General features: G+C 68.7%; 51 protein-coding genes and 2 CRISPR repeat arrays. Of the genes, 29 read left to right on the forward strand and 22 right to left on the reverse strand.

Annotated elements, in window-relative coordinates; genetic code table 11:
* Positions 1-110 precede the first annotated feature (110 nt).
* A complete protein-coding gene (locus ABD844_RS47800; RefSeq protein WP_344894966.1) occupies positions 111-641 on the reverse strand; it encodes a GNAT family N-acetyltransferase in 531 nt (176 codons plus the stop codon).
* 443 nt (positions 642-1,084) lie between these two features.
* Here ABD844_RS47800 and ABD844_RS47805 point away from each other — a divergent pair, with 443 nt between their 5' ends.
* The 9 genes from ABD844_RS47805 to cas2e all read left to right on the forward strand — a co-directional run bounded on the left by ABD844_RS47805 (position 1,085) and on the right by cas2e (position 15,463).
* On the forward strand, positions 1,085-1,738 hold the full coding sequence (locus ABD844_RS47805; RefSeq protein ID WP_344894969.1) for a DUF2637 domain-containing protein: 654 nt from the start codon (positions 1,085-1,087) through the stop codon (positions 1,736-1,738).
* A gap of 205 nt (positions 1,739-1,943) precedes the next feature.
* A CRISPR array of direct repeats spans positions 1,944-5,753; the repeat unit is 28 nt; unit sequence GGAACACCCCCGCCTGCGCGGGGCCGAC.
* A 248-nt stretch (positions 5,754-6,001) separates the two neighbouring features.
* Positions 6,002-8,851, forward strand: a complete 2,850-nt coding sequence (cas3, locus tag ABD844_RS47810; RefSeq protein WP_344895132.1) for a CRISPR-associated helicase Cas3' — start codon at positions 6,002-6,004, stop codon at positions 8,849-8,851.
* Between the two features lie 243 nt (positions 8,852-9,094).
* Positions 9,095-10,753: a type I-E CRISPR-associated protein Cse1/CasA gene (gene casA / locus ABD844_RS47815; RefSeq protein ID WP_344894974.1), complete on the forward strand. Its 1,659-nt coding sequence runs from the start codon at positions 9,095-9,097 to the stop codon at positions 10,751-10,753.
* Positions 10,754-10,788: 35 nt separating this feature from the next.
* Complete coding sequence (gene casB, locus ABD844_RS47820; protein WP_344894979.1) at positions 10,789-11,403, forward strand: type I-E CRISPR-associated protein Cse2/CasB; 615 nt, start codon at positions 10,789-10,791, stop codon at positions 11,401-11,403.
* A gap of 17 nt (positions 11,404-11,420) precedes the next feature.
* Positions 11,421-12,569, forward strand: coding sequence for a type I-E CRISPR-associated protein Cas7/Cse4/CasC (cas7e, locus tag ABD844_RS47825; RefSeq protein WP_344894984.1), 1,149 nt, complete (start codon positions 11,421-11,423; stop codon positions 12,567-12,569).
* Complete coding sequence (cas5e, locus tag ABD844_RS47830) at positions 12,566-13,357, forward strand: type I-E CRISPR-associated protein Cas5/CasD (RefSeq protein WP_344894989.1); 792 nt, start codon at positions 12,566-12,568, stop codon at positions 13,355-13,357. The genes cas7e and cas5e overlap by 4 nt, the downstream gene beginning before the upstream one ends.
* On the forward strand, positions 13,354-14,130 hold the full coding sequence (gene cas6e / locus ABD844_RS47835; RefSeq protein ID WP_344894992.1) for a type I-E CRISPR-associated protein Cas6/Cse3/CasE: 777 nt from the start codon (positions 13,354-13,356) through the stop codon (positions 14,128-14,130). Before cas5e ends, cas6e begins: the two co-directional genes overlap by 4 nt.
* A gap of 8 nt (positions 14,131-14,138) precedes the next feature.
* Positions 14,139-15,188 carry a type I-E CRISPR-associated endonuclease Cas1e gene (gene cas1e / locus ABD844_RS47840; RefSeq protein ID WP_344894996.1) on the forward strand — a complete coding sequence of 350 codons (1,050 nt, stop codon included), beginning with the start codon at positions 14,139-14,141 and terminating at the stop codon, positions 15,186-15,188.
* Positions 15,185-15,463, forward strand: coding sequence for a type I-E CRISPR-associated endoribonuclease Cas2e (cas2e, locus tag ABD844_RS47845; RefSeq protein ID WP_344895001.1), 279 nt, complete (start codon positions 15,185-15,187; stop codon positions 15,461-15,463). The genes cas1e and cas2e overlap by 4 nt, the downstream gene beginning before the upstream one ends.
* Positions 15,464-15,718: 255 nt before the next feature.
* Positions 15,719-18,425: a CRISPR direct-repeat array (repeat unit 28 nt; unit sequence GGAACACCCCCGCGTGCGCGGGGCCGAC).
* A 307-nt stretch (positions 18,426-18,732) separates the two neighbouring features.
* Here the strand turns inward: cas2e and ABD844_RS53515 are convergent.
* Positions 18,733-19,041: a bacterial transcriptional activator domain-containing protein gene (locus tag ABD844_RS53515; protein WP_425568782.1), complete on the reverse strand. Its 309-nt coding sequence runs from the start codon at positions 19,039-19,041 to the stop codon at positions 18,733-18,735.
* Positions 19,042-19,050: 9 nt separating this feature from the next.
* Positions 19,051-19,461: an AfsR/SARP family transcriptional regulator gene (locus tag ABD844_RS47850; protein WP_344895006.1), complete on the reverse strand. Its 411-nt coding sequence runs from the start codon at positions 19,459-19,461 to the stop codon at positions 19,051-19,053.
* Positions 19,462-19,635: 174 nt separating this feature from the next.
* Here ABD844_RS47850 and ABD844_RS47855 point away from each other — a divergent pair, with 174 nt between their 5' ends.
* Complete coding sequence (locus tag ABD844_RS47855) at positions 19,636-19,971, forward strand: hypothetical protein (RefSeq protein ID WP_344895011.1); 336 nt, start codon at positions 19,636-19,638, stop codon at positions 19,969-19,971.
* Here the strand turns inward: ABD844_RS47855 and ABD844_RS47860 are convergent.
* The 4 genes from ABD844_RS47860 to ABD844_RS47875 form a co-directional block, all read right to left on the reverse strand.
* Complete coding sequence (locus ABD844_RS47860; protein WP_344895014.1) at positions 19,897-20,451, reverse strand: hypothetical protein; 555 nt, start codon at positions 20,449-20,451, stop codon at positions 19,897-19,899. The genes ABD844_RS47855 and ABD844_RS47860 overlap by 75 nt on opposite strands.
* A 344-nt stretch (positions 20,452-20,795) precedes the next feature.
* Positions 20,796-21,344, reverse strand: coding sequence for a LysM peptidoglycan-binding domain-containing protein (locus ABD844_RS47865; RefSeq protein WP_344895017.1), 549 nt, complete (start codon positions 21,342-21,344; stop codon positions 20,796-20,798).
* The gene (locus tag ABD844_RS47870) at positions 21,332-21,976 is read right to left on the reverse strand and encodes a pilus assembly protein TadG-related protein (RefSeq protein ID WP_344895022.1); all 645 of its coding nucleotides are present in this window, start codon (positions 21,974-21,976) and stop codon (positions 21,332-21,334) included. Before ABD844_RS47870 ends, ABD844_RS47865 begins: the two co-directional genes overlap by 13 nt.
* On the reverse strand, positions 21,973-22,149 hold the full coding sequence (locus tag ABD844_RS47875; protein WP_344895025.1) for a hypothetical protein: 177 nt from the start codon (positions 22,147-22,149) through the stop codon (positions 21,973-21,975). The genes ABD844_RS47870 and ABD844_RS47875 overlap by 4 nt, the downstream gene beginning before the upstream one ends.
* A gap of 404 nt (positions 22,150-22,553) precedes the next feature.
* Here ABD844_RS47875 and ABD844_RS53520 point away from each other — a divergent pair, with 404 nt between their 5' ends.
* The 3 genes from ABD844_RS53520 (at position 22,554) to ABD844_RS47890 (ending at position 27,505) form a co-directional block, all read left to right on the forward strand.
* Positions 22,554-22,844 (forward strand): hypothetical protein, encoded by a 291-nt coding sequence (locus tag ABD844_RS53520; RefSeq protein WP_425568783.1) that lies wholly within the window; start codon positions 22,554-22,556, stop codon positions 22,842-22,844.
* Positions 22,845-23,001: 157 nt separating this feature from the next.
* A complete protein-coding gene (locus tag ABD844_RS47885) occupies positions 23,002-26,181 on the forward strand; it encodes a S8 family serine peptidase (RefSeq protein WP_344895031.1) in 3,180 nt (1,059 codons plus the stop codon).
* Positions 26,182-26,698: 517 nt separating this feature from the next.
* The gene (locus tag ABD844_RS47890) at positions 26,699-27,505 is read left to right on the forward strand and encodes an LLM class flavin-dependent oxidoreductase (protein WP_344895034.1); all 807 of its coding nucleotides are present in this window, start codon (positions 26,699-26,701) and stop codon (positions 27,503-27,505) included.
* Between the two features lie 176 nt (positions 27,506-27,681).
* Here ABD844_RS47890 and ABD844_RS47895 read toward each other — a convergent pair whose 3' ends face one another.
* On the reverse strand, positions 27,682-28,035 hold the full coding sequence (locus ABD844_RS47895; protein WP_344895037.1) for a transposase family protein: 354 nt from the start codon (positions 28,033-28,035) through the stop codon (positions 27,682-27,684).
* An 812-nt stretch (positions 28,036-28,847) separates the two neighbouring features.
* Between ABD844_RS47895 and ABD844_RS47900 the strand changes: the two genes are divergently transcribed.
* The gene (locus ABD844_RS47900) at positions 28,848-29,354 is read left to right on the forward strand and encodes a hypothetical protein (protein WP_344895040.1); all 507 of its coding nucleotides are present in this window, start codon (positions 28,848-28,850) and stop codon (positions 29,352-29,354) included.
* A gap of 769 nt (positions 29,355-30,123) precedes the next feature.
* On the opposite strand, the gene ABD844_RS47905 is transcribed toward ABD844_RS47900, so the two are convergent.
* The 4 genes from ABD844_RS47905 to ABD844_RS47920 are packed head-to-tail and all read right to left on the reverse strand — an operon-like array spanning position 30,124 to position 33,447.
* Positions 30,124-30,720 (reverse strand): C40 family peptidase, encoded by a 597-nt coding sequence (locus ABD844_RS47905; RefSeq protein ID WP_344895043.1) that lies wholly within the window; start codon positions 30,718-30,720, stop codon positions 30,124-30,126.
* Entirely contained in the window at positions 30,720-31,031 is a 312-nt protein-coding gene (locus ABD844_RS47910) for a hypothetical protein (RefSeq protein ID WP_344895046.1), read from the reverse strand. Before ABD844_RS47910 ends, ABD844_RS47905 begins: the two co-directional genes overlap by 1 nt.
* Complete coding sequence (locus ABD844_RS47915) at positions 31,028-32,761, reverse strand: VirB4 family type IV secretion system protein (protein ID WP_344895049.1); 1,734 nt, start codon at positions 32,759-32,761, stop codon at positions 31,028-31,030. The genes ABD844_RS47910 and ABD844_RS47915 overlap by 4 nt, the downstream gene beginning before the upstream one ends.
* Positions 32,758-33,447 (reverse strand): PrgI family protein, encoded by a 690-nt coding sequence (locus ABD844_RS47920; protein WP_344895052.1) that lies wholly within the window; start codon positions 33,445-33,447, stop codon positions 32,758-32,760. Before ABD844_RS47920 ends, ABD844_RS47915 begins: the two co-directional genes overlap by 4 nt.
* On the opposite strand from ABD844_RS47920, the gene ABD844_RS47925 reads away from it, so the two are divergent.
* Positions 33,409-34,950, forward strand: a complete 1,542-nt coding sequence (locus ABD844_RS47925) for a recombinase family protein (protein WP_344895055.1) — start codon at positions 33,409-33,411, stop codon at positions 34,948-34,950. The two genes, ABD844_RS47920 and ABD844_RS47925, sit on opposite strands and share 39 nt — an antisense overlap.
* Positions 34,951-35,088: 138 nt before the next feature.
* Here ABD844_RS47925 and ABD844_RS47930 read toward each other — a convergent pair whose 3' ends face one another.
* Positions 35,089-35,586: a hypothetical protein gene (locus ABD844_RS47930; protein ID WP_344895058.1), complete on the reverse strand. Its 498-nt coding sequence runs from the start codon at positions 35,584-35,586 to the stop codon at positions 35,089-35,091.
* Between the two features lie 179 nt (positions 35,587-35,765).
* Complete coding sequence (locus tag ABD844_RS47935) at positions 35,766-36,305, reverse strand: EF-hand domain-containing protein (protein WP_344895061.1); 540 nt, start codon at positions 36,303-36,305, stop codon at positions 35,766-35,768.
* A 160-nt stretch (positions 36,306-36,465) separates the two neighbouring features.
* Between ABD844_RS47935 and ABD844_RS47940 the strand changes: the two genes are divergently transcribed.
* Positions 36,466-37,281 carry a methyltransferase domain-containing protein gene (locus ABD844_RS47940; protein WP_344895064.1) on the forward strand — a complete coding sequence of 272 codons (816 nt, stop codon included), beginning with the start codon at positions 36,466-36,468 and terminating at the stop codon, positions 37,279-37,281.
* A gap of 492 nt (positions 37,282-37,773) precedes the next feature.
* On the opposite strand, the gene ABD844_RS47945 is transcribed toward ABD844_RS47940, so the two are convergent.
* From ABD844_RS47945 to ABD844_RS47970, 6 genes are all read right to left on the reverse strand, one after another.
* Positions 37,774-38,325 carry a PrgI family protein gene (locus ABD844_RS47945; protein ID WP_344895066.1) on the reverse strand — a complete coding sequence of 184 codons (552 nt, stop codon included), beginning with the start codon at positions 38,323-38,325 and terminating at the stop codon, positions 37,774-37,776.
* On the reverse strand, positions 38,309-39,523 hold the full coding sequence (locus tag ABD844_RS47950) for a TrbL/VirB6 family protein (protein WP_344895069.1): 1,215 nt from the start codon (positions 39,521-39,523) through the stop codon (positions 38,309-38,311). Before ABD844_RS47950 ends, ABD844_RS47945 begins: the two co-directional genes overlap by 17 nt.
* Positions 39,524-39,556: 33 nt before the next feature.
* Positions 39,557-39,742: a hypothetical protein gene (locus tag ABD844_RS47955; RefSeq protein WP_344895072.1), complete on the reverse strand. Its 186-nt coding sequence runs from the start codon at positions 39,740-39,742 to the stop codon at positions 39,557-39,559.
* Positions 39,743-39,911: 169 nt separating this feature from the next.
* Positions 39,912-40,220 (reverse strand): pilin, encoded by a 309-nt coding sequence (locus tag ABD844_RS47960; RefSeq protein WP_344895075.1) that lies wholly within the window; start codon positions 40,218-40,220, stop codon positions 39,912-39,914.
* A gap of 265 nt (positions 40,221-40,485) precedes the next feature.
* Positions 40,486-41,265 carry a sigma-70 RNA polymerase sigma factor region 4 domain-containing protein gene (locus tag ABD844_RS47965; RefSeq protein WP_344895078.1) on the reverse strand — a complete coding sequence of 260 codons (780 nt, stop codon included), beginning with the start codon at positions 41,263-41,265 and terminating at the stop codon, positions 40,486-40,488.
* 423 nt (positions 41,266-41,688) lie between these two features.
* A complete protein-coding gene (locus tag ABD844_RS47970) occupies positions 41,689-43,206 on the reverse strand; it encodes an RtcB family protein (protein WP_344895081.1) in 1,518 nt (505 codons plus the stop codon).
* A gap of 231 nt (positions 43,207-43,437) precedes the next feature.
* Between ABD844_RS47970 and ABD844_RS47975 the strand changes: the two genes are divergently transcribed.
* The 8 genes from ABD844_RS47975 (at position 43,438) to ABD844_RS48010 (ending at position 52,786) form a co-directional block, all read left to right on the forward strand.
* Complete coding sequence (locus ABD844_RS47975; RefSeq protein WP_344895084.1) at positions 43,438-43,590, forward strand: hypothetical protein; 153 nt, start codon at positions 43,438-43,440, stop codon at positions 43,588-43,590.
* Positions 43,591-43,880: 290 nt separating this feature from the next.
* Positions 43,881-44,750 (forward strand): DNA methyltransferase, encoded by an 870-nt coding sequence (locus ABD844_RS47980; protein ID WP_344895087.1) that lies wholly within the window; start codon positions 43,881-43,883, stop codon positions 44,748-44,750.
* Positions 44,747-45,601, forward strand: a complete 855-nt coding sequence (locus ABD844_RS47985; RefSeq protein ID WP_344895090.1) for a TRM11 family SAM-dependent methyltransferase — start codon at positions 44,747-44,749, stop codon at positions 45,599-45,601. Before ABD844_RS47980 ends, ABD844_RS47985 begins: the two co-directional genes overlap by 4 nt.
* 389 nt (positions 45,602-45,990) lie before the next feature.
* Positions 45,991-47,649 carry a recombinase family protein gene (locus ABD844_RS47990; protein WP_344895093.1) on the forward strand — a complete coding sequence of 553 codons (1,659 nt, stop codon included), beginning with the start codon at positions 45,991-45,993 and terminating at the stop codon, positions 47,647-47,649.
* Between the two features lie 282 nt (positions 47,650-47,931).
* Positions 47,932-48,798 carry a DUF2637 domain-containing protein gene (locus tag ABD844_RS47995; protein WP_344895096.1) on the forward strand — a complete coding sequence of 289 codons (867 nt, stop codon included), beginning with the start codon at positions 47,932-47,934 and terminating at the stop codon, positions 48,796-48,798.
* Positions 48,795-49,094, forward strand: coding sequence for a hypothetical protein (locus ABD844_RS48000; protein ID WP_344895099.1), 300 nt, complete (start codon positions 48,795-48,797; stop codon positions 49,092-49,094). Before ABD844_RS47995 ends, ABD844_RS48000 begins: the two co-directional genes overlap by 4 nt.
* A complete protein-coding gene (locus tag ABD844_RS48005; protein WP_344895102.1) occupies positions 49,091-51,271 on the forward strand; it encodes an FtsK/SpoIIIE domain-containing protein in 2,181 nt (726 codons plus the stop codon). Before ABD844_RS48000 ends, ABD844_RS48005 begins: the two co-directional genes overlap by 4 nt.
* A gap of 963 nt (positions 51,272-52,234) precedes the next feature.
* On the forward strand, positions 52,235-52,786 hold the full coding sequence (locus ABD844_RS48010) for a DUF4352 domain-containing protein (RefSeq protein ID WP_344895105.1): 552 nt from the start codon (positions 52,235-52,237) through the stop codon (positions 52,784-52,786).
* Between the two features lie 158 nt (positions 52,787-52,944).
* Here the strand turns inward: ABD844_RS48010 and ABD844_RS48015 are convergent, their stop codons facing one another.
* Positions 52,945-53,202: a hypothetical protein gene (locus tag ABD844_RS48015; RefSeq protein WP_344895108.1), complete on the reverse strand. Its 258-nt coding sequence runs from the start codon at positions 53,200-53,202 to the stop codon at positions 52,945-52,947.
* Complete coding sequence (locus ABD844_RS48020; protein WP_344895111.1) at positions 53,199-53,507, reverse strand: hypothetical protein; 309 nt, start codon at positions 53,505-53,507, stop codon at positions 53,199-53,201. Before ABD844_RS48020 ends, ABD844_RS48015 begins: the two co-directional genes overlap by 4 nt.
* A gap of 118 nt (positions 53,508-53,625) precedes the next feature.
* Between ABD844_RS48020 and ABD844_RS48025 the strand changes: the two genes are divergently transcribed.
* The 5 genes from ABD844_RS48025 to ABD844_RS48045 all read left to right on the forward strand — a co-directional run bounded on the left by ABD844_RS48025 (position 53,626) and on the right by ABD844_RS48045 (position 57,565).
* Positions 53,626-53,988, forward strand: a complete 363-nt coding sequence (locus ABD844_RS48025; protein ID WP_344895114.1) for an ArsR/SmtB family transcription factor — start codon at positions 53,626-53,628, stop codon at positions 53,986-53,988.
* Positions 53,989-53,998: 10 nt separating this feature from the next.
* Positions 53,999-55,108 carry an ACR3 family arsenite efflux transporter gene (gene arsB, locus ABD844_RS48030; protein ID WP_344895117.1) on the forward strand — a complete coding sequence of 370 codons (1,110 nt, stop codon included), beginning with the start codon at positions 53,999-54,001 and terminating at the stop codon, positions 55,106-55,108.
* 240 nt (positions 55,109-55,348) lie between these two features.
* On the forward strand, positions 55,349-55,753 hold the full coding sequence (locus ABD844_RS48035) for an arsenate reductase ArsC (protein WP_344895120.1): 405 nt from the start codon (positions 55,349-55,351) through the stop codon (positions 55,751-55,753).
* A gap of 184 nt (positions 55,754-55,937) precedes the next feature.
* Entirely contained in the window at positions 55,938-56,273 is a 336-nt protein-coding gene (locus ABD844_RS48040; RefSeq protein ID WP_344895123.1) for an ArsR/SmtB family transcription factor, read from the forward strand.
* 11 nt (positions 56,274-56,284) lie between these two features.
* Positions 56,285-57,565, forward strand: a complete 1,281-nt coding sequence (locus ABD844_RS48045; protein WP_344895126.1) for a GNAT family N-acetyltransferase — start codon at positions 56,285-56,287, stop codon at positions 57,563-57,565.
* Positions 57,566-57,671: the final 106 nt, after the last annotated feature.

Consider the following 57,671-nt stretch of genomic DNA (forward strand, 5'->3'; position numbering starts at 1 on the left):
CGTCGGAGCTCAACCCAGGCAACGTCAACCCGCAGTTCCCGCACTGCCACCATCGTGAAGATCACCAACAGCATCCAGGGAAATCGTCAGAGCCAAATCGCGTAGCCCCATCACGTGGCCGGAGGCCGCAGGCCGAGCCACTGCTCGGCGTCCCAGGCATGGAACCGCTCGACCTCGGCGAACCCCAGCTTTGCCGCGAGGCGCATCGAGCCGACGTTGGCGCTCTGGGTGGTGAGCAGCACCGGCTCGCCGGGAAGGACGCCGTCAAACCAGTCGAGTGCCGCCGCGCACGCCTCGGCGGCGTACCCTTGCCCCCAGACCTTCGGCAGGAACAGGTAACCGAGATCGGCCTTCCCCGCAGCAGCCGGGCGACGGTGCCCGGCGGCTCTCCTGAGCAGGATCTGGCCGATCATCGCCCCGTCGAGCTCGACGACGAAGCTCCCGGGCCATCGCTCGGGCACCTCGGGCATCTCACGCTCGAGCTCGTCACGCGGGCGGGGACCGCCGAGGTAGGTGTGCACCTCTGGCGAGGCGAGCAACTCGATGAACGTTGTACGGTCCCGCGCCTCGGGCTCACGGAGCACCAGCCGCTCGGTCCGGATCAGCTCAGGCGGCCAAGCCACATGTCCCAGATCTGACATGCGCGCAGGCTAACAACTTCTGGACGTCGTTGCGTGTCAGTTCGCCGCGCGGCCCTGGAAGCCGGCGCCGACCCGGCGCTCGTCGCAAGTTGGATGAGTGAGGAACAAGGTCGACAGACTGAGCTGCAACACAGGCTCACGCGGCTCCCCGTTGCCCCGGCCCGTCTCGTCGACTGCGACAGCCTGGCAGCGTCTCTGCGCGGCCTGGGGAGTCTCGTCGATGTTCTGAGGAGAGCCGACCCAACTCGCAAAGCCAAGATCTATGCGAGCCTCAACCTGGAGCCGGTCTACCACCCCTCACAACACAAAGTCCTGGTCGCTGTCTCCAGCAACCAGGACCATTTGGGGTACCGATCTGTGTCCGAGGGGCGACACAGCCGATACGTACATGCCGTTCAGCGCCTCCACCACCCTCGTTCTCCCAGGTCGGGAGGTGTGAGCGCATGGAGCCGAACATGGAGGTCGTGCGCCGCATCCAGCGTACGACGATCACAGGGGTTCTCGTTCTCGCGGGCATCGCGGCGGTCGTGTCGTTCCGTCACATGCACGATCTCTGCCTTCGTCACGGTGAGGATCACTTGGCGGCGGTCCTCATCCCGCTCGCGGTGGACGGCGCAATCGTCGTCGCCTCGATGTCAATCCTGCTGGCCAACCAGCAGGGTTCGCGTGGAGGTTTGCTTGCTTGGGCCATGCTGCTGGTTGGGAGCCTGGCCAGCCTCGGGGCCAACATCGCTGTGGCTGAGCCCAGCTTGGTCGGTCGCATCATTGCGGCGTGGCCGAGTGCTGCTCTGATCGGTAGTTATGAGCTCTTGATGGCGCAGGTCCGCCGGGGCTCTGCCTCGGGGCCTGCTGTCGTGCAGGGTGAGGTACCGGAGGGTCGGGAACCTGTCGGCGATGATGACCGCGATTCGTCGCGGCAGACGATTTCTCATGAGTGGGAGACGGAAGATCTTCGTCGAACGGCTTGGCAGTGGGCTCTGGCGAATCGTCTTCCTGATGGGGCGCTTCCGTCGGGCAGAGTGATCGCTGAGCAGTTCGCGCGGAGTGCTCGGTGGGGGCGTTGGATCAAGCGAAGAGGTCTTGAGGAAAGCTCGTGAAGCAGGAGCATTTTCCTGCTGCATGAGGTAGTGAGCTGCCTGGGGCTCCATCGAGCTGCCGGGTGACGCCCTTGGGCTGTCCCTGCAGAACATCCCGCATGCATGGGGCCGATGCCGCACGTGGGACACGCGCTTGGTGATCCTGGGGAACGTCCTCGCCTGCGGGGCCGATGTCGATCCCCACTTCGCCTCGCTGATCGACGAGGGAACACCTACGCCTGTGCGAAGCCGACACCTACAGCGCGTCAGTCCTCGGCGTCCTGGGGAACATCCCCGCCTGCGCCGGGCCGACCCCGTGGTGTTCTGGGCGAGCTCGTACTGCGGCGGAATACCCCCGCCTGCGCGGGGCCGACGCGGCCAGATCCATCACCAGCACGTAGACCGCCGGAACACCCCCCGCCTGCCCGGGGCCGACACAGCGATGTCAGCCGTCGTCCCCCGCTGACCGGAACACCTCCGCCTGCGCGGGGCCGACCGGCGCATGCGCCGACGTTCTGCCGGGCCCATGGGAACACCCCCGCCTGCGCGGGGCCGACGCCCCGCCCGGGGAGAAGCTGCCCGAGATCCGCGGAACACCCCCCGCCTGCGTGGGGCCGACCCAGAGGGGGATGCCCGGATAGGGAGGTGGTTCGGAACACCCCCGCCTGCGCGGGGCCGACGTCACCGGGTACGGCGGCACGTACGGCAGCGGCGGAATACCCCCGCCTGCGCGGGGCCGACGCGCTCTCGTGCTAGGTCTTCCATCCAATCCAAGGAACACCCCCGCCTGCGCAGGGCCGACGCCGGGCTGTTCCTCCTGGGCGTCTTCCGGCGCGGAACACCCCCGCCTGCGCGGGGCCGACAACTCGTCCAGGCCCAGCACCCGACGCGCGCGGGGAACACCCCCGCCTGCGCAGGGCCGACCACATGGCCGTAAATCACCGTATATCGGTGAAGGGAACACCCCCGCCTGCGCGGGGCCGACGTGAAGGTGGTGGCGCAGGAGGTGCTGGCCTGCGGAACACCCCCGCCTGCGCGGGGCCGACTTGCGGAGGGCATCACGGATGCGGCCCTGGAGAGGAATACCCCCGCCTGCGCGGGGCCGACGCGTACAAGGTCGAGACCGACAAGGACCTGCCGGGAACACCCCCGCCTGCGCGGGGCCGACCTCAACATCCACGGGACGGTCATCTCGCCCGTCGGAACACCCCCGCCTGCGCGGGGCCGACCCGTGCCCGCCTCCGAACACGTACGGCGTGCCCGGAACACCCCCGCCTGCGCGGGGCCGACCAGCCGGCCACATGCAGGACACCCCAGCCGACCGGAACACCCCCGCCTGCGCGGGGCCGACGCGTCGAGCACGATCGAGGCCGCGGGAAGGCGCGGAACACCCCCGCCTGCGCGGGGCCGACCCCACCCCGGGGCCACGGTGAGGAGAACCGATGGGAACACCCCCGCCTGCGCGGGGCCGACGTGTCGCCCCCCTCCCTCCTGATGCCGACCAGCGGAACACCCCCGCCTGCGCGGGGCCGACAGGCCCCAGGTCCCGAGCGCGACGGGAAAGCCCGGAACACCCCCGCCTGCGCGGGGCCGACGTAGTTGGGGCCCTTGTGCACCATCACGCCCCAGGAACACCCCCCGCCTGCGCGGGGCCGACCGAGATCGACCTGCTCAGCCTTCCACTCGACGAGGAACACCCCCGCCTGCGCGGGGCCGACCCCCACCACCGCCTTGGCCGTGTCCCGTACGGCGGAACACCCCCGCCTGCGCGGGGCCGACTCCGGGCTTCCGGGGTTGTTCAGGGCCAGCGCGGGAACACCCCCGCCTGCGCGGGGCCGACCGCCGCAGGCGCGGCTCGTGATCCTCGATCACCGGAACACCCCCGCCTGCGCGGGGCCGACCTGGGGAGGCCGGACGGCGCGGTGCCGTTGGGCGGAACACCCCCGCCTGCGCGGGGCCGACACGAGGCTCTTCTCGAAGTCGCGCGCGATCTGCGGAACACCCCCGCCTGCGCGGGGCCGACCTCCATCACCGGCCCCCGCGCTTGCGTGCGGGCGGAACACCCCCGCCTGCGCGGGGCCGACTCGCACATGATCACACGGCGCGTGCCGCCGCAAGGAACACCCCCGCCTGCGCGGGGCCGACTTGCCCGGCCCTTCGCTTGTCTAGCGGGTGCCCGGAACACCCCCGCCTGCGCGGGGCCGACTACACCACCATCACGACCGCGAGGTTCGCGGCCGGAACACCCCCGCCTGCGCGGGGCCGACGGGTCGGCGGGATCCTTCTTCGACTTGCCCTGCGGAACACCCCTGCCTGCGCGGGGCCGACACCTACACCGGGTGCAAGATCACGTCCTGGGAGGGAACACCCCCGCCTGCGCGGGGCCGACGCGAGCAGGAACCGCCACCCGGCCAGGTCGCGCGGAACACCCCCGCCTGCGCGGGGCCGACGGTTCGGCGCCGGGGTGTTCCTGGGGGCGATCGGGAACACCCCCGCCTGCGCGGGGCCGACGATCACGCCCAAGAGGCCCGCGAGTCGGACGGCGGAACACCCCCGCCTGCGCGGGGCCGACGCGGCCTCGACCCCGGCCAGGCCCTCGATCACCGGAACACCCCCGCCTGCGTGGGGCCGACTTCAGGCCCTCGGCCTGCAGCACCTGGGCGGCCGGAACACCCCCGCCTGCGCGGGGCCGACGTCTTCCACTCCCCCTCGATCAGCCGTACCCGGGGAACACCCCCGCCTGCGCGGGGCCGACGACCCGACCGCAGACCCGGAGCTGCACGAACAGGGAACACCCCCGCCTGCGCGGGGCCGACCCCGCGTTCCTGGACGAGATCCACATGGCTGGGGGAACACCCCCGCCTGCGCGGGGCCGACGCAGATGTCACGATCGCCGCGACCACGGGAGGCGGAACACCCCCGCCTGCGCGGGGCCGACAACGCCATCAACACCGCGGCCCGCAGGGGTCATGGAACACCCCCGCCTGCGCGGGGCCGACGTGCCGCCGGACTCGGCGGTCCAGAGCAGCCGGGGAACACCCCCGCCTGCGCGGGGCCGACCCGCCCCTCGGAGGGGGCGGGTCCGCTCGCTGGGGAACACCCCCGCCTGCGCGGGGCCGACGCCACGCCCCGGAAGGATGCGGCCTGGTCGATCGGAACACCCCCGCCTGCGCGGGGCCGACTCTCGTGGTGCTACGACCACACGTTCGTACGGCGGAACACCCCCGCCTGCGCGGGGCCGACACCGAGTCCACGCGCGTCCTGTCCGACGACGACGGAACACCCCCGCCTGCGCGGGGCCGACGACGGGCCACACGCTGGCCTGCCCTGAGGACGCGGAACACCCCCGCCTGCGCGGGGCCGACCCGTCCGACCCCGCCTGACTCGGGTGGGCAGGCGGAACACCCCCGCCTGCGCGGGGCCGACGGCCGCGCCTTCATGTGCCTGTCGTTGCGGCCCGGAACACCCCCGCCTGCGCGGGGCCGACTCGCGCAAGACCATCGCACGCTCCACCACGGACGGAACACCCCCGCCTGCGCGGGGCCGACCTCGTCCGCGTCCGCGAACAGGCTCTCGATCACGGAACACCCCCGCCTGCGCGGGGCCGACGCTCATGCCACCGCTCCGGTCATGAGACGCTCAGGAACACTCCCGCCTGCGCGGGGCCGACCACCGCACCAGCCCGGCGTCCGCCGACGTGTGCGGAACACCCCCGCCTGCGCGGGGCCGACCACATATGCGCCATTGTTCGCAATGCGCGGCTAGGAACACCCCCGCCTGCGCGGGGCCGACGTATACCAGCTCAGCAGCTCGATGCCGGGGGGCGGAACACCCCCGCCTGCGCGGGGCCGACCCCGGGGAAGCCGCTCTTCGCAAGGTGGCACGCGGAACACCCCCGCCTGCGCGGGGCCGACACGGCGGTGCAGCGCGGCAGCCGGGTCTCGATCGGAACACCCCCGCCTGCGCGGGGCCGACCTCGGCCGCCCGCCGCTCGCCGTCCTCGACCCAGGAACACCCCCGCCTGCGCGGGGCCGACGCTTGTTCACCTGCGGGTTTACCAGCGGGGCACGGCGTTTTCCTTCGGTTGCGAATCGGTGGGCTCCTGCATGTCCTGCCTTCGTCTTCTCTTCAGTTTGTTCTTGCCGCTAACACTATGGAGAAGGAGAACGATACCGAAGATGTGTCGTGCAGCTCTGTTTTGTCGGTGGCGGTAGCTAGGGTGCGGAGTCGATGGGAGGAGGTGTGATGAGGTGGCATGACGCGCTTGGTTACGACCCGGTTGTGATGCGACAGCTTGGTGCGCTTTGGGGTAAATCGCGCCAAAAGGCAGGCGGCAGGACAAATCTTCTTCTTTCGCATCTGCTGGACACTGCGGCCGTGGCAGAGCAAGTATGGGATAACTATCTCGCGCCCTCCACAAAACGGATGCTGAACACCATTTCGCGGGACCGAGGCAGGCTGTTTTTCGCGTGGTTGTGTGGGGTGCACGATTGCGGCAAGGCGACTCCGGCGTTCCAGAGGGTGGACTCTGAGGGGGCGGACGCGGTCCGTCGGGCGGGGCTGAGTTGGATTGAGCCGGAGGTGCAGAGGGCTCGGTGGCGGCATGACAAGGCTGGCGGGACGCTTTTGCTGCGTCTGCTGAAGGAGGCCGGCTGGGAGTCCGAGCAGATCGCCTGGTTGTGGCCCTTGGTCGCTGGTCATCACGGGACTGTGCCGTCGAAGGGGGCGTTGCTGGGGCCGCGGACTGGGCGGGGCGAGCCTCAGGGGAAGGGCCGGGCTTGGGCGCGGGTACAGGCGGCGTTGGTAGAGGTGTTCACGAAGCTGGTCGGGTTCTCGGATCTCGCCGACGTGCAGCCTCAGCGGGTGCCCAGCCGGGCGGTGCAGTTGCAGCTCAGCGGCTTGGTGGTGATGGCCGACTGGATTGCCAGCGACGAACGTCACTTCCCCGGCGTCGATGACCTGGTCGATGTGACCATGCAGGGGGCTCAGGACCGCGCGGATAAGGCATGGAAGCGCCTTGGCCTGAGGGGTGGCTGGGGGCGACTGGATGACCCTCCGCTGGGGGCCTTCGCGGGTCGGTTCGGTCAAACGCCTCGCCCGTCACAGGAACTCGTGCTGGACATGGCGCGTCGGATGCCGGAGCCGGGGTTGCTGATCGTCGAGGCACCGATGGGGGAGGGCAAGACCAAGGCGGCGTTGGGTGCGGCGGAGGTGCTGGCCGCTCGGTTCGGTGCCGACGGCGTGTTCGTGGGCATGCCGACACAGGCGACGAGCGACCCGATGTTCAGTCAGGTTCGCGCCTGGTTGGACAAGGTCGATCCTGAGCTGGCCGGGCAGGTGGCGCTGCTGCACGGCAAGCGGATGTTCAACAAGGAGTGGCAGAGCTTGCTGGACGGGTCGGATGCCGATCCCGACAGTTTCTACGGTGGCGTTGAGGAAGACGACGTGTATGGGCTGGCCGATTCGCTGTTCGGCGGCGAGGGGATGGCGGAGCGGCAGGCGCCGGCGGAGTGGTTCCTGGGGCGTAAGCGTGGGCTGCTCAGCCCGTTCGTGGTTGGCACGATCGATCAGTTGCTGTTCGCGGCGACGCGAACGAAGCACGTGATGCTGCGCGCCGCCGGGCTGATGGGCAAGGTCGTGGTTCTGGACGAGGTGCACGCCGCCGACGTGTACATGTCGCAGTTTTTGCTGGAGGGGCTGCGCTGGCTGGGGCAGGCACGGGTGCCGGTCGTGTTGCTGTCGGCCACGTTGCCTCCCGCCCAGCGCCGCGCCTTCGTCGCGGCTTATCTGGCTGGTGCGGCTTCGGCGGAGACGTTCGACGTCGCGGACTTGCCGCAGCCGCAGAGATATCCCAACGTCACCGCGGCGTGCCTGGTCGACGGTCGGGCGGTCTATGACGTGGATGACGCGGGGCAGTGGCGGCCGGACCTGGACGTTACGGTGACCATTCTGCCGGAGATCCCCGGTGCGGGCACAGTCGGGGAAGAGAGCGGACAGGCTGAGAACGACCTCGCCGAGCTGCTGCAGGACCGGCTGTCTCAGGGCGGGTGTGCGCTGGTGATCCGCAACACCGTGCCTCGGGCGCAGCGTGCCTACCAGGTGCTGCGCGAGCGGTTCGGTGACGGCGACGTACGGCTGCTGCACGGGCGGATGACCGCGCATGATCGCGCAGGGGGTACTGAGGAATGCCTGCGATTGCTGGGCCCACCGGGCAAGGACGGGACAAGTCGGCCGGAACGGCTGATCCTGGTCGCGACACAGTTGGCCGAGCAGTCTTTCGACGTGGACGCGGACGTGCTCATCACGGACCTGACTGTGATTGACCTGCTGCTGCAACGGATCGGGCGGATGCACCGCCACGACGGGGTCGCTCGGCCGTCACGAGTCCGTCGGCCGGAGGTGATCGTCACCGGGTTCTCGCCGCGCGGTGAGATGGCGCCGTGGATATTGTCGGCGAGCGAGACCATCTATCGCCGTTACCTGTTGTTGCGCACTGCCGCGATGGTCTGCGCCGCAGATGGTGGTCGCTGGTCGGTGCCGAGTGACGTCCCACGCCTGGTCGAGCGCGTGTACGGCGAGGCAACGGACGTGGTCCCGCCCGCCTGGAGCGCGGACGAGCAGCAGGCCCGCCAGGAATGGCTGACCCGGCAGGAAGGGCGGGCCCGGAGCGCGGAGGACTTCCTGCTCACCCGCGCCGGCGAGCACACGAATGAGACGCTGGAGGGCCTCCATCGCGGCGCGGCTCCGGGCAGTCTGGCTGAGCACAATCTGGAGGCTGTGGTCCGGGATGGGGATCGCAGTGTGGAGGTGATCCTCGTTCGCGAGGATCAGAGGGGCTACCACACGCTGGCAGGCCGCTGGCTGGGCGTGAACGGCGAAGCGCTGTCGGACGACGTGGTGGAGGAGGTGCTCGGCGCGACCGTACGGCTGCCGTCCAAGCTGACGGAGTCGGCCGAGCGCGACCTGGCGCCGCTGGACGGCTGGCGCAGCCACCCGTGGCTGAAACACAGCAGGGCGCTGAAGTTGCCAGCCAGCACCCCCGCCACCCTGGGCGAATATCAGGTGTCGTACGACGAGAAGCTCGGGCTGACAGTGGACGGCGGCCCGCGGTATCCATCGCGGAGACGCACATGAGCCCCGCGCGGCCGGACGGTCGCAGACAGTGCTGCGATAAAGAGAACCGCCCGGCTCGCGCAAGGTTGGATCCCCGCATGGCGGGGCCGACGTATGCCCGAAACACGACTACGGGCCATCCCCGCGCCACCGCTGGCGCAAGGCCGACCCACCCCACTTTAGGGATTCTCCGGACGCGGTGACGTTCGGTATGGCACGCTCCAAACCGCAACCTCTAAACAAGACTAGTTAGAGGAGCTCTCGATGTTCGGCTTCGACCTGGTCGACTCCCCGTGGCTACTTCCCCGGCCACGGGGCGAGACCGCCGCACAGCCCCGCTCTCTGCGGGAGACACTGCTCCACGCCGACCAGTTCGACGCGCTGGAAGTCGAGGTCTCCACGCATACTCCCGCCCTGTTGCGCCAGGTCCTTCTGCCCGTCGTCATGCATGCCCTCAGACAACCTGTGGACCGCAAAGAGTGGGCTCGCCGGTTCGCCAACGGGCGTTTCACCGAATCCGAGCAAGAGACGCTCAACGCCTATCTGGACGAGCACCGGCCCCGCTTCGACCTGTTCAGCACGGAGGCGCCGTTCGCCCAGGCAGCCGGACTGCACACGGCGAAGGACGAGACGAAAGGGTCGGCGTTGTTGGTCGCCAGCCAAGCGTCCGGGAACAACGTGCCGCTGTTCTCGACCCGTACCGAAGGCGACCCGCTGCCGTTGACCCCAGCAGAGGCGGCCCACTGGCTGCTGCACACGCACTGCTGGGACACCGCAGGCATCAAGTCGGGCGCGGCCGACGACACTATGGCCAAAGCGGGCAAAACCACCGGGAACGTCACGGGGCCTCTTGGGGCGCTGGGTGTGATCGTTCCGATGGGACGCACCTTGTTCGAGACGTTGATGCTCAACATCCCGATCGGACGCCAACCCGCCGACGACCTCCCTCAGTGGCAACGCTCTCCCACGACCGGGCAGTGGTCACCTCGACGCGCCACCGGTCTGCTCGACCTCTGGACCTGGCAGGCGCGGCGAATCCGTCTGATCCCAGAGGAAACCGAGCATGGCCTACGGGTCAGCAGGGTCGTGCTGTGCGCAGGGGACCGGCTGCAGGCCGTTCCGGAATGGGAGCCGCACACGGCCTGGACCTTCGCCAAGGAGGCCAAGAGCCCCACGGGCACAGTGCGTCGGCCGCGACGGCACGTACCGGGCAAGGCCGCCTGGCGTGGGATGGAGGCGCTGCTGGCCGCGGAGCGGCAGGACGGCGACGGCGGTGTGGAGACCTCGGTGCTGCTGAGCCAGCTCGCCGACCTTCAGGCCGACGACGCTCTTCCCTTCGACTACCCGCTGCAGGTACAGACGATCGGCATCGTCTACGGCACACAGTCCGCGGTCGTGGAGGACGTGCTGTTCGACTCGATCCCGCTGCCGATCACCGGGCTACGCGCCGAGAGTGACACCTACACCACCTTGGTCGGGGTGACCGAGCAGGCCGAAGACCTGGCGCAGGCGGTGAACGGCCTGTCCGCCGACCTGCGGCGAGCGCGAGGAGCCGATCCGATCCCCTGGAACAAGGGGCAGCGTCCCGGGGAGTTCGTGCTGCACGCCCTCGACCCGCTGGTGCGGCGCTTCCTGGTCGGGGTACGCGCCAGTGCGGATGATCCCGACCTGTTGGAGCGGGGACGTACCGCCTGGGAGAAGCTCGCCTACCGGCATACCCAGGACGTGGCGGACAAGCTGCTGGCCACGGCCACCGGGAGTGAGTTCGCCGGGCGGGTGGTGAAGAAGGACAAGACGGAGTACGTCTACCGGCTGGCCTCCGCCGAGGAGAACTTCCGCCAGCGGCTACGCGCCGCACTGCCCCGCTGGGCTCAGTCCGTACGCGATGATCCGGACGCCGCGCCCGAGGAACTCCCTGCCTGACAGGCACCCCAGCCAGCCTGAACACGAGGACCCCCATGACCTCTGCCAACGATCGCATCACCCGGTACTGGACCCGTTACGTGGCCGCCGACGGCACCTGGCGTCGCGAACAGGGCCCGCCGCCGGGGGAGGACCTGGCCGCCTTCCGCGCCGGACTGGGCCGCCCTGCCGGTACGGTGCCGGCTCTGTGGCCGTTCTACACCTCGCCCATCGACGACCGGCTCACCCGCCAGGGCAAAGTCTCGCCCGAACTGGCGGCCGAGCATGCCGCGCTCGCCCTGTTCGGGCTGCACCAGCAGTCCCGTCCCGACCCCATGCACCGCCCCGAGATCCGGCTCGGCCAGGCGCTGCGGCGCCTGCACAAGCAGTCGGAGCACGACAAGGGGTTCACCCGGGAGGCGGTGGACCGGCGGGTCAACGCCGCCGCGTCGGCCACCCAGGTCTCCGCCTTCCTCACCCACCTGCGCGGCCTGATCTCCCTGCTGCGGACCCTGGGCGTGCCGCTGGACTACGACCGGCTGCTGCGTGACATCCGCGACTGGCAACGCCCCGACACCCGGCAACTGGCTCGCCGCCGGCTGGGACTCGACTACTACGGCTGGCAGCCAACACAGAAGGCACCCCCCGAATCCGCGCCCAACCCCAAGTAACGTCCCCTGGAGCTCTCATGGCCAAGCGCCTGTACGTCGACGTGCATATCATTCAGACCGTCCCGCCTGCGAACCTGAACCGAGACGATCAGGGAAACCCGAAGGAGGCGTACTTTGGCGGGCACCGTCGAGCCCGGGTGTCGTCACAGGCGTGGAAGCGCGCCACCCGTTCCCGCTTCGCCGAGCACACCCCATCGCAGGATCACGCGACCCGGACCAAGCGCATCGCCGCCGAACTGAGCGAGCGTCTCGCTGGCCGTACCGGTCTGGAGAGCGAGCAGGCCACCCGCCTGGCCACCGCACTGCTGCAGCCGCTCGGCATCAAGCCCGGCAAGAAGGCCGGCGACACCGCCTACCTGCTGTTCTTCGGCTACCGCCAGCTCGAGGACATCATCGACCTGGTCGCCGACCAGGCCACCGACCTGACCGCCCTGGAAGACGAGGAACTGGCCAAGGCCGTCAAAGACCTCCCAGTCGCCGAGAAACTCCAGCAGGGCCATCCGATGGACGTGGCGATGTTCGGACGCATGGTCGCCGACATCCCCGCCCTCAACGTCGACGCCGCCGTCCAGGTCGCGCACGCGCTGTCCACCCACGCCGTGGACCTGGAGTTCGACTACTACACCGCCGTCGACGACGAGAACCTCAAGGAGGAGACCGGCGCCGGCATGATCGGCCAGATCGGCTTCAACTCCGCCACCCTGTACCGGTACGCCGCCGTCAACGTCCCTCAACTGATCTCCAACCTCGGCGACGGCGACGCCGCGCTGGCCGCGGTCGACGCCTTCATCGAGCACTTCGCCCGCTCCATCCCCTCCGGGCACCAGAACTCCTTCGCCCACCGCACCCTTCCCAGCCTGCTCGCGGTCGTCGTACGCGAAGACCAGCCGGTCAACCTCGTCTCCGCTTTCGAAAAGCCGCTCCAGCCCGAAGAGGAGGGTGAGGGCCTGGCCGCCGACTCGGCCGTCCGCCTGGCAGTGGAACACGACCGCGCCGTCCGGCAATGGGGCGACACGCCCGCGTACGTCGCCGTCTGCCACACCTTCGACCCCGACCGGCACACCGGCGAACGCCTGACCACGATCCTCGGCCCCAACACGCCCTTCCCCACTCTGATCGCCGACCTGCGCGCCAGGCTGGCCGAGAAGATCGAGCAGACCCGATGACCGGCCCTGCGGCCACGCTGGTCCTGCGCCTGGCCGGCCCGCTGCAGTCCTGGGGCGACCGGAGTGTCTTCAACCGGCGCGAGACCCGTCCCGAACCCACCAAATCCGGCGTCCTCGGCCTGCTCGCCGCTGCCGCCGGCCGAGCCCGCGAAGAACCCCTGGACGACCTGCTCGGCCTCCAACTCGGTGTCCGCGTCGACCAGCCCGGCAGCCTGCTGCGCGACTACCACACCGTCAGCGACTACCGTGGACGCCCGCTGCCGCAGGCCGGCGTGTCCGCCAAGGGCGTGCAGAAACCCACCTCACCTGCCAAGCACACCCACGTCACCCAGCGCTTCTACCTCCAGGACGCGGTCTTCGTCGCTGCCTTGCACGGCCCTGCCGCCCTGGTGGAGACGCTGGCCGAGGCCGTCAGGCGCCCGGCTTTCCCTCTCGCGCTGGGCCGCCGCTCCTGCGTCCCCACGCAGCCTCTGTTCCTCGCCGTTCACCAAGCGCCCCTGATCGAGGTACTGGAATCTGAAGCCTGGCAGGCCACCGACACCGCCAAGCAGCTCTACGCCCGCGACCGGGGCCGCCCCGCCACCGTTCGCCTCCCGGCCACCGTCGACGACCCCAACGGCGAGGACTCGGCCAGCGACGTCCCGCGTTCCTTCGCCCCTCGCGAGCGCCGCTTCACCAGCCGCCGTATCCACCACCTGTGGGTCACCCTGCCGACCGGAATCGCCAACGCCCGCAGTACCCCGGACACCCCGTCAAGCCACGACCCGTTCGCCCTCCTGGGCTGGTGACCACCGACATGACCTATCTGTCCCGCATCAGAATCAACCCCCTGCGCGAAAAGAGCCGCGTGCTGCTGGCCAGCCCGCACGCCATGCACGGCGCTGTCATGTACGGCATCCCTGACGCACCCACCGACCAGCGCATCCTGTGGCGGCTGGACGCCGATGACCCCCGCAGGCCCATGCTGTTCGTCCTCACCGCCACCCGCCCGGACTGGAGCCACCTCGTCGAACAGTCCGGCTGGCCGGACGCCGACGGCGAACACGCAGCCATCCGCGACTACGCCCCGCTGCTCGCCCAGCTCGCCGTAGGCCGCGAATTCGCCTTCCGCCTCACCGCCAACCCTGTCCAGAACACCTCCACCCCCACCAAACCCACCGCCACCCAACTCGAACGCGCCGCCGAGACCAAACGCCGCTCCTTCCGCATCGGCCACCGCACCGCCGACCAGCAACTCACCTGGTTCCTGTCCCGCACTCAGCGATGGGGATTCGAGGTCCCGCCAGCGCACACCGACCCGCCCGCCCTCGGCCTGCATCCCGGCGACGGACAGCAACCGCCGACACCGTACGAGGTCCGCATCGTCGCCCGCGAGCGCCGCTCCTTCCGCAAGAAGAGCAACGGCGCCAAACCGGTCGTCCTGCACACCGCGACCTTCGAAGGCCGGCTGCGCATCACGGACGTGGCCGCGTTCACCGACAAGCTCGTGGGCGGCATCGGCCCGGCCAAGTCCTACGGCTGCGGTTTGCTCACCCTCGCCCCTCTGCCCGGCCCACGGTAGGAGAGGTGATGGCCGACATTTGGCAGAAGGCTCACCCCCACGACCTGCACCGCGTGGCCGACCGCGTCTCCAGCGTCTACATCGAACGCAGCCACATCGACCGCGACGAGAACGCCGTCGTCGTCATCAACAAACGCGACACCGTCCGCATCCCCGCCGCGATGATCGCCGTCATGCTGATCGGACCGGGCACCCGCATCACCCACGGAGCCGTCCAACTCCTCGGCGACTCCGGCACCGCCGTGTGCTGGGTCGGCGAACAAGGCGTCCGCCTCTACGCCTCCGGTCTGGGCCCGAGCCGCGGCGCCGGACTTCTCCACCGCCAGGCCTGGCTCGTCACCCGCCCCAAGGAACGCCTCACCGTCGCCCGCGCCATGTACGGCATGCGCTTCCCCGGCGAAGACGTCTCCGCCATGACCATGCAGCAACTGCGTGGCCGCGAAGGCGCCCGCGTCCGCAAGCAGTACCAGCACCACTCCCAACGCACCGGCGTGGCCTGGACCGGCCGTGACTACCGCCCCGGCGACGCCTTCGCCACCGGCGACGACCTCAACCGGCTGCTGTCAGCGGCCAACACCGCCCTGTACGGCATCTGCCACGCCGTTATCGTCGGCCTCGGCGCCAGCCCTGGCCTCGGCTTCGTCCACACCGGCTCGGCCACCTCCTTCGTCATGGACATCGCCGACCTCTACAAGGCCGACTACACCATCCCCCTCGCGTTCGACCTCGCAGCCAAAGGCCTGGCCAAAGAACGCGACGCCCGCCTCGGCTTGCGCGACCGTATCGCCGCAGACAAACTCCTCGGCCGCATCGTCCACGACATCAAGACGTTGCTGTCCCCTGGCGGAACCGAGATCCCAGAGATCGACGTCAACGAACTCTGGGACGACAAAGTCGGCACCGTCGCCGGAGGCGTCAACTGGGCCGGAACGGAAGAATTCCCGGACGATCCCCTGTACGCCGAATTCAACCAAGCCAGCATGGGTGAGGACCACATCGCCGTCATCGGCCCCGACTTCGACAAACCCCTCCATGGCGACGAGGCGAGTGACACATGACCGTCATCGTCCTGGTCGCCGCTCCCGAAGGACTGCGCGGCCACCTCACCCGCTGGATGGTCGAAGTCAGCGCCGGCATGTTCGTCGGAAACCCCAGCAAACGGATCCGCGATCGCATCTGGGCCCTCCTCGCCGACCGTATCGGCGACGGTCAGGCCATCCTTGTCGAACCGGCTTCGAACGAGCAAGGCTGGGCCCTCCGAACCGCCGGGAAAGACCGCTGGTACCCCGTCGATTTCGACGGACTGATTCTCTCCGCCCGCAACCGCCGATAAGACCCAGCTCAACCATGTCGGCACAGCCGACGTCTCCAACGCGGGGATCGCATGCGACGAAGAGGCCGACTTCGCGATGCTGGTTGGTCGGCCTCATGTACAGGGATCACGACGTCATGAAGACGTGGGACGCCAGAACATCCCCGCGTGCGCGGGGCCGACCGAACGGGCCGACCTGGCCCGGCGTGTGTGTCGTGCACACACCGCGTGCGCGGGGCCGGCACCTACCATGATCCCTCCCCTCCACTGGAAGTAGGAACGCCCCCGCGTGCGCGGGGCCGATGGCGTAGGTGTGCGGGCGCACGGTGCCCGACGGGGAACACCCCCGCGTGCGCGGAGCCGACGTCACCCCAGCACTCCGCAACATGATCGGCATGGGAACACCCCCGCGTGCGCGGGGCCGACGGCCCATCTCCCCCGGCCCTAACGAAGTCACAAGGAACACCCTCGCGTGCGCGGGGCCGACTGCGGACGCAGCCCATCGACCGAGGCCCGGAGCGGAACACCCCCGCGTGCGCGGGGCCGACTTCGAGAACGGCGACCCTTCACGGGCGGTGGCGGGAACGCCCGCGCGTGCGCGGGGCCGACAGAGTCAGATGGCCGGGAGGGTCGGGGATCGGCGGAACACCCCCGCGTGCGCGGGGCCGACCCATGACCCACGAGGTCAACGCGGCCGATCTGCGGAACACCCCCGCGTGCGCGGGGCCGACGCTACCGGCAACCTCGCGCTGCGCGAGGACGACGGAACACCCCCGCGTGCGCGGGGCCGACGCGGTCGAGACGCGCGGCCTGTCGGACTCCAACGGAACACCCCCGCGTGCGCGGGGCCGACCGCTGAACTACGGCCACAGTGAGGTGATGGGAAGGAACACCCCCGCGTGCGCGGGGCCGACCGATGGCGGGCGGGGTCGGGTCGGCGTCGGCGAGGAACACCCCCGCGTGCGCGGGGCCGACGCCGAGTCGGACTCCTGCTCCAGCGCGTCCACCGGAACACCCCCGCGTGCGCAGGGCCGACGTGGCGTGCAGGCCGGGCGGCATGGTGGGCGGGGGAACACCCCCGCGTGCGCGGGGCCGACCCCCACGACCCAGCGCGAGTGGCGCGCGTGTCCGGAACACCCCCGCGTGCGCGGGGCCGACCCTCACCTGCCTCAGCAGTTATCCAGGGGAACACCCCCGCGTGCGCGGGGCCGACGTGGTCAACTTCTCGCGGCCCGAAGGTGCCGCAGGAACACCCCCGCGTGCGCGGGGCCGACGCCCTGCCCGAGGTAGGCGAGCGTCACGTGCAGGGAACACCCTCGCGTGCGCGGGGCCGACAGCGCCGCCATCCTCATCGGCCCCGGCACCCTCGGAACACCCCCGCGTGCGCGGGGCCGACGGCTCAGGGGGGAACATGATCCGAGACACCCGAGGAACACCCCCGCGTGCGCGGGGCCGACGCGTCCGTGGTCACTCCGGCCGGGGGTTCCGACGGAACACCCCCGCGTGCGCGGGGCCGACGCAGCGCACGCCCCACCTCAGTGGAGGGAGCGGGGAATACCCCCGCGTGCGCGGGGCCGACAGGTGGCGGGTTCGAGGGAACTCATCATGATCCGGAACACCCCCGCGTGCGCGGGGCCGACGCTTTCCACTGCATGTGTGTCGCGTATCCACGCGGAACACCCCCGCGTGCGCGGGGCCGACCCCAGGGCGCGCGATGTACCTATGCATCTACGAGGAACACCCCCGCGTGCGCGGGGCCGACTCGTACAGGTACGCAGCCCGCACGCCCTCGCGGGGAACACCCCCGCGTGCGCGGGGCCGACGATCTGGGCGCCGGGCAGGCCGAGTCGGTCGAGGGAACACTCCCGCGTGCGCGGGGCCGACAAGGGTGCGCACACTAACCCCTAGTGCCGCCGCGGAACACCCCCGCGTGCGCGGGGCCGACCCGAGGTTGTGGGGGCGCAGTCCCTCACGCTGAGGAACACCCCCGCGTGCGCGGGGCCGACCGATCCGCCAAGATGTGGCGTCGTCGTCCGGGCGGAACACCCCCGCGTGCGCGGGGCCGACGCCGGCGAACCCATCAACGACGCCGGCGCCATCGGAACACCCCCGCGTGCGCGGGGCCGACGGCCTCATCCCGGGTCGCCGCCCGGGCCCACACGGAACACCCCCGCGTGCGCGGGGCCGACGGAGAGACCACCCCTGCTCAGCGTGGGCTCCTGGGAACACCCCCGCGTGCGCGGGGCCGACCGGCTGTGACGGTTACGCGATCAGACGTCTTGGGGAACACCCCCGCGTGCGCGGGGCCGACCGGCAGCAGCACCGGAACTGGAACGATCTCGCCTGGAACACCCCCGCGTGCGCGGGGCCGACCCCTACACCACGCGCCCGCGCAAGGGTGAGGTCGGAACACCCCCGCGTGCGCGGGGCCGACTGAGCTTTCCGCCATTCCACCCACCGTCCCGAAGGAACACCCCCGCGTGCGCGGGGCCGACCGGTCCCTCCTTGGGTCTCACACCGTGCACTGGGGAACACCCCCGCGTGCGCGGGGCCGACGTGTCCGTGGCCCCCAGGATCATCCCGACCAGCGGAACACCCCCGCGTGCGCGGGGCCGACGCCAGACAGACCGCCCAGGGCGTGGTGTGCCAGGGAACACCCCCGCGTGCGCGGGGCCGACTCCGAACCTCACACCAACAGCGGAAGGGAAAGCGGAACACCCCCGCGTGCGCGGGGCCGACTCCAGGAACGCGCGGGCCTCGGCCGGCGCCATCGGAACACCCCCGCGTGCGCGGGGCCGACGCTGCGGGCACGTCGGTGACGGCGTAGGCGTAGGGAACACCCCCGCGTGCGCGGGGCCGACACCTCCCGCACCAGCGCCACCAACTCCCCCACCGGAACACCCCCGCGTGCGCGGGGCCGACGATCGCGAACTACTCGATCTCTCTCCGGTACAAGGAACACCCCCGCGTGCGCGGGGCCGACACTTGTTCACCTGCGGGTTTGTCGGCGGAAGGCCCTGTTTTCGTTTGGTTGTGCAGCAGTGGGGTGCTGTTTCGTCTGCCTGTGTCTCACGTCCAGGATGCTGGGTGTGCTGTCACTGTGGATGGATGAGGCGAATGGTACTTACAGGGTACGGGGTTGAGAGGATGTAACGGTGTTCGAGTTGGTATGTGTTTGGCTGGCCAAGACTTATATCTGAGCAGAGCTATGTCTTCAGGAAAGCCGCCTGCCAGCGCATGCGCCGGTCGGTTGCGAGACGTAGGGAGTCCCAAATAGCCTGCTTGGGCTGCTATGTACGATATGGTGCTATTGGCCTATCTGGACGGTTTGAAGGGCTGTTTAGTTGTTGTAGGACGGTTTGGGTTTCGGGGGAGGGAGTGACGCCGAGGGTGTTGAGGCGGTTTTTGAGGTGGCGGGCGCGTTGGCGGGCTTCGTCGGTGCGGCCGAGGGCGGTGAGGAGGTGGATGGCGGAGCGGGGGGTGCTTTCCATGTCGGGGTCGAGGGTGCAGGCTTGGTCGTAAACCTCCAGGGCTCGTTCGTTGTGTCCCCCGTGTTCGTGGAGCGCGCCGAGTTGGAGGAGGGCTTTGATGCTGGCGATGGCGTGGGGTCAGCGGTGGTCTTGGTCGAGCCAGTCGTATTTGAGGCCTTGGCCGAGTTGGCCGTGGCAGAGGGTTGCGGCGGTTTCTAGGGCTGCGAGTTTTGCTTGTTGGGTGGTGGCGGTGCGGCTGTTGGTGAGTGCTTGGTGGAAGGTCCAGAGGTCGACGTCGGTGTGCTGGGGGTTGATGCGGTAGGTTTTGCCGCTGCGTTCGATGAAGTGGGTTGTTTTGTTGTCGGGGGTGGAGGCGTCGCGTAGGGCGGTGCGGAGGTCTTTGAGGGCGGCGTGGAAGTGGTAGCCGGCCAGTGTTTCTTCCAGGTCGGGCCAGAGGTGTTCGCGGATCTCATCGCGGTCCAGGCCCTTCGGGCGGAGGGCGAGGATGACGAAGAGTTCGAGTGCTTTGGTGCGTCGGGTCAGGTCCATGAGCGTGCTGTGTACCTCGATGGCGGGCTCTCCGAGGAGGGTGAAGCGAACTGGTTGAGGTGTTGTACAGGGTGGGGGGATGGGGAGGTCGGCCGGTTGTTCGGTGTGTTCGGTGGGCATGCCGTTGCCGGTGGCGAGGGTGTGGAGCACTGATGTTGTGGCGTCTGGTGGCAGGTGGAAGAGCGTGGCGTTGCGGAGCTCATCGGCGAGAGGGCCTGTTGCCTCGGTGACGTGGTGATCCCGGTCTACGGCGCAGGTGGTTCCCGATGGGGTGCGGCCGGTCAGGACGGCTCCGAGTCCGAGGTCGGCTGCTGTGGTGAGGAGGGTGTCCAGGTAGGTGTGGCCGTCGGGGCAGGTGGCGGCGAGCAGTACGGCAGGCAGGGGTTCGCCGGGTTCGGCTTGGCGGAGTTGGTGGATGTCGTCGGCGTCGTAGTCCTAGAGGAGGCCGCGGCGGCTGACGAGTTGTTCTTCGAGGTAGCCGATGGCTTCGTCGAAGGTGGCGACCAATAGGAGTTCGGGCAGGTGGTCGGCCAGGGCGGCGATGGTGGGGCCGAACCAGTGTTCGGCGTCTCGGGCCGGGATGATGATGTGGGCGCGGTGGGCGTCGGCTTGGGTGAGCAGGTCGAGGATGATGGCGCGGATGCAGTCGTCGGCGCCTGAGCCGGTGAGGGTCAGGTTCAGTCCGGACAGGGGCAGGTGCACGGGCTTGTCGTCGCGGATTCCGGCTTTGAGCGTGATGGGTGGGTCGATCGCGAACGCCGAGGTGACCAAGGTGAAATCGTCGGGCGGTGCTTCTTCTGGAGTGCTGTTGAGGTGTGCTCGTGCGAGTGCTCGTACGGCTGGGTGCTGGGGTTCTGGGGTGAGTACGCTGATGGGTTCGTCGATGGTCGGAGTGGGCAGGCGGCGTCTGCGGTGTAGCCGGGTGGCCGCGAGTGCGACGGCGACACCTGCGGCGAAGGAGAGCGCCATCATCCCGCCCTGGGGCAGCACGACCGCCTCGGAAGCGAGTGCTGCTGCGTCGGGTCTCAGGGCCTGGGGCGCGGGCTCAGATGGAGGGCGGGGCGCGTTGGAGGCGAAGGCGGGGCGGAGCGTGATTGTCCCGGTAGTCAGGTGAGGCGGGGCGGTTCGACTGTGTCCTGTGTCGGCCGCTACGCGTGACGAAGCGATGCGGGCCGACGTCTCTGCGGGGTGCGATGAAGTCGCAGAGGTGCGGTGAGTCGGGTCGGCTGTGTGCCGTGAGAGGGTGCGGCGGTGGATCGGCTTGGCCTTTTGAGCGTCGAGGCTGTGCTTGGGCAGGATCAGTCGCCATCCTGGTTCGAGTACGTCCGGGTCGGTCAGTCGTGTTTCGCCGGGTTGTGGGCGGCCTTTGTTGAGTTTGAAGATCTTCTTGTAGTGGGTGCCCTTGCCGAGGTGTTGCTTGGAGATGCCCCACAGGGTGTCGCCTGAGGTGACGGTATGCGTTCGGGGTTGGGTGCGTTTGGGTTTTCTGGCGTCGGTGGGTAGGTGCCGGGTTGGAGCCACTCGCCTTGGGTGAAGGGGCGGCTGTCGTTCATGGTGCGGCCTTGGTTCAGGGCGATGATGTCCTGGTAGCGCATCGGGTCGCCGAGTTGATGCTCGGCGATGGTCCACAGGGTGTCTCTGGGCTGAACGACGTAGGTGACGTGCGGGTTTGCGGTCTCGGTCTTGCCTGGCTCTGCGGCTGTGGCGCGGTCGGGTGTCTCGGTGGTGGTCGCGGCGATGGCTGCGGCGGGGATGAGGGCGCGGGGTGCGGCGATGGGGGCGGTGGCGGCTACGGTGATGGTGGTGATCAGGTACGCGGCGAGCCGTTGGAACGGCAGGCGTACGTGGCTGCGGCGGGCGCGGATTGTGCCTACGAGTTCCACCGTGACGGCGAGGGCGAACAGGGCCCAGCAGGTCCAGACTGTGGCGAGCAGCAGTGTCTGGATGACGATGGGTTCGCCGGGAGTGGCCAGGTCGTCGATGGTGGGCAGGCCGATGGGCAGAAGAAGATCAGCAGGATGGCGGGGATCCCGGCCAGCAAGCCGACGAGTGCCGCGCCGGCGGCGGTTCTGGCGAGTAGTGGGTGACGCAGCCCGTACATCGTCATGTTCGTCCTTGTTCGATGCCGTGGAACATTTGCGTGGTGGCGGCGGCTGTGGCGGTTACGGCGGTGATGCCGATGAGGGAGATCAGCGCGGTGGGTTTTGGACACGGTGACGGTGACGTTTACCTGGTTGCCGGTCGTGGAGACGGTGCCCGTGTGGCCGGCGGTGGTCAGGTAGGCGCGGGCGGCGTTGCGTGCTTGGGTGGGGTCGATCTCGAATCGGCCGCTGGTGTAGGCGTGGCCGGTGTTCATCTGTCCGGCTCCGGCGCGGGCGGCTTCTTCGGCTGCGGCGTAGGCTTGGCGGTAGGCCTGGATCTTGGCGCCGCAGTCGACCATGAGTCCGGCGCACAGCAGCAGCGCGAAGGTGATCACGGTGGTGAACACCGTGACCGAGCCGCGCTCGGCGTTCACGGTTGGTCTCCGCGGGCGCGGTAGGGGTCGATCGGGCTGGTGAAGCTGCTGGTGATGGTCTTGGTGCCGGGGATTCCCGGTATGGCGAGGTCGGCCAGTTGCACCTCGCAGGAGACGTGGGCGATTATCGTGGCCGGTCTGCCCAGCGGGGCGGACAATCCTGCGGTGTCCACGGTCACTGATGGTGCGCAGGCGAGTCCTTCACGGGCGAGGGTTGTACGTGCGCTCGTCAGGGCTGCCGATCGCGCTCCGACCGGATCGCGGGTGATGGATGACCACACCTCGGGGCTCTCCTGACTCACGCCCCCACACCAAATCCCTTTGTCAGCAGGCTCTGAAGCTGGTGGTCGTCGACGGGCTGCACGACCACCACAGACCGTGGCAACCGGCAGGCGCGGGGGAGCGGCCGGTGACGCGAGCGGCTCACACGCTCAAAGCGCCGGCGATGAATCTGCAGGTGCCGGCGGTCGCCACCGCTCGGCTCAACCACAATCCCGGCAGCCGGATCGATCGCTGACCCAGCCTGACGGACTGGCAAGACCTCGACGCGGTCGGCCACATCGCCGACGCCGTCATCCTGGTGCACCGAGAAGACGCCTACGATCCGGACTCGCCTCGCGCCGGCGAAGCGGACCTGATCGTGACCAAGCGCCGTGAGGGGCCCCAGGCCACCGCGGCGGTCTCCGGGTCGCGGGCCGCGAGTTCCATGGTGGTGTTCACGGTCAGGCGGCCGCGACCGTGGCCGTTCTGGAAGCTTGCGGACTCCTGGTCGGTGATTGCCGTGAGGAGCGCGCGGACCCGATCGACCGCCGGTTGCCGCTCGTCCTCCAGAATGCGGAGCTGGTTGCCGGTGGTGGTTTCGATGTAGCGGGCCAGTACGCGCTCGAACAGTTCGTGTTTGCCGGTGAAGGCGTTGTAGAGGCTGCTTCGGAGTCCGTCGTGCCCGGGGACTGCGCGAGAACTCATCGAGCCCGCAGCGACAAGTACTTGGTGTAATCCGCGGGGTCTCGACGATGGGAGAGCGAATGAGGTTAGGCTACGGAGCCCTTGCCGTGATGGTGGTGGGTTCGCTGGTCGCGGGTGGTGCGACGGGTGTGGCGCGGGCCGAGCCGGTGCCGTTGGTGCCGTCGGCGGTTGGGGTGACGGGGTCGGTGACGTTGCTGACCGGTGATCGGGTGACGGTCACGGGCGGCGGTTACCGGATCGAGCCGGGGCAGGGCAGGGAGGTCCGGTTCGAGGTTCAGCGCCGTGCGGGGCATCTGCACGTCGTTCCCGAGGACGCGGAGCGGTTGCTGGCGGAGGGGCTGCTGGATGAGCGGCTGTTCGATGTCACGCAGCTGCTGGACTGGAAGTACGGCGACGGCGACCGGGCGGAGATCCCGCTGATCGTTCAGTCGGCCGAGGGGGATGCGGCCGGGACGCTGAGCGGCGTCCGGTCGGCGAAGGAACTGGCCGGTCTGGGGCTGGCCAGTGTGCGGGTGCCGAAGGCTCAGGCGGGCCGGACCTGGCAGGACCTGGTCGGTGACGCCCGGTCGCTGGCCGCGGGGAGGTCGAAGATCTGGCTGGACGGCAAGCGTTCCTTCACTCTTGATCGGAGTGTGCGGCAGATCGGTGCTCCGCAGGTGTGGGAGCAGGGGCTGACCGGGGCCGGGGTCACGGTGGCGGTGCTGGACTCCGGTTACGACGCCTCGCATCCCGATCTGAAGGACGTCGTCACGCAGTCGCGGAACTTCTCCGATGAGGCTGACATCACCGACCAGGTCGGGCATGGCACTCATGTCGCCTCTATCGTGGCGGGGGCCGGAGAGAGGTATCGGGGTGTCGCGCCGGGTGCGAAGGTCGCGCTGGGCAAGGTCGGCGGCGCGTTCATCACCGACTCGGCGCTGCTGGCGGGGATGGAGTGGGCCGCTGTCGAGGTCGGGGCGAAGGTCGTCAACATGAGCCTCGGCGGTCCGGACACTCCCGGCCTCGATCCGATCGAGCATGCCGTCAACGCGTTGTCAGCGCGTACGGGGGCGTTGTTCGTGATCGCGGCGGGCAACGGCGGAGGTCCCGGTACGGTCTCCAGCCCGGGGAGCGCCGATGCGGCGTTGACGGTCGGCGCGGTCGACAAGTCCGACCAGATGGCCGGCTTCTCCAGTCGTGGTCCGCGAGGGGGCGATCATGCGATCAAGCCTGAGGTGACCGCTCCGGGCGTCTCCATCGTGGCGGCGGCCGCGCAGGGCACGGCGGGTGGTTCCCATGTGGCCCACAGCGGTACGTCGATGGCGGCGCCGCATGTGGCCGGCGCGGCGGCGATTCTCGCTCAGCGGCATCCGGACTGGAGTGGTGAGCAGCTCAAGGCGGCGCTCATCGGCAGTGCCGCGCCGCAGGAGGGGGCTACGTATTTCGATCAGGGTGCCGGGCGTGTCGATCTGGTTCGTGCGGTGGGTCAGCAGGTGCACGCCGGTCCGGCGAATCTCGGTGCGGTGTTCCGCTGGGGCGATTCCGGTGAGCGGAAGGTGACCAAGGAGATCACTTACACCAATTCCGGTGATGCTCCGGTCACGCTGGATCTCTCGGCGGACGGTGAGGTGCTGAGCACGTCGGTGCAGCGGGTCGAGGTGCCCGCCAAGGGGACGGCGTCGGTCGCCGTGACGATCGACGCGACCGGCAGGGCGCCCGGTGACTATCCGGGCGCTGTGACGGCCAGGTCGGGCGAGCAGGTCGTTCGTACGGTCGCCACCGCGTACGTGGAGCCGGAGGTCTATGAAGTGAAGATCAGCGCCCTCGGGAAGGACGGCGGGCCCGCCGACGCGGACGGGGTGTTCTACAACGGCAAGGGCGAGAGCGTCCAGTTTTATCTGAGCGGTGGGTCGGACACCTACCGGCTCTCTCCCGGTGAGTGGAACCTGTACGTCGACATCCGGGAGGGTCGGAACGTCACGACCACGCATATGCCGGTGAAGGTCGGCGCACCTGGCACGGAGCTGGTGCTGGATGGGCGCAAGGCCAAACCGATCAGGTTCACCCTGGACGACCCTACCGCCGTCACCGGCGGGTGGTTCGAGATGTCGGTGGTCAACGGTTCGTGGGCAGCCCACACGGTCGCCATGGGCGCGGATCCCGTCACCAGGTTCTTCGTGCTTCCCTCCAAGCAACCCGGTCTGAAGTATCTCGCCAGGACGCATCTCCAGACGAAGGGCGCCTCTTCCGCCCCGTCCCGCTACGATCTGGTGGACGAACGGCACGACGGCATCCCCGAGGATCCGACGTACGCGGCGAAGGTGAAGGATCTGGACAAGGTGACCACGACCTTCCGCGGCGCAGGAACGGCGGCGACGGGCACCTACCTGGTGTCGGCGATCCTCGACGACATCCTCCCGGGCGCAGTCCTCACCCCCACCAGGGACGTGCCGCTGCCGGGCACGCTGACGGAATACCGGACGCGCGGCTACGAGTGGGGCGGCGCTCTGTGGGTCGGTGAATCCGCGGGCATCGAGGCCGCCAAGCCCACCCGTGACCGTGCCCGGCAGACGTGGGGGGTCGCGGTGAGCGGACCGTCCTTCGCCACCCAGGGAGCCTGGCGGGAGCAGGACAAGCTGACCTTCGACGGTGCCCGGCTGCTGTCCGAGGGCGTACCCGGCCGGGTCGGCATGGACGGCGCGGCCACCGGCACCATCAGCCTGGCCGCGGGCGACCAGGTCATCTCGAAGGTCGACTACACCACGTGCGGGCCGTGGGAGGTGGACTCATGCAGGTTCACCGCCGACCTTCCTGCGGAGCCTGGCGCGTACACGCTCAGCGCGACGGCCGACAGGCAGGTGGCGTACTCCACGTTGTCCACGAAGGTGGAATCGACGTGGACGTTCCGCTCGGCGGGCACCACGGCCCGGGAATCGCTCCCCCTGGCGGCGGTCCGGTACGCCCCGGAAGGGCTGGACGCCTACAACCGCGCCAAGCCCGGTTCGTCCACCCGGCTGCCGATCTGGATCGAACGCAACCCCTGCGCCCCCGCCGCGGGCGTGCGGTCGATCCGCCTGCAGATGTCCGTCGATGACGGCACCACCTGGCAGAACGTCCCCGTCCGGGCCAAGAGGGACGGCTGGACGGCACAGGTGACCAACCCGCGCACGGCGGGCTTCGTGTCCCTGCGCGCCACCTCGACCGACACCGCCGGCAACACCGTCGACCAGACCATCCACCGCGCCTACGCGGTCGGATAACCCCGCCCGGGGGCGACCTCCCCAAGAGCCCGCTGAGATCCACGTCAGGGCCTGGCCATCATGGGGAGGCCCACCCGGGTTCCCGGCAGCCGAGATGTCGTGCAAGCGGTCCGGCTGCCGGGAGCCCGGGGGCGCCCGTTGCGAGCGGGCGAAGGGTTGGCCGCCGGGCGTGGGGGACCGGTCGGCTGAGGGCTGTCTGCCTGTCGCCGCGCAAGGCGCTGCGCCACGGCCCAGGTGTGAACTCGCGCAAGGGCTGGTCCAGCCTGTTGCCCCTCGTCGCGATCGCGCCCCTGCCCGCCACGGGTCTCGCCCGGCCTGCTGTCGTACGGCGGCTGCCCGACTCCATGCCTCCTGCGCGGCGCGGTTGGCCTCGGCGACAGCAGCGTCGGCCTGCTCGCGGGGTCTGCCGGATCTGCTCTGCCGCTTCCTCGCGGGCGGCGCTCACCCGCTCGTCGACGCCGTGTTGCGCGATCGAGGTGCCCCCAGAACTGTCGGTGCCGGGTGCTTGGGTGGGGGCATGCGTTACGGCATCGACGTCGCGATCCTCGGTGACCTCGCGGAGCCGGCACACCTGATCACCCTCGCCCGGGAGGCTGAGGCCGCCGGATGGGACGCCGTGCTGGTGTGGGACCACCTGGCCTTTACCTGGGGCATGCCATCGGCCGATCCGTGGGTGACGCTGGCCGCGGCGGCGCAGGCGACCTCGCACATCAGGCTGGGCACGGCGGTGACGGCCGTGGCCCGGCACCGCCCGGAAAGGCTGGCCCAGACGGTGGCGACGCTCGACAGGCTGAGCGGCGGCCGCGTGATCCTGGGCGCCGGGCTGGGTGGCGTCAGGCAGGAGTTCACCGCGTTCGGCTCACGGCGTCCCGGCGGGGTCGTGCTCGACGAGGCACTCGACGTGATGGCCTCGCTCTGGTCCGGCGAGGAGGTGCACCACCGGGGCGCTCATTACACCGTCGACGGGGTGCGGCTCGCGCCGCTGCCCCTCCAGCGGCCCCGGGTGCCGGTGTGGGTCGGCGGCACGGCTCCGGCTGCCCTTCGGCGTGCCGCCCGCTGGGACGGCTGGATCGCCGCCGGCGACGACCAGGAGGGCCGCATGACGCTTTCGCCCGATTCCCTGGCCGCCCAGGCCGGCGAGCTGCGCCGGAACCGGGCAAACGCGGGCGACCTCGACGTGGCGGTCATCGGGGTGAGCGAGCCAGGCTCATCGGTCCGGGCCTACGCCGACGCGGGCGCCACGTGGTGGCTGGAGCACCTCCACAGCTACCGGGGGTCGATGCAACGACTGGTGCGGCGCGTCAAGGCGGGCCCGCCCGGGTGAAGCACCTGCGGTGCGCGCGTGGCTCGGGACAGCTCGATGCACAGGCTCACGGTCTCCCGGCGTGCCAAGGTGGCCTGCGAGATCGCCTCGGCCGCGGCCGAGGCGCTACCCGCAGCCAGGTTGACTCAGGCTGCTCTCACCAGTGGCCCAGCTCCTCACCCAGGGCTGATGCGTTCTCATGTCATGAGACCGAGCAGTTGAAGGCCGTCGGCTGGGTGGCTGCGGAAGTAGTCGGTGGCGAGACGGGCCAGCAGCCGTCCCAGGGTGGAGGCGGCCAGTTGCATGGCGGGCGGGAGGCCGAGCTGGGCGCGCACGTTGGGCCCGTAACCGGCGATGAATCGGGTGATCTGCACCAGTGATGTTGCTCCGCTGAGGACGGCGAGCAGGGCTAAGGCGAGCAGTGGTCCGAGCCGGTAGCGGCGTCCGCGGCGGCAGCGGGGATCGGGGACGGCGTCGAGTACCTCGGCCAGGGTGGGCAGGTCGGCGGTGGCGTCGGTGAAGGTGACGTGCTCCAGGTGGCGGGAGAGCACGTCGATCGGGATGATGGCACGCGAACGCCGCCCCTGTTCTTGATCGACTGGTTAGACACCGACGATCATCAGGGGTCGCGTTAGTCAGCTCCGCACTGGGGCGCCCCTACTTGCCCACCCGGCACAGGATGCAGCCGTCTCACCAGCCGAGACCGCAACGGTCTTGAGTGTCGTGGGGAGGCCATTGTCCGTGACATTTCGCAAAACGGCGCTGGCCTGAGATGGGGCGTTCTGCTGGCCGCCGGACCTGACTGCACCGGTGCCGCCGAGGGATATCGCGACGGCTATGAGGGTGGTGGCTCCACCCGCCAGCAGTAGAGTTCTGGCACGCATGCGCCTGCGCGGCAGTTCCCTCTTTCGGGCATTTCCTGCTCCCCGGATGCGTTAATACAGGCTCGCCTTTCCGCCACCGAAGATGATGACGAGCTAGACGCACTGGTCGCACAGCGCAAAGCGATGAAGGCGCGGATAGAGGGATACGTGATCGTGCCCGACACGTTCGACTACGCGCCCACGGGTCAGACCGTAGCCCAGATGTGGGAAGACGAAGATGACGCCGTCAAACGCGGACTGGTCCGCGCGGTTAAAGAGTCATGGGGAATCGCCCTCACAAACCACGAGGGGCAGTGGGTAATCGACGTCGGGACGGCAGGGTCAAGGGGCGCGGGGGACGCGAACGCGCTCGTAGACCTCGGCAATGGCTTGTGCTTCCGACGTTGGGCCGGTTAGCCACGGCCGTTTACGCCTGGCCCCCCGGGTGGTCGTCACTAGGGTGCAGAGCTGGATGTGCCCGTAGTGGCTGAGGGGACGTGATGGCGAGTCCGGTTGCTGGTCACATCACCCAGGTCCGCGAGATCGTCCGATCATCGATCGATGCGTGCCCATCGCGAAAGCACGTATATGGATTGATTGGTGTGGTGTGCGGGGTGCCGATCAATGGTCAGCGCGTTAGAAATCTCAATGAAGACCAGTCGCCCCCTAACCAAAGAAGGAAAGAGATGTCACTTCGTGCAACACTCGCCGCCGCTATCGGTGCATTCATTCTGCTCGTCGGTTTCGCGCCGGTCGCGCAAGCCCACGTCGGCAGTCACACCATCGCCGTCGCCCCAACCGCTGCGCTCTGGGCCGATGCGGAAGCCAGTTGGGTGAAGGATTACACCGACGGCAGCGGTAGCACCGCTCTGGCCACATGCAAGCGGTGGAGCAAAGTCTACTCAATGTGGATGTACTATGTCCTCCACCACGAGCTCAACGAGACGGGGTATGTGGACCCCTGGTACACCAACCTGACGCATTCGCACCTTCCCAAGTGCAGCTGACGCAAAGCTAGTTGGAACGGCAGAGGCTCGCCCGGACCAGATGCCAGGTGAGCCTCTTTTCTTTGCGACTAGGAGGGTGGCAGGGGTTGTCTTGCAGGAATGACGCGCACAATCCTTCCGGCTTCGATGTGCCTGAGCACTTCTGGGAGCCTGAAGTCCTGGGCAAGGAGAATCACGGTTACCTTTTCTGAGTCATCTGCCGTATAGGCGTTCACCTCTTCCGGTTCCGATTCTTCAGCGGCGTTGTCCGTCGTGAGATCATTACGATGCGTAGCGTATATGTGCTCCGAGGGTGTTCTGTTGGCCTTGATCGTCGCCTCGATGATTCATGGCCTGGGTATTTCGTGCGGTCCGCCAACCTTGCCCGAAGTGGGAAATCGCTATCTACCTGGCCGCTCGGATGACCGGTGGTAGGCCAATGGCCGGCAGGTATGAGTGGCCGACCTGGATGGCGGCATAGTCGCAGGTGGAGACAAGGCCAAGGCGGCCAGTCATTGCCCCGACTCTACTAGAGCGCAAGCTATTCAGAAGTGGGCCGGGCTTGCTGGTTCGCCAATTTCAATTACACGCTGGCAGTCACTCATCACCCTGGAGGGATCGCAACCCGACCCCGAGCAGGCCCTGGCCTACGTTGAGTCTCGCGTCACTCATCACGCTGGAGGGGCAGCAGCTTGGGGGGAACGTGGGCTCCCAGGGCGCTTCAGCGGGGGGTTATCACCCCCCGTGCCGGTTCCCGGCGCTTTCATGCGCTGGACGGGAGGTGTAGTGATCACTCCATAACCTGGTCTGACAGCGCCGATGAATTCCTGTTCGCGATAGGGAGTTCCTGCCCAACTGTCGATACGGACGGTGCTGCCGGTGGAGGGGGCGTGCACATGTGGGTGGCGTCGACGGCGATGCCGACGTGGTGGATGGTCGCTGGTCGGGTGGGGTCGCGGGCGAAGAAGATCAGATCGCCTGGGCGGATCTGGCTGCGTGGGATGTGGGTTCCGGCGTTCCATCGTGTGGCGGTGTGTCCGCCGATTCGGGCTCCGGCTTTCGCCCAGGCGTATTCGGCGAGGCCGGAGCAGTCGAATCCGTGGATGTGGGTGCCGTGTTGGATGCCGAAGCTGGGGCCGTTGGGGCCGCCGCCGCCCCAGGAGTACGGGGTGCCGCGCATGAGTAGCGCGGCTTGTGCAGCGATCAGCCCGCGCTCTGGCCCGGCCAGCCCTTCGGCGGGAATCAGGTCAGGGAAGTGCCCGCACCCTTCCTCGGAAGGAGATTGAGGTTGCTTCGCCCGGCTGGTGTCGTGACACGTCGCGGTGGTTGTGGTGGCTGTGATGTGGGCGCTGCCGGCGAGTCCGGCGAGGAGGACGACGCCGCCCATCAGGCCGGCGGCTGCTGCGACGGCGGCCGCCAGTCCTGTTTCCACGCTGGGCGGAGCAGGCCGAGCAGGTTGCCCCACAAGGCTTCGGCGCCGGCCAGTTCCGCTACGGGTGGGGCCAAGATCTCCAGACAGTGTGCCCCATGTGTCGCAGCGCGGTGACGGAGTCGTACGAGCAGAAATCGGCCGAGGCTCGCGATGAGCACGACGGCTGGCGCCGTGGCCGCAGCTCGCCAGCCGTGCCTGTGCAGCCGCTCCAGTACGAAGGCCAGCAGGGCGTCGGGGTCGTAGAAGAGGTGATCGAGAAGTGTCACAGTTCCTCCTCGTACTGGGCGAGTTCTTGAGGGGAGGAGGTGACGAGTCGGTGTTCGTTGTCGCTGGCCAGGACGTGGAATGCGACCCGGGATGCGCCGGAGTCTGCGGCGAGCAGGCCGGTGCCGCGTTCGGCGGACAGCAGGAGGTGGCGTTCGCCTTCTGACAGGTTGAAGGCGTCGGTGACTGCGTCGATGGCCTGTGGCGCCTGCCGGAGGAGGATCTGGGTTGCGGAGTTGGCGATGATCGCTTGTCCGACGGGGGAGCCGAGCAGGTCGGCGGCGTCCTGGGTGACGACCGACAGCCCGGCCCAGTGCTTGCGGGCTGCCTTGGCCATGCGGAGCAGGAACTTCGCTCCTTCGGGGTCCTTCATGAGCAGCCATGCCTCGTCGACCACGACCAGCCGCGGACGCCTCAGGTCTGGGTCGGAGACCCGCCGCCAGACGGCGTCCAGGGTGAGCAGCGTGCCGACGGCTTTCAGCTCCTCGGGAAGGTCCCGCAGGGAGAACACGATCAGGTGGGAATCGGGCCGGGTGGTGGTAGGCCCGTCGAAGAGCTGGCGGTGGCTGCCTGTCACGTACGGCGCGAGCCCGGCGGCCACTTCAGATGCGGTTGGGTCCGTGTCTTCGGTAAGCGCGGTTACCAGATCTCGCATCAACGGTGGTGGCCGGTCCCAGGTGTCTGGGGCGAAGGTGATCCCGGCCTGTTTGTAGGTGGTGAGGACGGCCCGGTCCAGCGCGGCCTTGCCTGCCTTGTTCAACGGCTCGCCGAGCATGACCGCGATGAGCGTGTGCAGGAACAGCACTCTGCGGGTCAGGGCGTCGCGTCCGTCGGCGGGGAGGTCGAAGGGGTTGAGCCTGACGTCCGGTGCGCCGAGATGGAGGTAGGCGCCGCCGACGGCTTCGCACAGCCGGGCGTACTCGTCTTCGGGGTCGATGACCGCGACCTCGACTCCGGTGTACAGCGAACGCAGTGCCTCCAGCTTGGCCAGGTACGACTTGCCTGCGCCGCTGCTCGCGATGATCGCCGAGTTGTGGTTGGGCTGGGCGAACCGGTCCCAGGTCACCAAGGAGGCGCTGGCGGCGTTCGCCCCATACAGGACGGCGGTCGGCCCCGTTGCGGCGGTCAGGTCCGGGCTGGTGAAGGGAAACGCGGCGGCCAGGGCCGGAGTGTCGAACGTACGGGTGACCTCAAGGTTGTCGAAGGCCACCGGCAGTGAGGACACCCAGCCCTGGAGTTGACGGAACGCGACTTGGCGTGCGTCCAGGAGCAGGGATGCGGCCAAGGCGCGTACCTGGGCGCATGCCTCGTCGAGTTCGTTCTGGGTGGTCGCGTGGACGGTCAGGTAGATCGAGACGCGGAACAGGCGGGCTTGGCCGCGGGCGATCCGGGAGGCGAGTTCCTGGGCGTCCTCGGCGGCTACTTCGGCGCTCGGATCGAGGAGACGCCCGTGCTGCTGGTCGCTGCGCAGCCCGGACTCCAGCCGGGCCAGTTGCCGGCGCAGCCGATCAGCGGCCACCAGGGACGGCACTGGATCCACATGCAGCGACACGTCCAGACGGCCGGGATAGGTGAGCAGCGGCTCCAGCCACCCAGGCGTGACTTCTCGTGGGTACCCGTTGATGGCCAGCGTCGTGCACAGCCCGTCGCCGACTCGTAGGTGGGACGACCAGACCAGAATCGCGTCCGGCCCGAGCCCATCACGAGGTGCCTTCGTGCGTCGGATTTTCACCGGTGCTCTCCCCTCGTGATGACCTCGCTGGGCACGGCGAGCTGATCGGTACGAAGGGGCGGCGCGGCCGGGTCGAAGCAGGACGCCAGCACAGCGCTGGTGGCTTCGGCGTTCAGAAGCCTGACGGTGACCCCGCATGCCGGAAGCAGCCGCGTTGCCTCCTCCACCCGCCGAAGAGCCCGCGCCGCAGCAGCTTCTTGGCCGCCTCCGGAGGGTTCACGGACGATCAGCAGGACCTGGCGGCGTAGCAGGTCATGCTGGGCCGACAAGTCGGCGAGGAACGCGGCATGCTCGTGCGCGGCGGCCGTCAACGACGGGTGGGCAAGAGCGACGGCGCCCTCCACCAGCTCGTTGATCGTCGGAGCGAGGTCCAGGATCTGTGCCGGGCCCGACAGCGAGTTGAGCCAGCGCCCGAACGTCGCCACGAGCGCGTCCTGCTCCTCAGGCGTGCGCAGCGCGAAGCTGACTGTGGACACCTCCGCCACGGCGGCGACGCCGTCCGGGCCGAGATCGATCAATCCGTCACCGATCACGCCGCGAGCAGGAAGTCGCAGAGGCGCGGGCCGGGCACCGGATCGGGCGGTCACCCACGCCGGGGCTGCGGGAGCCTGCCCAGGGGTGCCGGTGAGGGCCTTCGGTGAGATCAGGTGGCGCAGCGCGGCCAGCAGGTACCGATCCAGCGGCACGCCGTCACGCCGCCCGATCGCCAGCAGCAGCCCCGCCACGGCGACCGGCAGCGCTCCGGCCCGCTATGGGTGCCCGAGGTCGGCGGCCCCATCGATCCCGCCAACGAGGCCCACGAGTTGATCATGTCGAAGTTCGGCGGGATCAGCAAGGGCGAGCGGAACCGTATCAAGCTACGGGTGCGCACCTCGATGGCCGCGCTCGCTCAGGTGGAAGGCCGCTACCTCGGCGGGCGACCTCCTTACGGATATCGCCTGGTCGATGCCGGGCCTCATCCGAACCCCGCCAAGGCTGCTGACGGCAAGCGTCTACGCCGCCTTGAGCCGGATCCGCTCACCGGGCCTATGGTGCAGCGCATCTTCGCCGAGTTTCTCGGGGGCAAGGGGTTGCTCGCGATCGCAGAAGGGCTCACCCGTGACGGCATTCTGTGCCCCTCGGCGTACGACCGGGCCAGGAACCGCCACCGAAGCGGGATCGCCTGGTCGAAGGCGGCGGTCCGGGCGATCCTGCTCAACCCTCGCTACACCGGCCGGCAGGTCTGGAACCGGCAGCGCAAGGATGAGGTGCTCATCGACGTCAATGACGGTGCCCTCGGCCACATGACCAAGCTGCGCTGGAACGACTCGGAAAGTTGGATCTGGTCCCAGCAGCCCTCACATGACGCGCTGGTGGAGGACGAGACCTTCGCGCGGGTTCAGGCGCTGCTGGCGGCCCCTCGGCGTGTGCAGGAGGGTCGCAAGCCTCGCAGGACTCCTCGTCCCTACGTTTTCCGCGGCCTGCTGTTCTGCGGAATCTGCGAGCGGCGCATGCAAGGCAGGTGGAACAACGGCAAGCCGCACTACCGGTGCGTGTTCCCGCGGGAGTATGCGCAGGTCAACCACATCGACCACCCACGCTCGGTCTACGTCAGAGAGGAACTGATCCTCAAGCCTCTGGACAAGTCGCTGGCCACGATCTTCGATCCCGTGCGCCTGCCGGACGCCGTCCGGGCGATGTCCGACGCCCAACTCGCTGACGATCACCGCCTGGCGGAACTCGAAACGGTCCGCCGGGCCGTGGCGGAGTGTGAGCGCAAGCTGACCTCCTACCGCGCCCTCGTCGATGCGGGGAGCGACCCGGCCGTGGTCGCCGGGTGGATCGCCGAGATGGAGGCGAAGCGAAAGGTTGAGCAGATGCGCCTGGACAGGGTGATGGGCAAGATCCCGAAGCGACTCACCGAAGGGGAGGTGGCCGAGATCGTGGCCACGATCGGAGACATGCGCAAGGCACTTCGTAACGCCGGTTCAAAGGACAAGGCAGAGGTGTACGGCGAACTCGGCCTGCGCTTGACCTATGAACCGGCCCGAAACGCAGTGATCGCCCAAGCTGAGCTTGGACGATCATGTACGAAAGTGTGTCCGAGGGCCGAACACCACCGGTCGCACATGGCCCACCGCCATCTCCAGCCCCATACACCGCATCCGGGTCAGCTGACCGATTGGAATCACGTACCCGATGGCAATTGAACGGGTGACCAGCGAACGTTTCCCGGTGATCGTTGATCGCGCTGGGTAGCACGCCGCCCGTCGCTGTTGATGTAGGCAAGGTCCCGGTACCTGTCGTACTTCGGCTCGCAGCTCAGAGCCGTGCTCGTGGGCGCGTGGTCAAGAGGCGAAGCGCGTTGCAGGGTCCGAAGTGGGGCCGTGATGCCCGCGCGGGACGACGGCTGGGTTGAAGGTTTCCCAGACGAGCATGAGGGGGATGGCGGCGGCGCGGATGAGGTAGGCCTTGGACGCGGTTTCGCGCTGGTTTGCGCTCCAGCGGGCCAGGCCGGTGCAGCGTAGGTGGCGGCTGTGATCGATGTCGTGGGCGATCAGGTTGAGTCCGAGTGGGCGGGCGGGGTCGGTGGCGATGCGTTGCATGAGGGGAGTGCTCGGTGGGGTGATCACCTCGTTGCGGGAGAGTGGTGTGTCGTGGTGATCGTGTAGCAGTGAGCGGCGAATGGTGACGGTGGCGTCGCTGGTGAGCTGCAGCAGGGCTCGCACGTCGCCGGGCATGCCAGCGGCGGGTTGGTCGGTCAGGCTCTGCAGGTGGACGCTGATCGGCCCGCCGGTGAGCGCTTCGAGCAGCAGGGTGGTCGAGCCGTCGCTGGCCAGCAGCATGCGGGTGATCGCGCTGGTGAAAGAGCTGGCCGGGACTGGCAGCAGGCCTGCGGGCCGGTAGGCCGGCGAACTGGTGTGCAGCCTGTGGGGCGGGGGCGCGTGGTCGGCGGGCGCGTCCTGCGGGCCGCCCGCGTCGCGAAGAGCGTGGGCGGGCGGCGGCGAGGCTGGTGGGCTGTGCGTCATGTCGGCTGGTTGGCCAGCAGTTGTCCTGGGGTGTTCGCCGAGTCGCTGACGTAGTAGTCCTTGATGGCCGCTGACCAGGCGTCGGTGGTGATACGGCCGCGCTGTCCTGCCAGCGCGGCGAAGAGCTGTCGCACCTGCGGCGGGGCGAAGCCGATGGCCGTCATGCAGGCGATGAACTCGCCCTGTTCGACCTGTCCGTCGTCGTCGGTGTCGGCCAGGGCGGCCAGGGCGCGGGCGTACGGCGAGCCGTACTGGTCGAAGTGGGCGGCGTCGGGGATGGCCGCCGCGTACTCCTGGAAGGTGACGGTTGCGTCGCCGTCACGGTCGCAGGCCGCGGCCAGGCCCTGCCAGAAGGTTCTGCATCCTTGCGTCAGGGCGTGGGCTTTGGCTGAGTCTCGGTTGGCGCTGAGGGAATCGAGAACGCGGTCGGCGAGCAGGGTGAAGTCGTCGCTCTGCAGGTGGCCGTTGCCGTTGGTGTCCAGCAGGGCGAAGCGGGCGCGAAGGCGGATCAAGCGATCGGTGGGGTCCGTCGGCATGTCGTGTCTCCTCGTTGGGCGGAAAGAGCGACGGAGGGTTGGCGAGGCCGCCTCAACCTCCATCACTCACTGAGTGTAATGTTAAAACTACTCTTGGCAACGATGAGGTAATGCCTTCTATCTGGGACACAGCCCCAGACCGCAAGGGAGGAACATCCAGGTGACCCGACCGGCTTCAGCGCCACACGATTCCCCCTATCTCCTCGGCGCCTCCAGCGCCGAACACCGGCGACTGCTGGCCCAGGGCACCCTCCTGCGCGAGGCCGCACAACATCTCCTCGGCCGCCTTCCGCTGCCCGCACCGGCCCGCGCCATCGACGTGGGCTGCGGCCCCTTGGGTATCTTGGACCTGCTCAGCGACACGGTCGGCCCGCACGGCACTGTCGTCGGCCTCGACAACAACGAGCAGATGATCATCTGGGCACGGCAGTCCATCGCCCAACTAGGCCTGGCCAACGTCACCACCACGCTGGGCACGCTTCACGGCGACAGCCAACCGGCCTTCGATCTGACCCACTGCCGGCTCCTGCTGATCAACAGCACCGACCCGGCGGCGATCGTGGCCTCAATGGCCGCAGCCACCCGCCCCGGCGGCTGGATCGCCGTACAGGAATACGACTGGGCCACCTGGCACTGCGACCCACCCCACCCTGCCTGGGACACGCTCAAAACCCTGCTCGCCCCGGTCTTCGGCGGGGACGTGCACATCGGCGCCCGGCTGGCGAGCCTGCTGCGCGATGCCGCAGGCTGCCAGGACGTCCACACCGCGGCGCACGCCCACTACTGGCGTGCCGCCAACCCCTGCCAAAGGCTACTGCTGCACTTCGTCGACCTGTTCGACGAGCGGCTCCGCGCCTGCGGCATCGACCCGCACACCCTGGCCACCCTGAAGCGCGAACTCGGCGGCCATCTCGCCCGCCCGGCCACCGTCGTGCGCGAGAGCCTGCTGGTACAGGCATGGGGCCGCAAGCCCTGACACGACAGTGCTGACCTACCGCAGAGCTTGCCAATACTGAGGTTGCCCCCGCGGCGGCATCGCCGTGTAAGACGGCACGTGAACCAACGTCTCGTCGGCGGCCCCTCTTCACCGTCCTCGCCCTGCGCCCCAATGCCGGGGCCGCCTGTCACGAGGCTGCCGTCGCCGCCGACCTGCTCGCCCACGAACGCGGGCCTGCCGATTCTGGCCGATGCCTGCCTACGCCGCCGCGAACCATGAACGGACGTTTCGGATGCAAGGCCTGCCAGCGTTCGACAACATGGTCGAAACGATCAAAGCTGCCCTGTAGTGCGGGAATCGACTGCGGACGGAAGGTGTGCCGCTCGAATATTGAGCTACGGGAAGGGTCTGCCGCGCCCGGTCGCGCCATCGTGCGCAGGCCGTCAGGAGCCAACGCGATGACGGCGCCACCGGCGCAGGCTGCCGCCCTCCGGGAGCGGGTCCTGGCGGCCGAACTGGAGACCGGCCTGTTCAACCGCTGTCGCCCTGCGCCCCAATGCCGGAACCGTCCATCACGAGGCCGCCGACCTGCTTGCCTGCGAACGCGGAGCGCTGCCGATGCTGCCTGCGCCGCCGCGAACGGTGAGTGAGCGTCCCGGATGCCCGTACCAGCTGGATTACGCCAGCGCCAGACCTCTGTGACGTCTGGCTCGGGAATGCTCCGGGGAGTCGGCCTCGTACTCGGCACCAGGTCGGCGGCGCAGATACCCCTTCCTCGGTCATGACGAGCTTGTGATCCCGCCGCAGGTAAGTGAGGGCGTGGGCGGCGAGCCGGTCGAGACTCAGCCCGTCTCGTCTGCCGAGTGCCAGTGCGCATCCGCAGGCGATCACCGGAAGGACGATCGCGACGAGCACCGGAACGGGCAACCGGTCACCGGCCATGAGATACACCCAGGCAGCCAGCACCGCGGTTCCGGCCAGGATCGCGACTTGCCGGACCGTCAAATTCGCAAATAGCTTGTCCGGCATCTCCACATCGGCCGGGATCTTCGCGACCAGCCGTTCCTTACTTGCGTGGCGCACGACGTGCCGCCTTTCCATGAGAGCGAGGCGCTTGGAGCCGCAACGCGACTGGTGGCGGACGGTGCGTCGGGCGGTGTGGCACGGGTGACTCGGACGGGGACGCATCGTTCGGCGGCCTGTCGCGGCGGACGATCGGTCGGTGATGCCGCGTCGGCTGGGGCAGGGGATGGCCGGTTGGGCTGGACGGGTTCCCGACGCCCCCGCCCGGCCCGTGGGGCCGTGCTGGGCGGCTCCCCGGCGACGAACGATGAACACGGGCGTTTCCACCGCCGACGCCGCCACCGGCGCTACTGGCGGCCGTTCCCGGAGGACGACGCGGGCGGCGTGGCATCCCCGCACATGGCCCGCCCGCATTCGGCCCCCGCCTACCTGGACCACCGCCCGGACCACCGCCCGGAGGACCGCTGGGCCCGCCTCCGCCACCCCAGGGCGGAGTAGGCGGTTTGGGTGGCTTGGGACGACGTGCGGCACGGGCGGCACCGAACCCCTTACCGAGCAGCATGCCCAGTCCGCGATAGACCACCAGCGACTTCACCAGACGGGAGAGTGTCCGGGGCTTGCTCGCCTGCCAGATCGTCCGCGCGACCCACCCGGGAATCTTGAGCAGCACGAACAGCAGGCATATGGCCATGAGCAGGTCGGTCATATCAGCCGTCGACGGGATCCAGAACGAGTCGTCGTCGGCCGGGTTCGCGGAGAACAGCAGCTGCAGCGCCGTGACGAGCACGAGCGACTGGCAGATCTGAATCGCCAGTAGCCCGGTGAAGGCCCGCCACCACAGCCGGGCGATCCCCTCGGTCATCGGCAGTGCATGCAAGATCAACGCAAGGGGCGCCGCCACGATCACGACCATGGTGAGGGCGATCCGGACGATGTAGGTGAACAACACGCCGACCGCCAGGACGACCACCACGAGCGCCACGATCGCGAAGAACACGCCCTTGAGGGCGATCCCCGCGAGGACGGCTTTCTTGATCGCGTCGAACACCAACTCCGGATCGATCCGACTGGCTCCGTCGGCTAGGAACGCCTGGCTCAACCCGTTCGCCAGAGTGATCGCGTACGTGATCGCGATGAGGCTCAGGTTCGCGGCCAGGAACGCCCACACGAGCCGCGGCAGCAGCTCACGCGCCGAGATCCCTCCAGGCAATGCCAGCCCGACCATGAGCATCACGCCCGCGACCGTCACCAGCAGCAAGAAGCACGTGTTCGCGATCGTCCGCGACAGCTCTCACAGTTGCTTGGCCCGTGCCATCTCCGGAGAGTCCAACTCCGGCGTCGCCAGCACGGTCGATCCGAGCATCTCGAACACCGGCTTGGTCGCCGACTCCACGAGATGCGTGAACCATTCGTCGATCGCCTGACGGGCCTCGCACGCCACGTCGATGAACCCGCAGTCCGGTGCAGGCGGGGCCACGGCTGAAGGCGACGGCACCGGGCTGGGAGTAGAGGAAGGCGTTGGAGTCGGTACGGGCGTCGGGGTCGCGGCAACCGCGGGCCCGCTCACCAGTGCCGAGACGAGCGCGGCACCAACCGTCAGCAGGGCGAACAGCCCGAACCCTCTGAGACGGGTGAGGGCCGTCACGTCAGGAACCCACGATCCGCTGAAGGATCTCCACCAGGACCGGCGCGAGCATCGCCACCCCGAACCCGAGCGCCCCATACCGAAGCGTCTTCTTGGCGGCCTCGACTTCCCCAGGGTCACCGCCTGCCAGGATGTAGCGAACGCCGCCGATGGTGAAGAACAGTGTGGCCAGCCCGACGAGCAGCCCGATCACCACGTTCCGCAAGTTGGTGATGACCTGGTCGAGCGAGGCGGAGGCGAGGTTGGTCATCGCCTCGGCGACCCCCGGCACGGTCAGCGCGGCCACCACACACCCGCCTGTCCACAGCAACGAAGCGGCACCACGCCGGGTCCAGCTTGTACCTGCTGGAACCTTGATAACGAACAACGGACACGGCCGAGACGGCTTCATGACATGGCTCCTGAGATGAGATGGTCCTGGCCTGGCCGTCAGTCGTGATCACAGCCCGGAGCGGGCCGGGATGGGTGTCCTCCTTCAAAGGACGAGGGACGATGAACTCGATGGGAACGGGCAACCGCCCCCCCAGAACTCCGCCCCGAGCCGTGATCACGGCTGACATAGATGAACCACCGGCTCAGCCCGCGACATTGGAGGCCGGCCCGTCACAGCTGACCGAGACTTGACCCTCCTCGATCGCCCGCGCCAGCCGTGCCTCCGCCGCCCGCCGCCGCTTGTAGAGCCGATCCGCGGGAACGCCCAGCCGCGCCGCGTACGCCCGCAGCGCCTGGCCCTCCAAGCGCGTCGCGTTGATCAGCTTCGCCTCGTCCGGTGTGATGACACGGCACCGGACGGCCTCGGCGAGCACCATGAACGGCTCCGTGCTCACAGTCACCTGTTCCGGTGTCTCGGCGCATATCTCGATGGAGGCGAGCTCACGCGCTCGAACCCGAAGCGCGCCCTTCCTCGCCCACAGCAGCAGTCGGGGCAGGATGTTCGGCCGGTCGAGATCGATCCGGCGGAGCTGTGCGACGAAGTTCGTCACCATCTCCGAGACGATGTCGTCGATCACGTGCGCTGGGCAGCCCTGTGTGGTGCGCGAGGCCAGATTCTTCAGCCCTGGCATCGCCACCCCCACGCACCCGATCACCCAGGCCGGACCATCGCGCCGCGAACGCCGCACCAGATGTGCCCAGACGGCGTCCTTCAGCTCGTCGCCGGCCTGCGGCGTGAGCAGTAGTTCCTTCAGCTCGCCGAGATCGATCGGACGCTGGGGCACTCCATGCCCGATGGAGCGGCCGTCCACCGAGAGCGGACGCGGACCGGCGATCAGGAGCCGAAACGCGCTATCCGCCGCGCTCAGGGCGTTCTGGTTGAAGGTCTTCGAGGTCGTGCTGTCCTGCAGGTCGATGGCCATGGTGTCTCTCCGTGGATCGAGCCGGATTGGTCGATCCAGGTCTCGACCACCGGATGGGGAGAAGTCGGAGCACCAGAGGAAGAAGCGCAGACACCATGAACCGACTCAGACGCTCCCATCGCTCCTCTGACCAGGGGCGATAGCCACGCCCCGAAGCGGGGCTCACGGATCACACCAAGCTGGCCAAGCCGCCTCTGACCTGCTGGTACGTACTTCACCGAGTGAGCCGTCAAAGTTCTTGCCAAGCCGACGCGTTGAGCGTTCCGACGGCGGGTGAGAGCGGGTGCGCTTCAAAGCTGGCACCAGCGGCTGACTGGTCGTTCGCGGAACCCCGGTGATCGCCAAGCTCTCGTCGAGGGCTTGGCGATCACCACATGCCCGAGCTGCGATGCGGCCTCGGCGTGGGACAGTACCTGGAGGCGGTCAGCCCTTGACGGTGAGGAGCGGGCGCAACTCGGCCACCGGGTCCGCCACCCCGCCCGCGTGCAGGCTCGACACCACCGGCCCGATGTCCTTGTACGCCCACGGTGCTTCCTGTTTGAGGTCGCGCCGCCAGGCCGCCATCACGTCCGCGCGGCGCGCAACGATCGGATCGCGGTGGTCCAATGGCGTGACCACACGGAACTCCCGCAGGAACGCGTCGAGGTCGCGGTCGCCGGCCCCTGCAGTGGCGCCGCGCGGGACGCGCCGTCCGGCACCGTGGCAGGCGCTGGCCAGCGTGCGGGGGTTGCCGTGGCCGCGCAGCAGGTAGCTGGACGCTCCCATCGACCCGGGCACGATCACGGGCTCGCCCCACATCGCGTACGGGCCGCCGGTCATCTGCTCGTGCCCGCCCGCTGGCGTCGCGCCTTTGCGGTGGACGACGCGGTCGGCGTTCTGCCAGAACAGGTTGTGCGGCGCGTCGTAGACCAGCCGAGCCGTCATCTGGCCGCATTCGGCGGCGAGGCCTGCCCGCATGGTGAGGGCGAGGAAGAACCGGTTGCCGGCAGCGAAGTTGGCGGCGTTGCCAAACGCGTCCAGGTAGCGGCGCCGGGCGGGGGCCGTACGCTCGTCCAGCAGGAACGGCAGGATCTGGTTGCGGGGCCGCGACAACCCCGGTGGCCAGGTCTGACGCAGCCGATCCAGCGCCGTGGCGTTGGCCTGGTGCCCCAGCGACAGGGAGCCGCTGTGCACCATCAGGACGACCGCGCCCTCTGCCAGCCCCCACGCGTACGCGGCGGCGGGATCGTGGACCCGTGCCACATACTGCAGCTCGGCGAAGTGGTTGCCGCCGCCGATGCTGCCGATGAGGCTGTCGTGGCTGGCGGCCGTGTTGGTGCCCGCGCTGGTGATCCAGTCGGCGAACGCCTCGGCGGTGCCGGTCGGGTACGCCGGGGCGTGCATACGGTCCAGGCAGTCCTCGGCGTCGGTGGGCTGGTGGCCTTGCCAGGGGGCGTCGCCGGTGAGCAAGAGCCCCGGAAGCCCGTCGCGCAGGAGGGCCTCTCGCTGGGCGGGAGTGAGGGCGATACGGCGACCGCCCTCGAAGAACAGGTGCCTCAGCCGCCGTTCCAAGGCGTCCAGGCGCGGCCGTACCTGCTCCACGGTGAGCGAGGTGACCTCCAGCCGCATGCCGCAATTGACGTCGTTGCCGACCGCCTGCGGGAGCAGCGCGCCCTCGGTCTCGACGACTGTGCCGATCGGGATGCCCGCGCCCTTGTGGAAGTCGGGTGTGAGGACGAGGCGGACCATGCGGGGCGGAGGGCCGTCGTGGCCGGGTACGGTCTCGGCGAGGCGGGCGAGGGTGTCGGCGGTCTCCAGGACGGACAGCACTTCGTCGACGGCGGCTGGTTCGAGGGGCACGCGCTCGTCGGCGCAGATGTCGACGGGGACGTCCCAGGGGTTGGGGAGGGTGAGCCACTGCTCGTCGCGGCGGACGAGACGGCGGTCCTGACGGATGCGCATGATGGTGAAGTCCTTTGGGCTGCTGAAAAAGTGAAGGCAGGAGCGCGCGCGGTCGAGAGCGCGCCGAAGGAGACGACGGAACGGGACCGTCGTTGTGGGCCTCGTGGTTCAGCAGCCGCGAGGTGAAGGCGTGTCCGACCGTAGCGCGCCTCGTGCCGCCCGCGCCACGGATTTACGGCCGGGGCCCCGGGGACGCGTACGAGGTCGCGTCTCCGCTCCAACAGGCGGCGGGTGATCCGTGGAGAGACCGCGGCGCCGCCTGCCGCCACGCTGTGGATCGCGGTCGGCAGTTTCTCGGGCCTCGCGTTCCTCGGCAAGAAGCCCGAGGCTGCGGCCTTGAGCCCGACCAAGGCGTACCCGTCCAGGTCGAAGTCGTCAGGATGAGCACACGCGAGCGGCGGGAAGTCCCTGACGATCCTGCGGGTGGCCTGGATGCCGTCCATACCTGGCATGTTTGACACGAACAGAAGGGGTGCCACTCCCAGCAGCCCGATGGCTGCGGCAATCAGCCTGCCGCACTACACCGGCAACCGCGTGAATCCTCGAATCACTTACGAACCGGACCACTAAGCAGCTCACCGCACAGCTCTTCTGGGACGCGGACGGTTCCAATCAGCCCTGATCATCTGGTGTTTCAGTGCATGGGAACGGGTGACCGTCGCGGGTCACTGTAGATGAACAGGAACGAAGGACCGCGGTCGAAGGGTTCGCGGGCTGCTGAGAGGCGGTTGGTGCCACTCTCGGTGTGGTTGTGTTCCGACACCACGCCCGAAACGTCCAAGGTCAAAGACAGTCCGCGCGCTACCGAGGCGGCATGTGGGCGGCATCGCCAGGCCGTGGGGCGGGAACTGGCGCGGCATCTGATCGGTGCCTGCACCCGTCCGGGTGGGATCGTCGCGGACGTCTTCACGACGAGCGAAACAGTGCTCGTCACGGCAGCGGAGATGGGACGGCTGGGAATCGGGTGTGTTCCGCGCCTCCCGGTCGCCCAACACCTCGTCGGCCGTCTGCGGCAGGAGCTTTCGGCGGATCAGCGGGCGGCGGTGAGGCTACGCCCCAACGGGCCGGATGAGCTTCGGAAAGCGCTGCTCGGTCTTGAGGGCCGGGTTGAGTTGCTGATCGCGGCGCTTCCGCCCTATCCAGAGTCCGGCTGGCCGGCCAGCCCGGCGTCGGCGTCTTGTCCCTCGTGCAGGGCGGAGCAACCGACGCTTGTGATGCCGGACCTCGGTCGGTTCCTGGAGGACGCGCGGCAGGTTCTCGCGCCCGGCGGCTACTTGGCGGTAATCACGACGGCACGGCATGATCGGGGGAGGTTGGTGGACCTCACGCCGGGGATCATTCGGCGCGCGGCCGGGGTTGGGCTGGCCTTCGTGCAGCACGTCATCGCGGTGCGTGTCCCGGTCGAGGGTGACGCGCTGGTCGTTCAGCCTGGTCCGGCGGAGATGGCGCAGCTTCGCCGTGCTCAATCTGCGGAGCTGCCGCCGGTCGTGTCGGTGCATGCGGATGTCTGTCTGTTCGCTCGTAGCACCGGAGGTGCTCGATGAACGAGAACGTTCTGCCGTCGGTGCTGGCCACGGGCCAGTTGCAGTCGCGGGTTCAGCGGCGTGGCAGGTATGTGGCGGAGTCGATGAGGCATCCGGGCAAGATGCTCCCGTCGATCGCCTCCCAGGTCATATCCGCATTCACCGAACCGGGTGAGCTGGTGGTGGATCCGATGTGCGGGATCGGGACCACGCTGGTGGAGGCGGTGCACCTGGGGCGGCACGCGGCCGGGATGGAGTACGAGGCGGACTTCGCCGGTCTTACCGCTGCCAACGTCCAGTACGCCCGCTCGCAAGGGGCCACAGGATTCGCTCGGGTGGCCTGTGGCGACGCCCGGAACATCGCCACCGTGCTCGGGGACCTGCGGGACATGGCCGCACTGGTGCTGACCTCTTCTCCCTATGGGGTGCGCACGCATGGTCATGTCCATTGCGGGAGCCGAGAGGGCGGCGGGCCGGTGAAGAAGTCGAACCACCGCTACTCCACCGACAAGGGCAATCTTGCGCATCAGCGCTTGCCGCAGCTGATGGAGGGCTTCGGGCGGATCTTGACCGGGTGCGGGGAACTGCTGCGGCCTGGCGGAGTCGTTGCGGTGACGGTTCGGCCGATCCGGGTCGATGGGCGGCTCGTCGACCTTCCCGGTCAGGTCATCGAGACCGCGGAGGCGGCTGGCCTGGTGCTCACGCACCGATTGGCGGCGTTGCTGTGCGGGCTGCGGGATGGCCGGTTGGTGAACCGGGCGTCGTTCTTCCAGATGCTGGAAACCTGGAGAAGCCGGGAGCAAGGGCATCCCGTGTGCGCCGCGGCCCACGAGGACCTCCTCATTCTGAGGAAGCGAGGTGGCGAATGTTGAGCGGCGCGGTACACGGCGGCACGACGGACAAGCAAGGGTTCTCTGCGTTGTCCACAGGCTGTGCGCGGCGGTGTGTGTCTGGACGGGCCTTTGGCTGGGACCGAGGCCGTGTCCAGGGCGTGGTTGACATCGGTCGTCGAGGCGAGCGGTCATGTAGGACCGCCGGTGATGGGCGGGCCCGTAGGGCCCGATCCGGTCGCCGGTGGGCGTGGGTGCTCGTTCCGAGCTGGAGCGCCTCATGAGCAGGGCAAGCGGCGGACTGCGTGTGATCGTGCCGGGGGAGGAGCTCAGGCTCACTCCCGGCAAGCGGCTGGCGTGTTGCTGCGGATCCTGCTCAAGAACGCCGCCCGCGTGAAGCAGTCGCAGACCGTGAAAGAGGAGCAGGGGACATGACGACCAGGTTCGGCTTCTATGGCCGGGTATCGACCGAGGACAACCAGGACCCGGAGGCATCGAGGGCCTGGCAGTTGCACCGGGCACGGGCGTTGATCGAGTCGCGGGGCGGGGAGATCGTCGCCGAGTTCTTCGACATCGACAAGTCCCGCTCGATTCCCTGGCAGCTCCGCCCACACGCGGCGGCACTCATCGAGGAGCTGAAGGACCCACGGCGGGGCTTCGACGCCGTGGTGATCGGGGAGCCACAGCGAGCTTTCTATGGCAACCAGTACAGCCTGACGTTCCCGTTGTTCGAGCACTTCGGCGTGCCGCTGTGGGTACCGGAGGTCGGTGGGCCGATCGATCCGGCGAACGAGGCCCACGACATGATCATGGGCGTCTTCGGCGGGTTGTCGAAGGGCGAGCGAAACCGGATCAAGATCCGGGTGCGGGCCGCGATGGCGGCGATCACCGCGACCGAAGGCAGGTTCCTGGGCGGGCGTCCGCCGTACGGGTACACGCTCCAGGACGCCGGTCCGCACCCGAACCCGAGCAAGGCCGCCGACGGGCGGAGGCTGCGGCGGTTGGTGGCCGATCCGGTCACCTCCCGTGTGGTGCGGTGGATCTACAGCGAGTTCCTCAAGGGACGCGGCTATCTGGACCTCGCCGAAGACCTGACGATGCAGGGCATCCTCTCGCCGTCGGCCAGTGATCCCGGGCGGAACAAGCACCGTGATCAGCAGGCCTGGTCGAAGTACGCCGTCCGGGTGATCCTCACCAACCCGCGCTACACCGGCCACCAGGTGTGGAACAAGCAGCGCAAGGATGAGGTCCTGCTGGACGTGGAGAACGTCGCCTTGGGGACGACGACCAAGCAGCGGTGGAACACCAAAGATCAGTGGATCTGGTCGGAGCACCCGGTCCATGACGCGCTCGTGAGCGTCGAGGTGTATCAGCGGGTCCAGGAGCTCCTTGCCAAGCGGGCGAACGGCCAGTTCAGTCACCGTCCGCACCCGACCGGGCGCCCGTACGCCTTCCGCGGGGTGCTGTTCTGCGGGTACTGCGAGCGCCGGATGCAGGGCAACTGGAACAACCAGCAGGCCTACTATCGGTGCCGCTTCCCCGCCCAGTACGCCATCGTCAACGATCTCGACCATCCCAAGGTCGTCTACCTACGGGAGGCGGAGATCCTTGACGAGGTCGACGGCTGGCTGGGAAGCGCGTTCGGGCCACACTCGCTGGAACGCACGATCGAGGCCATGGCCGAGCAGGCGATCGACCCGAACGAGGCGGCCCTGATCGACCTGCGCAAACGCCTGTCGAAGTGTGATCGCAAGCTAAGCCAGTACCGCTCCGCACTCGACGCCGGAGGCGACCCAGTCGAGATCTCCTTGTGGATCAACGAGACAAAGAGCGAACGTGCCCGCCTGGAAGGGGAGCTGAAGGCGGTCCCGACCGCGCAGCGCATCACCATCGCGGAGATCCGCTCGATGATCGAGGAGGTCGGGGATCTGGTGCGGCTGGTCGCCGGCGCGGACCCGGACGACAAGGCCGAGCTCTACACCCGCCTTGGGTTGAAGCTCACCTACTACCCAGAAAAGCAATATGTGGAGGCCCGGATCGATCCGGAACCCCCACATGTGCGATCGGTGTGTGTCCGAGGCCGGTCTTGAACCGATCGCCTATCTTTTGGGCGGTTTCGACGCTCCGTGGCTGGACGTCTCGTGCCTGGAATAGGCATCCACGAGGCCGCGCCTGAACTCAACTCGACCAGATCGAGTCTGGCTGCGCGGCACACCCCCCATACCGGGGAAGCCCAGCGACTGCCCATGCGGGATCTTCAGCAGACGATCTATGCGCCCGCGACAGCGGCAGTACGGCGGCCAGGGCTCGGTGACGGCAACACCGAACCCCGGCCTGTGACCCAGCACCCTGACCAAACCAGGAGCCAGGCCATGCGCAACCTTTCCACACAACCAAATGCCGGGGAGACGCTGTCTGCGAAGGCGGCCCCGATCAAGCGCACCCGACGCTTCTTGACCAACCTCTTCCAAGCCGATCGCGAGGACACCGCGCCGATCGCCACAACCCCCTCCAACGTCGGCACAGGTCGACTCGGAGATCGGGTCATCCTCGGCTGCGCGGTGGGCGTCCTTCTCGCGGTCGCCGGCGCGGCGGCCTACGTCTCGTACCACCACTTCTACGGCCTGGCCATCGCTCTGGGGGAGCGGCACGACATGGCCGTCCTCTATCCAGCGATGTCTGATGGCGTGATCGTCATGGCTTCGCTCGTGATGGTCTACTGCTCGCGCCGTCGGATGCGTGTGCCAGTGCTGGCGTGGGTTGCACTCGCCCTGGGAGGCGCGGTGACGCTGGCGGCGAATGTGGCGCACGGCTGGTCCGGAGGTCTCGGATCTCGCCTGGTCAGCGCCCTGGCGCCGCTGGCTTTCGGCGCTGCGTACGAACTGCTGATGTGGATTGTCCGCAACAACCGCCAACCGGTTGAGGAGATCTCGACGGACAAGCATGTGTGCCAGCCCGTCGAGACCCTCGTCGAGGTGGCGCGCGAGGTGCCGATACTGCCTGCCGACCGGTACGAGGCTGCACGGCTCAGCTACATCGACAGCCTCGGCGAGGGCAAGCAGCGCCTCGGCCGCCGTCCGTTGATGAGCCGGTGGGGGATCGAGCAGCGCGAGGCGGAAGAGATCATCGCGGAGGTGGATAGGGAGCAGGAGCGGGCCACCGAGGCGAAAGGACCTCAGAGGTCCGGCGTGGAGACTGCGGTGCCGCCGAGCGAAGCGCGTGAGGTGGACGCGGCGTGAAGGACATCCTCACCCCCGCTACGTGTGTGTGCCTGTTCCTCCTCTGCGCTCCGCGCGAGGCGACTCCGGAGGCCCGAAGCATGAAGCAGGTGTGGGCGGCCATCCAGCCGGCTGTTGGTGCCCACACGTCTTTCACCGCGGCCCACGTCACCGTAGTGCTCGTGCTGCCCATCCTCGTGGACCTGTGCCGTCTCTCCGGGTACCGGGTGGAGGCCGTACAAAGCTTCGGCGAGGTGCTCGCCGTGCATGCCGAGATCATCAGATCGTTGGTCACCCGGACAGGGGTGAGGGCGTGACCGTGACGGAGGAGATGCACAACGGCATCATCGCCGACCTCCGGGAGGAAACCTCGCCACTCGCCCACGAAACCGCCGCCACCACCGGCCTGGAGAAGTCGACGGAAGGGAGTGCGAACGAGAACGATGTTCTTGAGGGCGCGGTCGTTCTGGTTGACCAGCCGCATCGGTCTGGGCAGGTGGACCTCCTCGCCGAGTTGGCTGTGCGCAGGCAGGAGCGGTCGCCACTGGTTCCGGTGTGGCTGAGGTCGCGGGCTGATGCCTTGCATGTGGTCAAGTGGCAGGCCGAGCACGCCGGTTACGTGTTCGCCTATCACCTGCTGCGAGCACCGAAATACGCGGTCAAGCTCTTGGCCCGAACCCCGGCAGGCGCCTGGCGACTGCTCGTCGAGCTGGTCCGCTGGCTGTTGGATCTGGAAGGCCACCCGGTCCGGCGCGCGGCCGTGTCGAAGGAGCAAGCCGCCGAGTATCTCGCGCTCTCAAGGCAGCGCGACAACCGGGTCAAGGCTCGACTGTGGACCCTTCTCATCGGCGCCGTCACGTTGATAGTGGCGGGCATCCTCGTGGCGGTGGTCACGCCGACCTGGGTTCACTGGGCGATTGTGGGCATGCTCATCGGGGTGCTCGGCGCGCTCGGGTCACCCGCCGACCAGCCACTGCTGGACCGGGCCGTCGTCCCCGCCCGCGTGCGCAAACTGACCAGTGACCAGGTGCTGGACGCGCTTGGCTCGCTCGGCATCTCGGCCGTCAACCAGGCGCTCGGCAAGAAGGGCCGCGGCATCACTTTCCCGGCTCCGATCATGCGGGACGGGCCGGGCTGGAGGGCCGAGGTGGATCTCCCGCTCGGCGTGACCGTGTCCGAGGTGCTGGACAAGCGCGACAAACTCGCCTCCGGCCTGCGCCGCGCGCTCGGCTGCGTGTGGCCCGAGCCGGTGTCGGAGGAGCACCCCGGTCGGCTGGTGCTGTGGGTGGGCGATCAGGAGATGCGCAAGGCCCGGCAGCCCGCCTGGCCGCTGGCCAAGTCAGGGCAGGTCAGCCTGTTCGAGCCCGTCCCGTACGGCAACGACCAGCGCGGTCGGCCGATCTCGATCCTGCTCATGTTCGCCAACGTGCTCATCGGCTCTATGCCGCGCTATGGCAAGACGTTCGCGCTGCGGGTGCTGCTGCTGGCCTGCGCGCTGGACCCGCTGGCCGAGCTGCGGCTGTTCGAGCTGAAGGGCACCGGCGACCTGTCGGCGCTGGAGAAGGTGGCGCACCACTATGCCAAGGGCGCCACCGACTCCGCCAAGGCGGCGTGCGTCGCCTCCCTGGCCGACGTGTACGCCGAACTCGACCGGCGGGCGGAGGTCATCGACGGCCTGCCGCGCCACGAGGCACCCGAATTCAAGATCACCCCGGAGTTGGCCGCGCGGCGTGATCTCGGCCTGCACCCGGTGGTGGTCGCGATCGACGAGTGCCAGGAGTTGTTCGCCGACGACGAGTACGGCGAGGAAGCGGCCAAGTACGCCACCGCGATCATCAAGCGCGGCCCGGCCCTCGGGATCATCCTCATCCTGGCCACCCAGCGCCCGGACAAGGACAGCCTGCCCAAGGCCATCAGCGCGAACGCGGGCATCAGGATCTGCCTGAGGGTGATGGGCTGGCAGGAGAACGACATGATCCTCGGCACCGGCATGCACCAGGCCGGGGTTAAGGCCACCATGTTCACCCTCAACGACAAGGGCATCTCCTGGGCGGTCGGCATCGCCGAGGATCCGGTGATCGTCCGGTCGGCCTACCTCGACGGTCCCACCTCCGAGCTGATCGCCGATCGCGCTCACCAGCTCCGCCAGGCGGCCGGGATGCTGTCCGGCCAGGCGATCGGCCAGCAGCCGCCCCAGCGGGTCTCCTACGACCTGCTGGCCGACATCCTGGCCGTGACCACGGCCAAGGAGGAGAAGATCTGGAACAGCGCGGTCGTGGAGCGGTTGACGCAGTTCCGGCCAGACGCCTATGGCCAGTGGGCGGACCTGGAAGACGACGCCAAGACCGCCACCTTGACTGCCCGCCTGAAGGAGTACGGAGTCAAGACAGACGACACCTGGGGCCGCGACAGCGCTGGTAATGGTCGCAATCGAAAGGGCTTCAACCGCGCCGATGTCGCCGAGGCTTACGGACAGCGGAAGACCCAGCTCTAGCCTCCGTGTCACCTCGTCGGAACGCCCCTGGGAGTCCGTTCCAGGGGTGCTTCCCATGACGCCGCTGAGATGCTAGGCCACAGGTCACGGCGAGGTTTCACCGCTAGCAGTCCCGCTAGACCTAGCGGGCCAGGTGCTAGAAACCTCCTCTCTTTCCGCGTACTCGACCCAGGCCAAGGGTTCCCTGCCTAAGTGTGCGAGGTGCAGTTCATCTGCACGCACAACGCCGGACGCTCGCAGCGGGCGCCCGCTCTCACCGACCACCACGCCCAAGGCCGGGGGCGGGCCCGCATCCGGCCGCACGGCTGGAGCCTGTCGTGGAGGAGGCCTGGCCGAGATCGGGCTGGACGCCTCGGCCGAGTTCCCCAAGCCGCTCACCGACGACGTGGTCAGGGCCGCCGACGTCGTCATTACCGTGGGCTGCGGCGGCGCCTGCCCGGTCTACGTCGGCAAGCGTTACCTGGACTGGGATCTGCCCGACCTGGTTGGAAGAGCTTGGCTGAGGTGTACGCGATCCGTGAGGTGGTCGACGCCCGCATGCGTGATCTTCTGGACGAGTCCGAGTTGGGAGCTTGGGAGTTGGGCCCATTCCACTCAGCGACCGCCTTCCTGAGAGGTGTTGGGGTGTCGCCCGCCGGAGCGCTGAGCGGCCGACACGTATGAGGGGTGTCCGGATGTGGACACACGTTTCTGGCCGGACGCCGGTAAACCAGGCGCATTCTTGGAACGTCCCACAGCGTCCGTATCCGTTTCTCAGGAGCCGCCATGGGTTACCCATCCCAGCCGCAAGGGCCGTACGGCCAGCAGCCCCCATCACAGCCCTACGGCTACAGCGGCCCTCAACCGCAGCCCGGGTACGGGCAGCCGCCGACTCCTCCGCCCCCGCCGCGTCGCAGCAACACGGGCCTGATCCTCACGCTGGCGATCGGGATCCCGCTCCTGCTGCTCGGCGGGTGTGCCGCCGTGGTGCTGGTCTTCGCCCCCAGCAGCAGAGACGCGGTGGTGACTGAGGCCGACCCCGGCCGCGAAGCGGTCTTACCGTCCAGCCAGCCGTCGGCGGAACAGGCTCAGGAGCAACAGCCCGCGCAGCAGCAGCCGTCCACGGCCACAGTCGGCGGGTCGATCACCCTGGAGGGGATGGACCCGGGCCTGAAAATGACCGTGACCGTGACCCGCGTGGTTGACCCGGCCACTGGCGATCAGTTCTCCAAGCCTCAGACGGGCAAACGGCTCGTTGGCGTCGAGGTGACGCTGGCGAATGCGGGCACGGCGGTGTACAGCGACTCTCCGACGAATGGGGCGATGTTGATCGACGGGGAGGGCCAGCAGTACCGCTCCACGTACCACACGGTCCAGGAGGGGCAGGGCTTCGGCGGGTCGGCGACGATCAACACCGGGGATTCGCGCAAGGGCGTGATCGTGTTCGAAGTGCCCGAGTCGGCGAAGCTTGGGAAGCTTCAGTTCGGGCTGGACAGTGGGTTCGCTGATCAGAAGGGCGAGTGGACGCTCAGCTAACGTCCGTGCCGCTGCGCAGGCGCTCCACCTCGGCGCGCATCTCTCATTCTCGGAGCGAGCGTCCTCCAACGCTACGGCGTGGAGGTCGACCTCGTACTGTGCGTCCGCGAGGCGCTGGCGCAGCCGCTCGATGACACGGTTCGGGTCAACGGTCTTGTTCATGATCGGCTCGCCTTCATCCGTCCGGCCAGGCTCGCGGTGGCGATTGCGTCGCCCTCGCCCTTGGCCAGCAACACGACGCGGGTGGTCCAGTCCATGATGTCGCTGGCCACACCCATGTCTCCGCGCAGCCCATGCATGGTGAGGTCGTCGCCGTCGGTGTGCCTGTTCGACCTGCGCTTGACGATCACCGTGTCCGGGGTGGCGTTGTACAGGCTCGTCGCCGGGCCGGCGTCCAGCCCGGCCTGGCCGTTCACCCGCCACTCAGCACCTTTGCTGTTGCAGATGTAGGAGATCGCCTTGTACCGGGACTCGTACACGTGGCAGCCGTGTACGTGCCCGCGATGCCGCTGAACAGGGTGCCCTCGACGACGGCCATACCGCTGCCCAGGATGGCCCTGATGGCGTTCGCGAACGTCTGCGCGGTGATGGCGACCGGTGTCTCCAGGAGGTCACCCTTGCCGTCCGAGTCGGCAAGCCACAGGCTCATGCCCTGGCCGCTGACTACCTTGCGAAGGTGGTCCACCGACTTGCCAGTGAGCACTCCGACGTAGCGGGCCATGTCGAGCAGTTCGCCGCGGTACTGCGCAGGCTCGACACGGCCGGGTACTCACCCCGCAGCACCAGCACGCATAGAGGCATGTCAATATAGATGTACGTCGAATCCAAGGGGAGGGTGTATGGAGCTGCTGCAGATCCTGGAGTGCAGCCCGTCGCTGGTGCGCGAGCCGCTGGACGGCGAGCAGGCCGCGGCGGTGGCCCGGGTGTTCAAGGCGCTGGGCGATCCGGTGCGGTTGCGCATCGTGTCCATCGTGGCCAGCCATTCCGGGGGCGAGGTGTGCGTGTGCGACATCAACGACGCCTTCGATTTGTCCCAGCCGACGATCAGCCACCACCTGAAGGTGCTCAAGGACGTCGGCTTGCTCGTCTCCGAACGGCGCGCGTCCTGGGTGTACTACCGGCTGGTCCCCGAGAGGCTGGCCGAGTTGTCCGTCCTGCTCACTCCCGCCACTATCCCGGCCGCAGCAGGCGCCGGCGTCTGAGAGAACGTTCATGACCTCCACTAACCCGGCCACCCCGGCCACCTCCGCGGAGACGGCGCACGCGCGCGGTGTGATCGCCGGCCTGTCCACCTTGGATCGTCTGCTGCCGGTCTGGATCGGCGCCGCGATGGCCGCAGGGCTGCTGCTTGGCCGCCTGGTGCCCGGCTTAGGCTCGGTGCTGGATGCGGTGAAGATCGGTGAGATCTCGCTGCCGATCGCGCTCGGGCTGCTGTTGATGATGTATCCGGTGCTGGCCAAGGTTCGCTATGACCGCCTGCACTCCGTCACCGGCGACCGGCGGCTGCTTGTCTCCTCGCTCGTGTTGAACTGGGTCCTCGGGCCCGCGCTCATGTTCGCTCTCGCCTGGATCTTCCTGCCTGATCTGCCCGAGTACCGTACCGGGCTGATCATCGTCGGGCTGGCCCGGTGTATCGCCATGGTGCTCATCTGGAACGACCTGGCCTGCGGTGACCGTGAGGCCGCCGCCGTGCTGGTGGCGATCAACTCGATCTTCCAGGTGGTCGCGTTCGGCGCGCTGGGGTGGTTCTACCTGCAGGTGCTGCCTGGTTGGCTCGGGCTGTCGCAGGCGGCTCTGGACGTGTCGGTCTGGGACATCGTCCAGTATGTCCTGATCTTCCTCGGGATCCCGCTGGCCGCCGGGTATCTGTCGCGCAAGCTGGGCGAGCGCGTCAGGGGCCGTGCCTGGTACGAGACGCGTTTCCTGCCAAGGGTCGGGCCGGTCGCGTTGTACGGGCTGTTGTTCACCATCGTCGTGCTGTTCGCGCTGCAGGGCCACACCATCAGCGAGCGCCCCCTGGATGTTGCCCGCATCGCGCTGCCGCTGCTGGTCTACTTCGCCCTGATGTGGGGCGGCGCGTTCCTGGCCGGCCGCGCGATCGGCCTGCCCTACGACCGCACCACCACCCTGGCCTTCACCGCGGCCGGCAACAACTTCGAGCTGGCCATCGCGGTCGCGGTTGGCGTGTTCGGCGTCACCTCAGGCCAAGCGCTGGCGGGCGTCGTTGGTCCCCTCATCGAGGTACCCGTGCTGGTCGCCCTGGTCTACGTCTCCCTGTGGGCCCGGCGCCGCTTCTTCGGCCCCGCCGAGGCGCTGCGATGAACTGCCTTGACTGCCTCACCGGCCGACACCTGACCGTTCCCGCCGTCGGAGTGTGCGTTGACTGCGGCGCGGCGCTGTGCCTGGAGCATGCGCACATTGAGGTCGTGCATCGCACGAGGCTCGTACCGCTGGGCCGGATGGTGCAGGTGGAGCCTCCGGCACGGCTGATCACCTGCCCGGCCTGCGCCGCCGCCCGAAAGGCCGCAGGAGTGACTTCTGCCCATCAAGGGGGACTGCCGTATGACCGGTAAGCCAAGCGTGTTGTTCGTCTGCGTCCACAACGCCGGACGTTCCCAGATGGCCGCAGGCTGGCTGGCGCATCTGGCCGGCGACAAGGTCGAGGTCCGCTCGGCCGGATCGGCGCCCGCCGACCAGGTCAACCCAGCCGCCGTTGAGGCGATGCGCGAGGTCGGCATCGACATCACCGACCAGCAGCCCAAGATCCTCACCATCGACGCGGTCGAGGCCTCCGACGTGGTCATCACCATGGGTTGCGGGGATGCCTGCCCGATCTTCCCGGGCAAGCGGTACGAGGACTGGAAGCTCGACGACCCGGCGGGGCAGGGCATCGAGGCCGTCCGGCCGATCCGCGATGAGATCCGAGACCGCATCGAGAAGCTGGTGGCAGAGCTTCTGCCTGCCTGATCCCACGCCGGGCGCCCGGATGGCGGTCAGAAGGAGGGGGCGTCAGGCTCTTTGCCCTGCCGGGAGCCGCTGATGGCGACGCCCGGGACGAGTCCCGTCCGTCCCGGGCGCGCGCGGCGGGCGCCCGCGGCCAGGAAGAGAGAGGCTTCCCTTATCCCGATTCATCGACTATCGTCGATTAACGATGGAAGAGGAAAAGGGGCCCGTGCCGCGCGCCGAGGCCGAGGAGTATGCGAGCTGGTTCAAGGCGCTCGCCGACGCCACCCGCATCCAGATCGTGTCGCTGCTGGCCAGGAGCCGCAGGCCGATGACCGTGGGCGAGATCGTGGACGCCGCGAACGTGGGCCAGTCCACGGTCTCGCATCACCTGAAGATTCTGGCCGAGGTCCGGTTCGTGCTGGTGGACCGGCAGGGCACCTCCAGCCTGTACCGGATCAACGACAACTGCGTGAGCTGCTTCCCGACGGCCGCCGACGTGGTGATGGGCAAGCCGGTGCCCGCCCCGCCGACCTGCGAGTGAGGAGATCGACCATGGCGGACGAAGAGATCATCCTGCGCTACTCCGGTCTGGCCAGGGCGGCCATGAACGGCGAGCGCGTCGCCGACTGCGGCGACGACGCCTTCACACAGGGTAGGTTCGGCCCGGCAGGGTACGACGACACCTCCGGCCTGCCCGAGGCGGCCGTGCGGGCCAGCCTGGGCTGCGGCAATCCAGTCGCGGTCGCCGAGTTGCGCGCCGGGGAGAGCGTGCTCGACCTGGGCTCGGGCGGCGGCATCGACGTGCTGCTGTCGGCGCGCCGAGTAGGCCCCTACGGCCAGGTGTACGGGGTGGACGCCAGCCCTGACATGCTGCGGCTGGCCCGCCAGAACGTGGCCGCCGCCGGTGCCGCGAACGTGACGTTCCTGCACGGCACGATCGAGCGCGTACCACTGCCCGACCACGCGGTGGACGTGGTGATCTCCAACTGCGTGGTCAACCTGTCCGACGACAAGGCTACGGTGCTCGCCGAAGCCTTCCGCCTGCTGCGGCCCGGCGGCAGGTTCGGCATCAGCGACGTCGTCACCGACGCCGAACCCGGCGACGGGCTCGACAGCGCGCTCGACAGCGGCGATGGCGACACTGCTGCCCGTCGCGCGCGCCGGGCAGAGGTGGAGCAGCGCATCGGCTGTGCGGCCGGCGCTCTGTCCGTGGAGGACTACCGGCGGCTGCTGGCGAGGGCCGGGTTCGTCGGCGTCCGCATCACGCGCACCGCCGATCACGGCGAGGGCGTGCATTCGGCCATCGTCCAGGCTGCCAAGCCCGCGATCGGTCCCGGCCTGGAGATCAGGCCGATGCGCGCCGCCGACGCCGCGCAGGTCCTGTCCATCTACCAGGCCGGGCTCGACACCGGCCAGGCCAGCTTCGAGACCATGGCCCCAAGCTGGGAGGGCTTCGACGCAAGCCGCCTGCCGCACCTGCGCTACGTGGCCGCCGACACCGAAACCGGCGAGGTCGTCGGCTGGGTGGCCGCCTCGCCGGTGTCCACCCGTCCCGCCTACGCGGGAGTGGTGGAGCACAGCCTCTACGTCCACCCCGGATGCCAGGCACACGGCATCGGCCGGGCGCTGCTGACCGCGTTCGTCGCCGCCGCCGAGGACGCGGACGCCTGGACGATCCAGTCGAGCGTCTTCCCCGAGAACGCCGCCAGCCTGTCACTGCACCAGGCGCTCGGCTTCCGAGTGGTGGGCACCCGCGAGCGCATCGCCCGCCACCACGGCCTGTGGCGCGACACGGTCCTCATCGAACGCCGCAGCGACCACGCAGGGCGATAGCCCAAGTCACACACCAGCATCACATCCCGACTGCTGGCTGGGCGATCCAGAGGAACAGCCGTCTGATTTCGTCGGTCAGTAGAGACATCGTTTGTTGGTGAGTTTG

The organism is Nonomuraea antimicrobica, assembly GCF_039536965.1.
Classification (GTDB): domain Bacteria; phylum Actinomycetota; class Actinomycetes; order Streptosporangiales; family Streptosporangiaceae; genus Nonomuraea; species Nonomuraea antimicrobica.

What these genes read in the sequence shown, in the direction of transcription:
- ABD844_RS47800 (WP_344894966.1), bottom strand. Translation starts at nt 641, where the DNA reads ATGTCAGATCTGGGACATGTGGCTTGGCCGCCTGAGCTGATCCGGACC.
- ABD844_RS47805 (WP_344894969.1), top strand. Translation starts at nt 1,085, where the DNA reads ATGGAGCCGAACATGGAGGTCGTGCGCCGCATCCAGCGTACGACGATC.
- cas3 (WP_344895132.1), top strand. Translation starts at nt 6,002, where the DNA reads ATGCGACAGCTTGGTGCGCTTTGGGGTAAATCGCGCCAAAAGGCAGGC.
- casA (WP_344894974.1), top strand. Translation starts at nt 9,095, where the DNA reads ATGTTCGGCTTCGACCTGGTCGACTCCCCGTGGCTACTTCCCCGGCCA.
- casB (WP_344894979.1), top strand. Translation starts at nt 10,789, where the DNA reads ATGACCTCTGCCAACGATCGCATCACCCGGTACTGGACCCGTTACGTG.
- cas7e (WP_344894984.1), top strand. Translation starts at nt 11,421, where the DNA reads ATGGCCAAGCGCCTGTACGTCGACGTGCATATCATTCAGACCGTCCCG.
- cas5e (WP_344894989.1), top strand. Translation starts at nt 12,566, where the DNA reads ATGACCGGCCCTGCGGCCACGCTGGTCCTGCGCCTGGCCGGCCCGCTG.
- cas1e (WP_344894996.1), top strand. Translation starts at nt 14,139, where the DNA reads ATGGCCGACATTTGGCAGAAGGCTCACCCCCACGACCTGCACCGCGTG.
- cas2e (WP_344895001.1), top strand. Translation starts at nt 15,185, where the DNA reads ATGACCGTCATCGTCCTGGTCGCCGCTCCCGAAGGACTGCGCGGCCAC.
- ABD844_RS47850 (WP_344895006.1), bottom strand. Translation starts at nt 19,461, where the DNA reads ATGGACCTGACCCGACGCACCAAAGCACTCGAACTCTTCGTCATCCTC.
- ABD844_RS47885 (WP_344895031.1), top strand. Translation starts at nt 23,002, where the DNA reads ATGAGGTTAGGCTACGGAGCCCTTGCCGTGATGGTGGTGGGTTCGCTG.
- ABD844_RS47890 (WP_344895034.1), top strand. Translation starts at nt 26,699, where the DNA reads ATGCGTTACGGCATCGACGTCGCGATCCTCGGTGACCTCGCGGAGCCG.
- ABD844_RS47900 (WP_344895040.1), top strand. Translation starts at nt 28,848, where the DNA reads ATGGCGAGTCCGGTTGCTGGTCACATCACCCAGGTCCGCGAGATCGTC.
- ABD844_RS47905 (WP_344895043.1), bottom strand. Translation starts at nt 30,720, where the DNA reads ATGGGCGGCGTCGTCCTCCTCGCCGGACTCGCCGGCAGCGCCCACATC.
- ABD844_RS47930 (WP_344895058.1), bottom strand. Translation starts at nt 35,586, where the DNA reads ATGCTGCTGGCCAGCGACGGCTCGACCACCCTGCTGCTCGAAGCGCTC.
- ABD844_RS47935 (WP_344895061.1), bottom strand. Translation starts at nt 36,305, where the DNA reads ATGCCGACGGACCCCACCGATCGCTTGATCCGCCTTCGCGCCCGCTTC.
- ABD844_RS47965 (WP_344895078.1), bottom strand. Translation starts at nt 41,265, where the DNA reads ATGGCCATCGACCTGCAGGACAGCACGACCTCGAAGACCTTCAACCAG.
- ABD844_RS47970 (WP_344895081.1), bottom strand. Translation starts at nt 43,206, where the DNA reads ATGCGCATCCGTCAGGACCGCCGTCTCGTCCGCCGCGACGAGCAGTGG.
- ABD844_RS47980 (WP_344895087.1), top strand. Translation starts at nt 43,881, where the DNA reads ATGAACAGGAACGAAGGACCGCGGTCGAAGGGTTCGCGGGCTGCTGAG.
- ABD844_RS47985 (WP_344895090.1), top strand. Translation starts at nt 44,747, where the DNA reads ATGAACGAGAACGTTCTGCCGTCGGTGCTGGCCACGGGCCAGTTGCAG.
- ABD844_RS47990 (WP_344895093.1), top strand. Translation starts at nt 45,991, where the DNA reads ATGACGACCAGGTTCGGCTTCTATGGCCGGGTATCGACCGAGGACAAC.
- ABD844_RS47995 (WP_344895096.1), top strand. Translation starts at nt 47,932, where the DNA reads ATGCGCAACCTTTCCACACAACCAAATGCCGGGGAGACGCTGTCTGCG.
- ABD844_RS48020 (WP_344895111.1), bottom strand. Translation starts at nt 53,507, where the DNA reads ATGGCCCGCTACGTCGGAGTGCTCACTGGCAAGTCGGTGGACCACCTT.
- ABD844_RS48025 (WP_344895114.1), top strand. Translation starts at nt 53,626, where the DNA reads ATGGAGCTGCTGCAGATCCTGGAGTGCAGCCCGTCGCTGGTGCGCGAG.
- arsB (WP_344895117.1), top strand. Translation starts at nt 53,999, where the DNA reads ATGACCTCCACTAACCCGGCCACCCCGGCCACCTCCGCGGAGACGGCG.
- ABD844_RS48035 (WP_344895120.1), top strand. Translation starts at nt 55,349, where the DNA reads ATGACCGGTAAGCCAAGCGTGTTGTTCGTCTGCGTCCACAACGCCGGA.
- ABD844_RS48040 (WP_344895123.1), top strand. Translation starts at nt 55,938, where the DNA reads ATGGAAGAGGAAAAGGGGCCCGTGCCGCGCGCCGAGGCCGAGGAGTAT.
- ABD844_RS48045 (WP_344895126.1), top strand. Translation starts at nt 56,285, where the DNA reads ATGGCGGACGAAGAGATCATCCTGCGCTACTCCGGTCTGGCCAGGGCG.